This is a genomic window from Microbacterium sp., assembly GCF_047607225.1.
GTDB lineage: Bacteria > Actinomycetota > Actinomycetes > Actinomycetales > Microbacteriaceae > Microbacterium.
In genome coordinates this window covers 109,500-165,725 of sequence record NZ_JASGDO010000044.1, presented here as the reverse complement: position 1 = coordinate 165,725, position 56,226 = coordinate 109,500, and the positions used below count along the sequence as shown (strand labels likewise).

Annotated in this window: 56 protein-coding genes and 4 tRNA genes (2 of these 60 running past the window's edge); 33 read left to right on the top strand and 27 right to left on the bottom strand. The window is 68.2% G+C overall.

Going from position 1 to position 56,226, the window contains the following annotated elements; all coding sequences use genetic code 11:
• Positions 1-8, top strand: partial view of a hypothetical protein gene (locus QM591_RS08840; protein WP_415131660.1) — the 3' portion only. Its footprint begins 280 nt before the window's first position; 8 of the gene's 288 nt are visible here — the last part of the coding sequence; the start codon falls outside the window, past its left edge; the stop codon is at positions 6-8.
• Position 9: 1 nt separating this feature from the next.
• Complete coding sequence (locus QM591_RS08835; protein ID WP_415131658.1) at positions 10-741, top strand: alpha/beta hydrolase; 732 nt, start codon at positions 10-12, stop codon at positions 739-741.
• On the opposite strand, the gene QM591_RS08830 is transcribed toward QM591_RS08835, so the two are convergent.
• Entirely contained in the window at positions 736-1,815 is a 1,080-nt protein-coding gene (locus QM591_RS08830; RefSeq protein ID WP_067160511.1) for an AI-2E family transporter, read from the bottom strand. The two genes, QM591_RS08835 and QM591_RS08830, sit on opposite strands and share 6 nt — an antisense overlap.
• A gap of 180 nt (positions 1,816-1,995) precedes the next feature.
• On the opposite strand from QM591_RS08830, the gene QM591_RS08825 reads away from it, so the two are divergent.
• Both QM591_RS08825 and QM591_RS08820 read left to right on the top strand, forming a co-directional pair.
• Positions 1,996-3,798, top strand: a complete 1,803-nt coding sequence (locus tag QM591_RS08825) for a glycosyl transferase (RefSeq protein WP_415131655.1) — start codon at positions 1,996-1,998, stop codon at positions 3,796-3,798.
• A complete protein-coding gene (locus QM591_RS08820) occupies positions 3,795-4,727 on the top strand; it encodes a tetratricopeptide repeat protein (protein ID WP_415131653.1) in 933 nt (310 codons plus the stop codon). Before QM591_RS08825 ends, QM591_RS08820 begins: the two co-directional genes overlap by 4 nt.
• A 29-nt stretch (positions 4,728-4,756) precedes the next feature.
• Here the strand turns inward: QM591_RS08820 and glgB are convergent, their stop codons facing one another.
• The 3 genes from glgB to glgX form a co-directional block, all read right to left on the bottom strand.
• The gene (glgB, locus tag QM591_RS08815) at positions 4,757-6,904 is read right to left on the bottom strand and encodes a 1,4-alpha-glucan branching protein GlgB (RefSeq protein WP_415131651.1); all 2,148 of its coding nucleotides are present in this window, start codon (positions 6,902-6,904) and stop codon (positions 4,757-4,759) included.
• The gene (locus QM591_RS08810) at positions 6,901-8,883 is read right to left on the bottom strand and encodes an alpha-1,4-glucan--maltose-1-phosphate maltosyltransferase (protein ID WP_415131771.1); all 1,983 of its coding nucleotides are present in this window, start codon (positions 8,881-8,883) and stop codon (positions 6,901-6,903) included. Before QM591_RS08810 ends, glgB begins: the two co-directional genes overlap by 4 nt.
• A gap of 156 nt (positions 8,884-9,039) precedes the next feature.
• Positions 9,040-11,139, bottom strand: a complete 2,100-nt coding sequence (gene glgX / locus QM591_RS08805) for a glycogen debranching protein GlgX (RefSeq protein ID WP_415131649.1) — start codon at positions 11,137-11,139, stop codon at positions 9,040-9,042.
• Positions 11,140-11,200: 61 nt separating this feature from the next.
• On the opposite strand from glgX, the gene QM591_RS08800 reads away from it, so the two are divergent.
• The 3 genes from QM591_RS08800 to ligA are packed head-to-tail and all read left to right on the top strand — an operon-like array spanning position 11,201 to position 15,896.
• Positions 11,201-12,376: a cysteine desulfurase family protein gene (locus QM591_RS08800; RefSeq protein ID WP_415131647.1), complete on the top strand. Its 1,176-nt coding sequence runs from the start codon at positions 11,201-11,203 to the stop codon at positions 12,374-12,376.
• A gap of 40 nt (positions 12,377-12,416) precedes the next feature.
• Positions 12,417-13,514: a tRNA 2-thiouridine(34) synthase MnmA gene (gene mnmA, locus QM591_RS08795; RefSeq protein ID WP_415131645.1), complete on the top strand. Its 1,098-nt coding sequence runs from the start codon at positions 12,417-12,419 to the stop codon at positions 13,512-13,514.
• A 54-nt stretch (positions 13,515-13,568) separates the two neighbouring features.
• Positions 13,569-15,896 carry an NAD-dependent DNA ligase LigA gene (gene ligA / locus QM591_RS08790; protein WP_415131643.1) on the top strand — a complete coding sequence of 776 codons (2,328 nt, stop codon included), beginning with the start codon at positions 13,569-13,571 and terminating at the stop codon, positions 15,894-15,896.
• Here the strand turns inward: ligA and QM591_RS08785 are convergent, their stop codons facing one another.
• Positions 15,897-17,606 carry a long-chain-fatty-acid--CoA ligase gene (locus QM591_RS08785; protein ID WP_415131641.1) on the bottom strand — a complete coding sequence of 570 codons (1,710 nt, stop codon included), beginning with the start codon at positions 17,604-17,606 and terminating at the stop codon, positions 15,897-15,899.
• A gap of 56 nt (positions 17,607-17,662) precedes the next feature.
• On the opposite strand from QM591_RS08785, the gene gatC reads away from it, so the two are divergent.
• The 6 genes from gatC (at position 17,663) to QM591_RS08755 (ending at position 23,212) form a co-directional block, all read left to right on the top strand.
• The gene (gene gatC / locus QM591_RS08780) at positions 17,663-17,962 is read left to right on the top strand and encodes an Asp-tRNA(Asn)/Glu-tRNA(Gln) amidotransferase subunit GatC (protein WP_415131639.1); all 300 of its coding nucleotides are present in this window, start codon (positions 17,663-17,665) and stop codon (positions 17,960-17,962) included.
• Positions 17,959-19,473, top strand: coding sequence for an Asp-tRNA(Asn)/Glu-tRNA(Gln) amidotransferase subunit GatA (gatA, locus tag QM591_RS08775; protein WP_415131637.1), 1,515 nt, complete (start codon positions 17,959-17,961; stop codon positions 19,471-19,473). Before gatC ends, gatA begins: the two co-directional genes overlap by 4 nt.
• Positions 19,473-20,987, top strand: a complete 1,515-nt coding sequence (gene gatB, locus QM591_RS08770) for an Asp-tRNA(Asn)/Glu-tRNA(Gln) amidotransferase subunit GatB (protein ID WP_415131635.1) — start codon at positions 19,473-19,475, stop codon at positions 20,985-20,987. Before gatA ends, gatB begins: the two co-directional genes overlap by 1 nt.
• A gap of 63 nt (positions 20,988-21,050) precedes the next feature.
• On the top strand, positions 21,051-22,310 hold the full coding sequence (locus QM591_RS08765) for a DNA polymerase IV (protein ID WP_415131633.1): 1,260 nt from the start codon (positions 21,051-21,053) through the stop codon (positions 22,308-22,310).
• Positions 22,311-22,350: 40 nt separating this feature from the next.
• Positions 22,351-22,671 carry a hypothetical protein gene (locus QM591_RS08760; protein WP_415131631.1) on the top strand — a complete coding sequence of 107 codons (321 nt, stop codon included), beginning with the start codon at positions 22,351-22,353 and terminating at the stop codon, positions 22,669-22,671.
• Positions 22,655-23,212 carry a hypothetical protein gene (locus QM591_RS08755; protein WP_415131629.1) on the top strand — a complete coding sequence of 186 codons (558 nt, stop codon included), beginning with the start codon at positions 22,655-22,657 and terminating at the stop codon, positions 23,210-23,212. Before QM591_RS08760 ends, QM591_RS08755 begins: the two co-directional genes overlap by 17 nt.
• A gap of 7 nt (positions 23,213-23,219) precedes the next feature.
• Here the strand turns inward: QM591_RS08755 and QM591_RS08750 are convergent, their stop codons facing one another.
• From QM591_RS08750 to orn, 5 genes are all read right to left on the bottom strand, one after another.
• A complete protein-coding gene (locus QM591_RS08750; RefSeq protein ID WP_415131627.1) occupies positions 23,220-23,708 on the bottom strand; it encodes a DUF2017 family protein in 489 nt (162 codons plus the stop codon).
• A complete protein-coding gene (gene clpS, locus QM591_RS08745; RefSeq protein ID WP_415131625.1) occupies positions 23,705-23,989 on the bottom strand; it encodes an ATP-dependent Clp protease adapter ClpS in 285 nt (94 codons plus the stop codon). Before clpS ends, QM591_RS08750 begins: the two co-directional genes overlap by 4 nt.
• The gene (locus QM591_RS08740) at positions 23,986-24,333 is read right to left on the bottom strand and encodes a metallopeptidase family protein (protein WP_415131769.1); all 348 of its coding nucleotides are present in this window, start codon (positions 24,331-24,333) and stop codon (positions 23,986-23,988) included. Before QM591_RS08740 ends, clpS begins: the two co-directional genes overlap by 4 nt.
• Positions 24,334-24,416: 83 nt before the next feature.
• A tRNA-His gene (locus tag QM591_RS08735) sits at positions 24,417-24,492 on the bottom strand.
• A 36-nt stretch (positions 24,493-24,528) separates the two neighbouring features.
• The gene (gene orn, locus QM591_RS08730) at positions 24,529-25,152 is read right to left on the bottom strand and encodes an oligoribonuclease (RefSeq protein ID WP_415131623.1); all 624 of its coding nucleotides are present in this window, start codon (positions 25,150-25,152) and stop codon (positions 24,529-24,531) included.
• 106 nt (positions 25,153-25,258) lie between these two features.
• Between orn and QM591_RS08725 the strand changes: the two genes are divergently transcribed.
• Positions 25,259-25,330 (top strand) — tRNA-Arg (locus QM591_RS08725).
• Positions 25,331-25,403: 73 nt separating this feature from the next.
• Positions 25,404-25,616, top strand: coding sequence for a methyltransferase (locus QM591_RS08720; protein ID WP_415131621.1), 213 nt, complete (start codon positions 25,404-25,406; stop codon positions 25,614-25,616).
• A gap of 27 nt (positions 25,617-25,643) precedes the next feature.
• Here the strand turns inward: QM591_RS08720 and QM591_RS08715 are convergent, their stop codons facing one another.
• The gene (locus QM591_RS08715; protein WP_415131619.1) at positions 25,644-26,270 is read right to left on the bottom strand and encodes a YczE/YyaS/YitT family protein; all 627 of its coding nucleotides are present in this window, start codon (positions 26,268-26,270) and stop codon (positions 25,644-25,646) included.
• Between the two features lie 61 nt (positions 26,271-26,331).
• Here QM591_RS08715 and QM591_RS08710 point away from each other — a divergent pair, with 61 nt between their 5' ends.
• Positions 26,332-27,750 carry a PLP-dependent aminotransferase family protein gene (locus tag QM591_RS08710; RefSeq protein WP_415131617.1) on the top strand — a complete coding sequence of 473 codons (1,419 nt, stop codon included), beginning with the start codon at positions 26,332-26,334 and terminating at the stop codon, positions 27,748-27,750.
• A gap of 38 nt (positions 27,751-27,788) precedes the next feature.
• Here the strand turns inward: QM591_RS08710 and QM591_RS08705 are convergent, their stop codons facing one another.
• Entirely contained in the window at positions 27,789-28,070 is a 282-nt protein-coding gene (locus tag QM591_RS08705; RefSeq protein WP_415131615.1) for a hypothetical protein, read from the bottom strand.
• 160 nt (positions 28,071-28,230) lie between these two features.
• Here QM591_RS08705 and QM591_RS08700 point away from each other — a divergent pair, with 160 nt between their 5' ends.
• The 4 genes from QM591_RS08700 (at position 28,231) to QM591_RS08685 (ending at position 31,577) form a co-directional block, all read left to right on the top strand.
• Complete coding sequence (locus QM591_RS08700; protein WP_415131613.1) at positions 28,231-28,719, top strand: single-stranded DNA-binding protein; 489 nt, start codon at positions 28,231-28,233, stop codon at positions 28,717-28,719.
• A 77-nt stretch (positions 28,720-28,796) separates the two neighbouring features.
• A complete protein-coding gene (locus tag QM591_RS08695; RefSeq protein WP_415131611.1) occupies positions 28,797-29,288 on the top strand; it encodes a DUF6993 domain-containing protein in 492 nt (163 codons plus the stop codon).
• 113 nt (positions 29,289-29,401) lie between these two features.
• Complete coding sequence (gene ettA, locus QM591_RS08690) at positions 29,402-31,081, top strand: energy-dependent translational throttle protein EttA (protein WP_415131609.1); 1,680 nt, start codon at positions 29,402-29,404, stop codon at positions 31,079-31,081.
• Positions 31,074-31,577, top strand: a complete 504-nt coding sequence (locus QM591_RS08685) for an acyl-CoA thioesterase (protein WP_415131607.1) — start codon at positions 31,074-31,076, stop codon at positions 31,575-31,577. Before ettA ends, QM591_RS08685 begins: the two co-directional genes overlap by 8 nt.
• Here the strand turns inward: QM591_RS08685 and QM591_RS08680 are convergent.
• Positions 31,561-32,424, bottom strand: a complete 864-nt coding sequence (locus QM591_RS08680; RefSeq protein ID WP_415131767.1) for an acyl-CoA thioesterase — start codon at positions 32,422-32,424, stop codon at positions 31,561-31,563. The genes QM591_RS08685 and QM591_RS08680 overlap by 17 nt on opposite strands.
• A gap of 75 nt (positions 32,425-32,499) precedes the next feature.
• Here QM591_RS08680 and QM591_RS08675 point away from each other — a divergent pair, with 75 nt between their 5' ends.
• Positions 32,500-33,171 carry a hypothetical protein gene (locus QM591_RS08675; RefSeq protein WP_415131605.1) on the top strand — a complete coding sequence of 224 codons (672 nt, stop codon included), beginning with the start codon at positions 32,500-32,502 and terminating at the stop codon, positions 33,169-33,171.
• Position 33,172: 1 nt separating this feature from the next.
• Here the strand turns inward: QM591_RS08675 and QM591_RS08670 are convergent, their stop codons facing one another.
• The 10 genes from QM591_RS08670 to QM591_RS08625 all read right to left on the bottom strand — a co-directional run bounded on the left by QM591_RS08670 (position 33,173) and on the right by QM591_RS08625 (position 44,962).
• On the bottom strand, positions 33,173-34,840 hold the full coding sequence (locus tag QM591_RS08670; RefSeq protein ID WP_415131603.1) for an FAD-binding dehydrogenase: 1,668 nt from the start codon (positions 34,838-34,840) through the stop codon (positions 33,173-33,175).
• 34 nt (positions 34,841-34,874) lie between these two features.
• Positions 34,875-35,345 (bottom strand): globin, encoded by a 471-nt coding sequence (locus QM591_RS08665; protein WP_415131601.1) that lies wholly within the window; start codon positions 35,343-35,345, stop codon positions 34,875-34,877.
• Positions 35,342-36,439: a mechanosensitive ion channel family protein gene (locus QM591_RS08660; RefSeq protein WP_415131765.1), complete on the bottom strand. Its 1,098-nt coding sequence runs from the start codon at positions 36,437-36,439 to the stop codon at positions 35,342-35,344. The genes QM591_RS08665 and QM591_RS08660 overlap by 4 nt, the downstream gene beginning before the upstream one ends.
• Positions 36,440-36,488: 49 nt before the next feature.
• Positions 36,489-37,154, bottom strand: a complete 666-nt coding sequence (locus QM591_RS08655) for a response regulator (protein ID WP_415131599.1) — start codon at positions 37,152-37,154, stop codon at positions 36,489-36,491.
• Complete coding sequence (locus tag QM591_RS08650; RefSeq protein ID WP_415131597.1) at positions 37,151-38,443, bottom strand: sensor histidine kinase; 1,293 nt, start codon at positions 38,441-38,443, stop codon at positions 37,151-37,153. Before QM591_RS08650 ends, QM591_RS08655 begins: the two co-directional genes overlap by 4 nt.
• 10 nt (positions 38,444-38,453) lie before the next feature.
• Positions 38,454-39,266 (bottom strand): ABC transporter permease, encoded by an 813-nt coding sequence (locus QM591_RS08645; RefSeq protein WP_415131595.1) that lies wholly within the window; start codon positions 39,264-39,266, stop codon positions 38,454-38,456.
• The gene (locus QM591_RS08640; RefSeq protein WP_415131593.1) at positions 39,263-40,174 is read right to left on the bottom strand and encodes an ABC transporter ATP-binding protein; all 912 of its coding nucleotides are present in this window, start codon (positions 40,172-40,174) and stop codon (positions 39,263-39,265) included. Before QM591_RS08640 ends, QM591_RS08645 begins: the two co-directional genes overlap by 4 nt.
• Positions 40,175-40,280: 106 nt before the next feature.
• Positions 40,281-42,827, bottom strand: a complete 2,547-nt coding sequence (gene pepN / locus QM591_RS08635) for an aminopeptidase N (RefSeq protein ID WP_415131591.1) — start codon at positions 42,825-42,827, stop codon at positions 40,281-40,283.
• A gap of 72 nt (positions 42,828-42,899) precedes the next feature.
• Positions 42,900-44,588, bottom strand: a complete 1,689-nt coding sequence (locus QM591_RS08630) for a SulP family inorganic anion transporter (RefSeq protein ID WP_415131589.1) — start codon at positions 44,586-44,588, stop codon at positions 42,900-42,902.
• Complete coding sequence (locus tag QM591_RS08625) at positions 44,585-44,962, bottom strand: ArsR/SmtB family transcription factor (RefSeq protein ID WP_415131587.1); 378 nt, start codon at positions 44,960-44,962, stop codon at positions 44,585-44,587. Before QM591_RS08625 ends, QM591_RS08630 begins: the two co-directional genes overlap by 4 nt.
• A gap of 56 nt (positions 44,963-45,018) precedes the next feature.
• Between QM591_RS08625 and QM591_RS08620 the strand changes: the two genes are divergently transcribed.
• Genes QM591_RS08620 through QM591_RS08605 form a run of 4 tightly spaced genes read left to right on the top strand, consistent with a single transcriptional unit; the run spans position 45,019 to position 48,689 of the window.
• Positions 45,019-45,507: a ribose-5-phosphate isomerase gene (locus tag QM591_RS08620; protein ID WP_415131585.1), complete on the top strand. Its 489-nt coding sequence runs from the start codon at positions 45,019-45,021 to the stop codon at positions 45,505-45,507.
• Complete coding sequence (locus tag QM591_RS08615; RefSeq protein WP_415131583.1) at positions 45,507-46,502, top strand: Fpg/Nei family DNA glycosylase; 996 nt, start codon at positions 45,507-45,509, stop codon at positions 46,500-46,502. The genes QM591_RS08620 and QM591_RS08615 overlap by 1 nt, the downstream gene beginning before the upstream one ends.
• A gap of 34 nt (positions 46,503-46,536) precedes the next feature.
• The gene (locus QM591_RS08610) at positions 46,537-47,187 is read left to right on the top strand and encodes an FMN-binding negative transcriptional regulator (protein WP_415131581.1); all 651 of its coding nucleotides are present in this window, start codon (positions 46,537-46,539) and stop codon (positions 47,185-47,187) included.
• The gene (locus tag QM591_RS08605; protein ID WP_415131579.1) at positions 47,184-48,689 is read left to right on the top strand and encodes an amidohydrolase; all 1,506 of its coding nucleotides are present in this window, start codon (positions 47,184-47,186) and stop codon (positions 48,687-48,689) included. The genes QM591_RS08610 and QM591_RS08605 overlap by 4 nt, the downstream gene beginning before the upstream one ends.
• 60 nt (positions 48,690-48,749) lie before the next feature.
• Here the strand turns inward: QM591_RS08605 and QM591_RS08600 are convergent, their stop codons facing one another.
• Entirely contained in the window at positions 48,750-49,232 is a 483-nt protein-coding gene (locus QM591_RS08600) for a Dps family protein (RefSeq protein ID WP_415131577.1), read from the bottom strand.
• 151 nt (positions 49,233-49,383) lie between these two features.
• Between QM591_RS08600 and QM591_RS08595 the strand changes: the two genes are divergently transcribed.
• The 3 genes from QM591_RS08595 (at position 49,384) to QM591_RS08585 (ending at position 51,540) form a co-directional block, all read left to right on the top strand.
• Positions 49,384-49,920: a gamma carbonic anhydrase family protein gene (locus tag QM591_RS08595; RefSeq protein ID WP_415131575.1), complete on the top strand. Its 537-nt coding sequence runs from the start codon at positions 49,384-49,386 to the stop codon at positions 49,918-49,920.
• A 313-nt stretch (positions 49,921-50,233) separates the two neighbouring features.
• Positions 50,234-50,551: a helix-turn-helix domain-containing protein gene (locus QM591_RS08590; RefSeq protein ID WP_415131573.1), complete on the top strand. Its 318-nt coding sequence runs from the start codon at positions 50,234-50,236 to the stop codon at positions 50,549-50,551.
• Positions 50,552-50,580: 29 nt separating this feature from the next.
• Positions 50,581-51,540: an arsenic resistance protein gene (locus tag QM591_RS08585; RefSeq protein WP_415131763.1), complete on the top strand. Its 960-nt coding sequence runs from the start codon at positions 50,581-50,583 to the stop codon at positions 51,538-51,540.
• Positions 51,541-51,570: 30 nt separating this feature from the next.
• Here QM591_RS08585 and QM591_RS08580 read toward each other — a convergent pair whose 3' ends face one another.
• Positions 51,571-51,966 (bottom strand): hypothetical protein, encoded by a 396-nt coding sequence (locus QM591_RS08580; protein WP_415131571.1) that lies wholly within the window; start codon positions 51,964-51,966, stop codon positions 51,571-51,573.
• A 71-nt stretch (positions 51,967-52,037) separates the two neighbouring features.
• On the opposite strand from QM591_RS08580, the gene QM591_RS08575 reads away from it, so the two are divergent.
• Positions 52,038-52,697: a hypothetical protein gene (locus QM591_RS08575; protein ID WP_415131569.1), complete on the top strand. Its 660-nt coding sequence runs from the start codon at positions 52,038-52,040 to the stop codon at positions 52,695-52,697.
• Positions 52,698-52,776: 79 nt separating this feature from the next.
• On the opposite strand, the gene QM591_RS08570 is transcribed toward QM591_RS08575, so the two are convergent.
• Together QM591_RS08570 and QM591_RS08565 are read right to left on the bottom strand one after the other, a co-directional pair.
• Positions 52,777-53,232, bottom strand: a complete 456-nt coding sequence (locus tag QM591_RS08570) for a tyrosine-type recombinase/integrase (protein WP_415131567.1) — start codon at positions 53,230-53,232, stop codon at positions 52,777-52,779.
• A gap of 136 nt (positions 53,233-53,368) precedes the next feature.
• Positions 53,369-53,442, bottom strand: a tRNA-Gly gene (locus tag QM591_RS08565).
• 91 nt (positions 53,443-53,533) lie between these two features.
• Between QM591_RS08565 and QM591_RS08560 the strand changes: the two genes are divergently transcribed.
• From QM591_RS08560 to QM591_RS08545, 4 genes are all read left to right on the top strand, one after another.
• Positions 53,534-53,610 (top strand) — tRNA-Pro (locus QM591_RS08560).
• Positions 53,611-53,682: 72 nt separating this feature from the next.
• A complete protein-coding gene (gene tig, locus QM591_RS08555; protein ID WP_415131565.1) occupies positions 53,683-55,158 on the top strand; it encodes a trigger factor in 1,476 nt (491 codons plus the stop codon).
• A gap of 189 nt (positions 55,159-55,347) precedes the next feature.
• Positions 55,348-55,932: an ATP-dependent Clp protease proteolytic subunit gene (locus tag QM591_RS08550; RefSeq protein ID WP_415131563.1), complete on the top strand. Its 585-nt coding sequence runs from the start codon at positions 55,348-55,350 to the stop codon at positions 55,930-55,932.
• Positions 55,933-55,950: 18 nt separating this feature from the next.
• A protein-coding gene (locus tag QM591_RS08545) for an ATP-dependent Clp protease proteolytic subunit (protein ID WP_415131561.1) crosses the window boundary here: on the top strand, positions 55,951-56,226 show its 5' portion. The gene runs 390 nt beyond the window's last position; the window shows 276 of its 666 coding nt (coding positions 1-276); the start codon lies at positions 55,951-55,953; its stop codon lies beyond the right edge, outside the window.

The window sequence follows — 56,226 nt, the reverse complement described above, 5'->3', positions numbered from 1 at the left end:
GAGGCTGACATGGAGATCCGCGGACCGATCCTCCTTCCTGCGCGGCGGGAGAACATCGAACTGCACACCCTCGACGGGCTGACACTCGTGGGAGAACTGGCGATGCCGCTCGACCGTCCCCCGGTCGCCACGCTCGTCACGCTTCATCCGCTCCCCACCGCCGGCGGTTTCATGGACTCGCACATCCTGCGCAAGGCCGCGGGGCGTCTGCCGGCGTTGGCCGACATCGCCGTGCTGCGCTTCAACACGCGGGGAACGGCGTCGGCGCGGGGAACGAGCGAGGGGGCCTTCGACGGGGGAGCCTCCGAGGCCTTCGACGTCGCCGCCGCGGTGGCCTTCGCCGAGCAGCGCGGGCTGCCGCGCCCGTGGCTCGTGGGCTGGTCTTTCGGCACGGAACTCGCCCTCAAGTACGGGCGGGATCTGGACGTCGCGGGCGTCATCCTCCTCTCACCGCCGTTGCATCGGACCACCGATGAGGAGGTGGCGGCCTGGCGGGACGATCCGCGCCCTCTCGTCGTCCTCGTCCCGGAGCTCGACGACTACCTGAGGCCGGACGAGGCCCGACGTCGGTTCGGGGTCCTCCCGAACGCGACCCTGGTCGCCGTCGACGGCGGCAAGCACTTGTGGGTCGGGGAGAACCAGACCCGACGGGTGCTGACCGAGATCGTCGCGGCCGTCAACCCTGACGCGCTCCCGCTGCCCGAGGAATGGGACGGAGCAGAGGGACGACCGGCGTCATAGCTCATTCTGCCGGGGGATCACGACCTGGCGGTAGATGATGAGGATGCTCGCGGCGACCGGGATGGCGACGAGGGCGCCGAGCAGCTGGCCGAGGGACGCGCCCGCCAGCGCAGCGATGACCACGACGGCCCCGGGAACAGCGACCGCGCGGTTCATGATCCTCGGCGAGATCAGGTACGCCTCCACCTGCATGTAGACGACGTACCAGACGAGGGCGACGATGGCCGTGAGCGGGGAACCGAGACCCGGGATCAGGCACGTCAGCACGATGATGATCGAACCCGTGAGCGTGCCCACGAGGGGGATCAGCGAGAAGAAGAACGCGACCACCGCCAGGACGGCGGGGAAGGGGGCCTGGATGACCGTGAGGAAGATCGCGCTGAGCACGCCGTTGACGGCGCCGAGCGTGACCTGCCCCATCACGTAGTAGCCGACAGAAGCCGTGATCTGCTCGGACAGGTCGATGAAGCGTGCCCGCTTCGAGGCGGGGACGAGTTGGTAGACCGCAGCCTTCAGCGACGGTGTGGAGGCCGTGAAGTAGATCGTCAGGATGAGGACGATGATCGCCCCGGTGAATCCCGCGATGATGGATGCCCCGATCGTGACCAGGCTCTCCCCGATGCTCGTCCCGATCCCTCCGACGTTGATCGACTGGTACCAGTCGGAGAGGTAATCGAAGACCTGATCGACATCCAGGAGCGGGAAGGTGGTGTGCAGCCACTCCTTGGTGTCGGTGATCGGGTCCCACTGCTGACTGACGAGCTGAGCGATGAGCTTCTGGATCTCGTTGATGAGCTGTGTGATCTGGCCGACGATGATGGGCACCACCATCAGGATGATCCCCGCGAAGGCGGCGAGCACGGCGGCGAAGGTCACCACCAGCGCCCCCCACCGGGGAAGCCCCCGGCGCTCCAGCCACGAGACCAGGGGGTCCAGGCCCAGAGCGAGGAAGAGGGCGGTACCGACGTAGAGGAGGACGGTAGACAGTGTCTGGACACTCGAGATCAGCATCAGGCCGACGCCCACGCCGAGGGTAGCGACGAGAGCGGTGCGGAAAGGATGCTGAAGCTTCACGGGTCTGCCTTCTGCCGAGGTGGTTGACGATCAGGATACGCACGGCCGCGCCGGCTGCGCCGCCGCCACCCCCTCCCGGGCGACATTCAGGAGATTTCGCTAGTCTGGAACGTCGATTGTGCGCCCGAGCACGCCCCGAAAGCACTTCGCTGGGTATGCCCGAGCGCGGGAAGGTGATCCGTGCGATTTGTCTGGGCGGTGGCCGCATTCGTGCTGGCCACGGTGATGATCGGCGCGGGCATCGCGCAGCGCACCGTCCTTCAGGGCCCCAAGACGGAGACGCAGTCGATCGCGCTCGACGATTCCGCGCCGTACGTGCTCATCGACGGAGCGGTGCTCGCCCATCATCCAGGCGCCCAGACGTTGCGTGCTCAGGGCGACGGAGAGATCTTCGCTGCGTACGGCCGTACGGATGATGTGCTGGCGTGGCTCGCGCGTTCGGACTACGTGCACGTGCAGCAGAAGGGCGGCGAGGTGACGACCACCCGGGTGGCTGCCCAGGCTCCTCCCACCGACGCGGACACGAACGAGGAAGCACCTCTCGACCCTGCCGGCTCAGACCTGTGGCTCGACGAGTTCTCCCAGGACGACGTCCTCATCCAGACCCTCCAGCTACCGGCCGACATGAGCGTCCTGGTCGCGGGGGATGGCAGCTCGCCGGCGCCCGCGACGCTCTCGGTGACCTGGCCGACGGGAGTGACGACGCCGTGGGCAGGACCGCTGATCGTCGGCGGCAGCATCATGCTCGCGATCGGGATCGTGCTGTACATCCTCGGGGTGCGTCATGCGCGTCGCTCTCGCGGACCCCGCCGGAAGGGTCTGCCCATGCTGGAGACGCAGCCCATCGACCTCACCGACGAGGCGGCAGAGAAGGGCGTGATCAGCGCGTCCCCGACGCGCCGTCAGCTGTCGGGCGGCAAGCGGGCCTTCCTCGCCATCCCCATCGTCACGGCGACTGCACTGGCGGTGGCGGGGTGCTCCGCGGACTCGTGGCCTCAGCTCCCGGCGGGGCCGACGCCGACGGCGAGCACCACGATCATCGTGCCCGAGGGCCAGGACGATCCTCCGGCCGTCACGCCCCCGCAGGCCGAACGCATCCTCACGAAGGTCGCTGCTCAAGTCGCGGCGGCGGATGAGAAGAGCAGCGCCAAGGAGGCGGAGAAGCGTCTGACCGGGGCGGCGCTTGCCGTGCGCAAGACGAACTACAAGCTCCGCGAAGACCTCGACGACCAGAAACCCCTCGCAGCGATCCCCACCAAGGACCTCGAGATCCTCCTCCCGGAGGCGTTCACCGGCTGGCCCCGTGCCTTCTTCGCGGTCGTGGAGGATCCGTCCACGAGTCTCGCGACCATCATGACGCTGACTCAGCAGGATCCCTGGGCGGACTACAAGCTCTCCTACATCGCCAACCTCGTCGCCGATGCGGAGCTGAACGTGGCACCCGAGTATCTCGGCGCGCGGCGCGTCCAGCCTGATTCTCCGTTCCTGCTCCTGCCTCCCCAAGAGCTCGCTGCCGCATACGCGGACGTCCTCGACAAGGGTGACGACAGCACCTACGCCAAGCTCTTCGATGAGGAGACCGACTCGTTCCGCGCTTCGGTCGACGAGAACCGGGCGAGCATCCTGGAGCAGTTCAACAAGACGGGGGCCAAGACCGGCAAGATGGCCTTCACGGCCTCTGCCGGTGACGACGAGCCGCTGGCCATGTCGACCGTCGACAGCGGTGCGATCGTGGCGGTGACGGTCGACGAGAACGTCACGGTCACCCCGACCAACGACGACGCCGTCATCAAAGTCGACGGCAAGCCCGGGAACCCCGTCGTGAAGACGCTGACGGGGGTCACCCAGTCCTCGACGGGGTTCACGACGACCTACAGCGACCAGTTGTTCTTCTTCATCCCCGCCGAAAGCTCCACGGAACGCATCCGGTTCCTGGGGTACTCCTCCGACATCCTCTCAGCCAAGGTGGTGAAGAAGAAGTGACCGACCCGACTTCCGGCGCGGTGCTCCGCGGCGCCGTCGACCTCTCCTCGCTCCGTAACCGTCCCACTCCGGCGGCCGAGGGCGAACAGGCGCAGGCTCCGGCGAGCAGTCTCGTCTTCGACGCGACCGACGCGAACTTCGGGCAGGTCCTGGAGCTCTCGCGGACGGTTCCCGTCGTGGTCGACCTCTGGGCCGAGTGGTGTGGGCCCTGCAAGCAGCTGAGTCCCGTGCTCGAGCACGTCGTGCGGGAGCTGGCCGGCCGGGTCGTGCTGGCGAAGGTGGACGTCGACGCGAACCCCCAGCTCGCTCAGGGGTTTCGCGCACAGTCCATCCCTATGGTCGTGGCACTCATCGCCGGACAGCCGGTTCCGCTCTTTACCGGAGCGGTGCCCGAGCAGCAGGTGCGTGAAGTGTTCGCCCAGCTACTGCAGCTGGCGGCGCAGCACGGGGTGACCGGTACGGTGCCGACCGACGGGGAGGACGCCCCGGCCGACGAAGCCGCCGGCGAGCCGGCTCTCCCGCCGCTTCATCAGGAGGCCTTCGACGCGATCGAAGCGGGAGACTACGCCCGCGCGATCACCGCGTACGAAGCGGCCCTGGCGGAGAACGCTCGCGATGAGGACGCTCGGGCGGGTCTCGGGCAGGTGCGGCTGTTGCATCGGGTTCAGGGGATCGACGGCGCGGAAGTGCGGGCGGCTGCAGCCGCTGATCCGCTCGATGTATCAGCGCAGCTGGCCGTCGCCGATCTCGACGTCGCGGGCGGTCACGTGGACGACGCCTTCGGCCGACTGCTCGATCTCTTCGCGCAGCTTCCCGCTGACGAGCGCATCCCTGTTCGTGAGCGCCTGCTGGAGCTGTTCGGTCTGATCGGCGACGCCGATGGGCGCGTGCTGCAGGCGCGGTCACGCCTGGCGAGCCTGTTGTTCTGACCCCGGCCGACAGACCCGCGGCAATCCGCTCAGCCGCGGGAGTCGTGCCCGTGGGACAGCCAGAGCGCGCCGAGGGGCGGCAGAACGAGGGTGGCCTCGGACTGATCGTCGGTCTCCACCCCACCGAGATTCCCGACGCCGGACCCGCCATACTCCTGCGCATCGGAGTTGAGGATCTCGCGCCACTGCCCTCGCTCGGGAAGCGCCAGCCGGTAACCGTGGATCGGCACGCCGGAGAAGTTCGCCACCACGGCGACGACATTGCCATGGTGGTCACGGCGGGCGAAGGCGACGACGTTCGGATTCCAGCTCGGGCCCCCCAAGCGCACGAAGGCGTCGGCGTCGCTGTCTCGTGACCACAGCGGCGCGTTGTCCCGATACGCGCGGTTGAGAGCCCCGACGAACCCCTGGAGCTGCTGGTGCGGTGGCTGGTCGAGCATCCACCAGTCGAGGCTGCGGGACTCCGACCATTCCGACATCTGACCGAACTCCTGCCCCATGAACAGGAGCTGCTTGCCCGGGTGACCCCACATGTAGGCCAGGAACACGCGCATGTTGGCGAGCTTCTGCCAGTGGTCGCCCGGCATGCGGGTGAAGAGCGTCCCCTTGCCGTGCACGACCTCGTCGTGGCTGATGGGAAGCACGAAGTTCTCGCTGAAGGCGTAGACGAACGAGAAGGACAGCTCGCCTTCGTGGTGCGCGCGGTACATGGGGTCGCGCGAGATGTAGACGAGCGAGTCGTTCATCCAGCCCATGTTCCACTTGAAGCCGAAGCCGAGACCACCGTGGTCGGTCGGTGCCGTGACGCCGGGGTAGCTCGTGGACTCCTCGGCGATCATGGCGATCCCGGGGTAGCGCTTGTAGGAGGTCGCGTTGACCTCCTGCAGGAAGCGGATGGCCTCCAGGTTCTCCCGCCCGCCGTGGATGTTGGGCTCCCACTCGCCGGCCTCTCGCGAGTAGTCGAGGTACAGCATCGAGGCGACGGCGTCCACCCGAAGTCCGTCCACGTGGAACTCTTCGTACCAGTAGAGCGCGTTGGCGACGAGGAAGTTCCGTACTTCGTTTCGGCCGTAGTCGAAGATGAGCGTCCCCCAGTCCTTGTGCTCTCCACGACGCGGGTCGGGGTGCTCGTAGAGGGGACGCCCGTCGAACCGGGCGAGCGCGAACGCATCTTTCGGGAAGTGGCCCGGGACCCAATCCATGATCACGCCGATGCCCGCCTGGTGCAGGCGATCGATGAGGTAACGGAGGTCGTCGGGGGAGCCGAAGCGACTGGTCGGGGCGTAATAGCCGCTCACCTGGTACCCCCAGGAGCCTCCGAAGGGGTGCTCGGCGAGCGGAAGGAACTCCACGTGGGTGAACCCGAGCGAGGTCACGTAGTCGATGAGCGGATCGGCGACCTCGCGGTAGCCGAGCCCCGGACGCCACGAGCCCAGATGCAGTTCGTACGTGGACATCGGCTGATCCAGCGGCGTGCGAGCGGCGCGGGCCGTCATCCAGGCGCCGTCGTTCCAGTCGTAGGCGCTCTCGGTCACCACGGAGGCCGTGGCCGGGGGAACCTCGGCGCGCATCGCCATCGGGTCGGCCTTCAGAGTCCATTGGCCGTCCGGGGTGAGGATTTCGTACTTGTAGGTGGCGCCGGGACCCAGGCCCGGCACGAAGAGCTCCCAGACGCCGCTGGAACCCAGCGAGCGCATCGCATGCCCGCGACCATCCCACCCGTTGAAGTCGCCGACCACGCGGACCGCGCGAGCGTTGGGGGCCCACACGGCGTAGGACACGCCGTCGGCTCCCGGGAAATGACGCACGCGCGCCCCCAGCACCGTCCAGAGCTGTTCGTGCCTGCCCTCGCGGATGAGGTGCAGGTCGATGTCGCCGAGCGTCGGAAGATGGCGGTACGGGTCGTCCTCGGTGAATCCCTCGCCGTCGTCGTAGGTGGTCTCGACACGGTAGCTGTCGGGGGCAGCGTCGACGCGTCCCTCCCAGATCCCGCTTCGTCGGTGCGTCAGGTCGACGCGATCGCCGGACGCCGTGATCACCGTGACGCGGTGCGCCAGGGGACGGCGCACCCGGACGCGCCAGGCATCGCCGTCACGGTGGAGGCCGAGCACGTCGTGCGGGGCGTGGTAGGTGCCTGCAGCGACGGCGTCGAGAACGGAATCGGAGACGGCGGTCATGACTGGCCCCTGACGTGGAGGATGTGCACGGGTTCGTGGAAGGCGTCGAGACGCACGAAGTTGTCGCGGTTCCATGTCCACCGATCACCGGTGATGAGGTCTTCGACGTCATAGTCGGTACCCGATTCGACACCGAAGACGGCACTGTCGATGTGGACCATCGTCTGGCGCGCGGAGTGCGGGTCGACGTTGGCGACGACGATGATCGTGTCCGGAGTTCCGTCGGGACTGAGCGCTGCAGGGAGATGTTTGAGGTACACGAGGATTGCGTCGTCGTCACTCCAGTGGATCGTCAGCCCACGCAACTGTCGCAGCGCCGGATGAGCGCGTCGGATCTCGTTGAGGCGGGTCAGATAGGGGCGCAAGGAGTCTCCACGCGCCTCCGCTCCTTCCCAGTCCCGGAGCTTGTACTCGTACTTCTCGTTGTCGATGTTTTCTTCGGAACCCGGTCGGGCGACGTTCTCGTAGAGCTCGTAGCCGGCGTAGACGCCGTAGCTCGCCCCCGCCGTCGCCGCCAGCGCAGCACGCACCTTGTAGGCGGGTCGGCCGCCGTACTGGAGATACTCGGTGAGGATGTCGGGCGTGTTCACGAAGAGGTTCGGACGCATGAAGTCGGCCGTCTCGTCGGTGATCCAGGCGAAGAACTCCTCGAGCTCGGCCTTCGTGTTGCGCCAGGTGAAGTACGAGTAGCTCTGCTGGAACCCGCTGTAGGCGAGGGCTTGCAGCGGAGCGGGGCGGGTGAAGGCCTCGGCGAGGAACACCGCATCAGGGGTCTCCGCCGTGACCGTGGCGATCAACCACTCCCAGAACTGCAGAGGCTTGGTGTGCGGGTTATCGACGCGGAAGATCCGGACGCCTTGCGCGATCCAGTGGCGGACGATCCGCAGCACCTCGGCGCGGATGCCCTCGGGATCGTTGTCGAAGTTGATGGGGTAGATGTCCTGGTACTTCTTCGGAGGGTTCTCGGCATAGGCGATGGAGCCGTCGGGGAGCGTCGTGAACCACTCCGGGTGCTCCCGGACCCACGGATGATCGGGCGCTGCTTGGAGCGCGAGGTCGAGGGCGACCTCCAATCCCTGCGCCGACGCGGCACGTACGAAGGCCCGGAAGTCCGCGAGAGTGCCGAGGTCGGGGTGGACGGCGTCGTGGCCGCCGAACCGCGAACCGATCGCCCAGGGGGAGCCGGGATCGCCCGGACCGGCGGACAGGGTGTTGTTGGGACCCTTCCTGTTGACCTCACCGATCGGGTGGATCGGCGGGAGGTAAACGACATCGAAACCCATGTCGGACACCACTGGCAGTCGCTTGATCGCGGTCCGGAACGTGCCGCTCTTGATGCTCCCGTCCTTGAGCCGCCGGGCGCCCTCTGAGCGCGGGAAGAACTCGTACCAGGCGCCGACTCCGGCGCGTTCGCGCTCGACGATCAGGGTGTGTTCGTCCGAGTGTGTGACGAGCTCCCGAAGCGGACGTGATGCGAACAGCGCGGCGATCGCCTCGTCATGGACGATCTCCAACGCGTCGGCGTCATCGTGTGCAGGCGAGCGGAGTCGCTCAGCCGCCGCGGCGAGACGCTTCCGGTCGGCGGCCGGGCGGGTCTTCTCCGCGGCGGCGCGCTCGAACAGTTGGGCGCCGATCTCCCGCATCAGCGCGCTGTCGACTCCCGCCGCGATCTTGAGGGCCGCAGCGTGTTCCCACGTCGCGAACTCATCGGCGAACGCTTCGAACCGGAAGGTCCACTCGCCGCTCTCCAACGGCGCGACGAGGACCCGCCACTGATCGAAGCCGTTGTTGAGGGGGGCGAGGCGGTGGAGGGTCTCCGCTCCTGACGGCGAGACGAGACGCAGGTGGACGCCGATGAGGTCGTGTCCCTCACGGAAGGCGGTGATCTGGAAGGGAACGGCCTCACCGAGGAACGCGCGCGGTGCGAACAGCCCTCCCGGCACGGAGGGACGCGGTAGCACCAGAGGAATGCGGCCCATGCGCGTATCCCGCGACTCCTGCGCGGGCCGGCTCGGGCGGACGGGAATCGGTGCGGTGCTGCGCACGGAGGGGGTGAACTGCGTCGTCGTGGCCACGTCTCGAACCTACCTCTCCGCGGGTCGCGCGCCTATCGGCGCGCTCGCGCGGCGGGCGGTTCACCCACGGTCCGCTGTGCCACCGTCCTCGACGCGGAAGAGCTGCATCGCCGTGTCGGGAAGGGACACGACGTCACCGGGCAGGAAGGTGTCGCCGGGCGCTGATGGACGCTCATCGACGCTCGACCAGAGCGCGACATACCGGGCGACACCCTCGATGTGGGGAAGGGTCACATCGACGGGCCGTTCGGTGCCGTGGACGATCAGCAGGACCCGGTTGGGCGCTTCATGCTCCGGAGTCGACTGCGCGACGTACTGCAGGGTGCGGTGTGCCGGGTCGGTCCACCGTTCATGAGACATCGTCCGCCCGTGCTCGTCGTACCAGTCGATCACCGACGCGCCGGGCACGGTCTGCTCCTCGTGTGCGAAGCGCACGGGCCGTAGGGCCGGGTTCTCGCGCCGGAGCCGAGTCAGCCGACGGACGTGCTCAGCCAGATCCTGCTGCCACGGAGCGTGCTCCCACGTGAGCCAGGTGAGCGGGGAGTCGTGACAGTACGCGTTGTTGTTACCGCGCTGGGTGCGTCCGAACTCGTCGCCCGCCGTGAGCATCGGCACGCCCGCCGACAACAGCAGGGTCCCGAGGAGATTGCGCATCGCCTTGCGTCGGCGGGCGAGGATGCCCTCGTCCTGGGTGGGGCCTTCGACACCGTGGTTGAAGGACCGGTTCATGTCCGCGCCGTCGCGGTTGTGCTCGCCGTTGCCGAGATTGTGCTTGACGTCGTAGGAGACGAGGTCGCGCAGTGTGAACCCGTCGTGGGCCGTCACGAAGTTGACACCGGACAGCGGACCTCGATCGGAGGTGAACGTGTTGGACGAGCCGGCGAGTCGGGTCGCGAAGCCTCCGATTCCCACGGGAGCGGTGCCCGCGCGGCGCGCGTAGTCGATGTCGCTCAGCCAGAAGTTGCGGACACGGTCTCGGTAGCGATCGTTCCACTCCGCCCACCCGGCGCCGAAGTTCCCGGTCTGCCACCCGCCCATCCCGACGTCCCACGGCTCGGCGATCATCTTCACCCCGTGGAGGTCAGGGTCCTCGACGATCGCGCGAAGGAGCGGGTGATCGGGACGGAACTCGTGACGTGAGTCGCGTCCGAGCGTCGCGGCGAGGTCGAACCGGAAGCCGTCGATCTGCACTTCCTGTGCCCAGTACCGCAACGAGTCGAGGATGAGACGGGAGACCGCCGGCGTGGAGGTGTCGACGGCGTTTCCACATCCCGTGACGTCGATGTACGCGCCGTCGTCGTGCTGCCGGTAGTACGAGCGGTCGTCGATGCCACGGAAGCCGGAGCGGGGACCACCGAGCTCGCCCTCCGACGTGTGGTTGTAGACGACGTCGAGGATCACCTCGATCCCGGCGGCGTGGAGCGCTCTGACCATCTCCTTGAACTCGCGCAGAACGGCGTCCGGCCCGTCGGCGATGCTCCGAGCCGTCGCGTAGTCGGCATGCGGCGCGAAGAAGCTCACCGAGTTGTAGCCCCAGTAGTTGTTCAGCCCGAGCTGGCGCAGACGCGGCTCCGGCTCGAACGCGTGGACGGGCAGGAGCTCGACGGCCGTGATCCCGAGCGACACGAGGTGGTCGATCATCGCGGGGTGACCCAGCCCCGCATACGTCCCGTGGAGCGCCGGCGGGATGTCGGGGTGGCGCTTGGTCAGCCCCTTCAGATGCGCTTCGTAGATGACCGTCCGGTCCCACGGGACGGCCGGCTTCACCGTTCCCCGCCAGTCGAAAGAGGTGTCGACCACCACCGACCGCCAGTCGCCGACGCCCCCCGAGACGAGCCCGCGAGAGTAGGGCTCGATGAGGAGCGTCTCCGGATTGAAGGTGTCACCGGGGCGGTGGGGCCCGTCCACACGGACCGCGTAGCGCGTGCCGGGAACGAGGGCGGCGCTGGTCGCGCGCCAGCACCCTGCACCGTCGCGCGTCATCGGCACTGACTCGGTGATCCAGTCGAGATCATCGGCGTCGAAGAGCACCAGCTCGACGCTCGTCGCGTGCTGCGACCATACGGTGAGTGTTCCGCCATCCGGCCCGGGCCGCACACCGAGATCGTCGAAGTCCGACGACAGGATCGAGGTCGTCGCGGGCGCCGCAGTCGATGACATGCGATCTACAGTAGTAACGCTCCGCGCCGCCTCCTGACGGCGTGGTGGCTCGAGGAGAGGTATGCCGGTCTATCTGGATCACGCCGCCACGACCCCGCTCCGACCGGAAGCGCGGGAGGCGTGGCTGGAAGCCGTGGACGCGGTGGGCAACGCGGCCTCGGTCCATGGCCACGGCCAAGCCGCACGGCGCCTGTGGGAGACGGCGCGGGAATCGGTCGCGGCGTCGCTGGACTGCGATCCCATCGAGGTTCTGTTCACCTCCGGCGGCACCGAGTCGATCAACCTCGCTGTGAAGGGCCTGTGGTGGTCGCGGGAGCCCGGCCGCTCCGCGATCGTGATGCCCGAGGGGGAGCACCACGCGACGACGGAGGCCGTCGACTGGCTCCGGCAGACCGAGCGCGCCGAGGTGCGTGCAGTGCCGCTGACACCGCACGGAGCGCCCGACACCTCCGCGTTCGCCGCGGCGGTTCCCGGCGCCGCGGTGGCCACCGCCCTCGTCGCCAACAACGAGGTGGGCACCGTGACCGATGTGCCCGCGCTCGTGGGTGCCGCCGGGGCGGCGGGGGTGCCGCTCCACCTCGATGCCGTCGGCGCCGTCGGCGCGCTGGAGGTGTCCTTCCGTCGGTGGCGGGGGCCGTCCCGAGCGCGCACGGGGCTCGTCGCCCTGAGCATGTCCGGGCACAAAGTCGGTGGGCCCACCGGTATCGGTGCGCTCGTCGTGTCGCGTTATGCGTCGCTCACTCCCTTGATCCACGGAGGCGGGCAGCAGCGCAGTCTCCGTCCCGGCACCGCCGACGTGGCCGGCGCCGTGGCGATGGCGGCTGCGCTGGCAGCCACGGCGGGCGAGCGAGAGGCGGAGTCAGGTCGGCTCGCCGGGCTCCGGGACCACCTGATGGCTCGGATCGACGCGGAGCTGCCGGAGGCGGAGATCCTCGGCGACCGTGTCGAGCGACTCCCCGGAAACGTGCACGTGCGGTTCCCGGGCGCGGATGGCGAGACGCTCCTCTTCCTGCTGGACCAGCAGCAGATCTCCGTCTCGACGGGCGCGGCGTGCCAGGCGGGGATCACGGAGCCCTCTCATGTCGTCCTCGCTCTCGGCCGTGATGAACGCGCGGCCCGCTCCGTCCTGCGGATCACGCTCGGACGCACCACCACGCGTGCCGATGTCGACGCCCTCGCCGACGTGCTGCCCACCGCCTATGGACGCGCACGAGCGGCCGCGGGTGGGAGTGGGTGACGCGGCCCTCTTCCCGGGCGTGCGTTCGTAGACTGGACGGATGAAGATTCTCGCCGCGATGAGCGGAGGCGTCGATTCCGCCGTGGCCGCGGCGCGTGCCGTCGACGCGGGGCACGACGTCGTTGGCGTCCACCTCGCGCTCTCTCGGGCCGGCGGAACGCTCCGGACCGGCAGTCGCGGGTGCTGCACGATCGAGGACGCGATGGATGCGCGCCGCGCCGCCGATCTGCTGGGAATCCCCTTCTACGTCTGGGACTTCTCGGAGCGATTCCGCGACGACGTCATCGAGGACTTCATCACGGAGTACCGCGCCGGCCGCACGCCGAACCCCTGTATGCGCTGCAACGAGAAGATCAAGTTCGCGGCGCTGCTCGAACGCGCCGTCGAGCTGGGCTTCGACGCTGTCTGCACGGGGCATTACGCGATCCTGGTCGACACCCCCGACGGGCGCGAGCTTCACCGGGCATCGGACGCAGCGAAGGACCAGTCGTACGTGCTCGGGGTGCTCACGGCCGACCAACTCGCGCACTCCTACTTCCCCCTCGGCGACACACCCTCCAAGGCCGAGGTCCGAGCCGAAGCCGAGCGGCGAGGGCTCACCGTCGCGCACAAGCCCGACAGCCACGACATCTGCTTCATCCCCGATGGGGACACGCGGGGGTGGCTGGCGGACAAGGTCGGTGCCGCGACCGGCGACGTCGTCGACCGCACGGGCCGAGTCGTCGGACGGCACGAGGGGGCGCATGCCTTCACGGTGGGACAGCGGCGCGGGCTGTCACTCGGTGTCCCGGCTCCCGACGGCAAGCCGCGGTTCGTGCTGGAAGTGCGCCCGGTAACCAATACGGTCATCGTCGGGCCGAAGGAGGCGCTCGCCACCGCGGAAATCGCGGGGGAGCGGCACAGCTGGGCTGGCCGTGCGCCCCAGGACGCTGCCTTCGCCTGTCACGTGCAGATCCGAGCACACGCCGACCCCGTTCCCGCCCGTGCGACCGTGGAGGACGGCACGATCAGCGTGATCGCCGAGACCCCGTTCGATGGAGTGGCCCCCGGACAGACCGCCGTGCTCTATGACGGCACCCGGGTGCTCGGCCAGTTCACGATCTCGCGCACGGTCTCCGCCGTGCCGGTGGAGGCCTGACGAGGCGCCGCTGCGATCGGCCAGAATGTCGGACCCGGAACCTAGACTGACCGGGTGACGGATGCAGAGGGCGCAGGTGTGTCGCAAGACGAGTCGCGGGAGCACGCGCGGGAGGAAGCGGCGCAGCTGACCGGGTGGATTCTCGACGCGCGCGACGCCTACTACGGGCGAGACGCCGAGATCGTCGACGACGCCACCTACGACGGCTGGATGCGTCGGCTCGAGGAGATCGAGCGGCAACACCCCGAGTTGCAGGGGCAAGACTCTCCGACCCAGAGCGTCGGCGCTGCAGAGAGCACCATGTTCGCGCCCGTCGAGCACGCCGAGCGCATGCTCAGCCTCGACAACGTCTTCACGACCGACGAACTGCGCGAATGGTGCGCCAAGGCTCGCGCCGCCGCGGGTCGTGACATCCGCTGGCTCGCCGAGCTGAAGATCGACGGCCTGGCGATCAGCCTCCGATATGAGGACGGCGTGCTCGTCTCCGCGGCCACCCGGGGCGACGGCCGTATCGGTGAAGACGTCACCGTCAACGCATTACGCGTCTCGGGCATCCCGCGACGCCTCGCCGGCTCGGGACACCCCCCGATCGTCGAGGTGCGGGGCGAGGTGTTCATCCCCGTCGCGGAGTTCGATGCCCTCAACCGGCTCCAGGCAGATCTGCGCGCACGCGTCCTCGACAATGCGCTGGCCAAAGGCGGCGACCGCGAGAAGGCCGAGCGCAGTGCCATCCGCCGGTTCCCCGCGTTCGCGAACCCTCGCAACGCCGCCAGCGGCGGCCTGCGTCAGCAACTGGAGAAGAAGTCGGGGCTCGAACGCGAAGCCGGTGACGCGCGGCTCGCATCGCTGCGGCTGTTCGTCCACGGCATCGGCGCATGGCCCGACCCTCCGGTCGCGTCGCAGAGTGAGGTCTATGGGCTGCTGGAAAGCTGGGGCCTTCCCACGAGCCCCTACTTCCGGACTTTTGATGACATCGACGGTGTCCTCGGATACGTCGACCATTACGGCGAGCACCGCCACGACGTCGAGCACGAGATCGACGGGGTCGTCGTCAAGGTCGATGAGCTCGCACTCCACGACGAGCTCGGCGCGACCAGTCGTGCTCCGCGGTGGGCGATCGCCTACAAGTACCCGCCTGAGCAGGTCAATACGAAGCTGCTCGACATCGTCGTGTCCGTCGGTCGCACGGGGCGAGCCACGCCCTTCGCCGTCATGGCCCCCGCACGCGTTGCAGGAAGTGTCGTGAGGCAGGCAACGCTCCACAATCAGGAGGTCGTCGTCGCGAAGGGCGTCCTCATCGGCGACACGGTCGTGCTGCGCAAGGCGGGCGATGTGATCCCCGAGGTGTTGGGGCCCGTGGCCGAGCTCCGCGACGGGAGCGAGCGCGCGTTCGTCATGCCCTCTCACTGCCCCGAATGCGGGTCACCGCTGGCACCGGCGAAGGAAGGCGACATCGACCTGCGCTGCCCCAACACACGCGCCTGTCCAGCGCAGGTGCGGGGCCGCGTCGAGCACATCGGCTCGCGCGGTGCGCTCGATATCGAGGTGCTGGGGGAGGTCACCGCGGCCGCGCTCACGCAGCCCGAGTCGCCGGCTACACCGCCGCTGGAGACAGAGGCGGGGCTGTTCGACCTCACACTGGAACAGCTCGTGCCGATCCGCGTGATCGTGCGAGATGCGGAGACGGGACTGCCGAGAGAGGACGCTGACGGCGTCGTCAAGACGCGGGCGCCGTTCCAGCGTCAACCGAGCGCCGCCGAGAAGCGCGAAGGTCATGACGGTCCGCAACCCTCCGCGGCGGCCCTGAAGCTCCTCGCCGAGCTGGAGAAGGCGAAGACCAAGGATCTCTGGCGGTTCCTCGTTGCCCTCAGCATCCGACACGTGGGACCGGTGGCCGCGCGGGCACTCGCGCAGTGGTTCGGCTCGATGGCGGCGATTCGGGCCGCCAGCCGCGAGGAGTTGGCGGCCGTGGAAGGAGTCGGCGAAACCATCGCCGACTCCTTGATCGACTGGTTCGAGGTCGACTGGCACCGCGACATCGTCGATCGATGGCAGGCAGCGGGCGCCCGCCTGGAGATTCCGGGGCATCCCGGACCGGGCGCCGCGGCAGCCGGCGGTGGCGTGCTCGAGGGGATCACGGTCGTCGCCACCGGCACTCTGGAGGGCTTCACGCGCGAAGGCGCGCAAGAAGCGATCATCGCGGCCGGCGGCAAGGCCGCCTCGAGCGTCTCGAAGAAGACCGACTACGTGGCCGCCGGTCCCGGAGCCGGTTCGAAGCTCGCTCGCGCCGAGGAGCTCGGGGTCCGCATCATCGACGCGACGCAGTTCGCCCTGCTGGTCACCGAGGGTCCAGGGGCCCTGAGTCCCGCCGACGGCGACTGATCACGAGCCGCCGGGCCGGGTCAGCTGCAGCAGACTCTCCCGCACGTGGCGACGCAGCACCTTGCCGATGAGCGACTTCGGCAGCTCGTCGACGACGAACACCCGGCGTGGGACCTTATACGGGGTCAGCAGCCCGCGAACGAACGCGCGGATGTCCTCGACGTCAGGCGCGGGAGCGTCCTTGGACAGCACCACGGCCGCCACGACCTCTTCGCCGGAGTGTTCGCTCGGCAGGCCGACGACCGCGGCGTCGTCCACGTAGGGGTGCTGACGGAGGGCGTTCTCCACCTCGGTGGGAGCGACGTTGAAGCCCCCGGTGATGATCAGTTCCTTGATGCGATCCACGATACGGACGAAGCCGCTCTCGTCGATCGTGACGATGTCGCCGGTGCGGAACCAGCCCTCGACGAACACCTGTTCCGTCTCCTCCGGACGTCCGTAGTATCCCGAGAACACCTGCGGCCCGCGCACGAGGAGCTCGCCTCGCTCGCCCGCGGGAACGTCTTGGTCTGGCTGGTCGGGATCGACGACGCGGCATTCGGTGCCCGGGAGTGGGAGGCCGACGGTGCCCGGCACGCGATTGTCTGCCACGGGGTTCGCCATGAGGACGGGAGAGCATTCCGAAAGCCCGTAGCCCTCGACGAGGTATCCGCCGGTTGCGCGCTCGAACGGCACGACGAGCTCGTGGGGAAGTGCCATGGCTCCCGAGATGGCGATATCGGTTCCCTGCAGGGAGACCCCGGCCGCCTGCGCAGCATTCAGGAGGCGTTCCGCGATCGGCGGCACCAACGGGAGGAAGGTCGCCGGGTGCTTCTTCGTGACTTCGAGCACGAGATCGGGCTCGAACCGGGGGAAGAGAACCAGACGGGCGCCCATGGACATCGCGAACGTCAGGCACAGGGTGAGCCCGTACGCGTGGAACATCGGCAGCACCGCGTACACGACGCAGCCCTTCCCTCGCTGGATCGACGGCACCCACGCCTGCGCCTGCCGCGCATTCGCGAGCAGATTGCGATGGCTGAGCATCGCTCCTTTGGGGCTGCCCGTGGTTCCGCTCGTGTACTGGATGATCGCCAGGTCGTCCGTGTCCGGCCTCGGGTGCGTCGCCGGCAGGCGCTCGCTGCGCACCAGCTGACTCCAGGGCGTCACGCCGGTGACGCGGACGGTGAGGGCATCGCGGGACTCCCGCGCCTTCGCGATCGGGAGCCGCAGCGCGAGACGCAGCCGGAACGGCATCGCCTCGGTGATGTCGACCGAGACGATGCGCGAGACGGCGACGTCGGCTGGGAAGGCCTGGATGGTGGAGACGACCTTGCTCCAGGCGATGACGATCTTCGCTCCGTGGTCCTCGAACTGCTTGCGCATCTCTCTCGGCGTGTAGAGCGGATTGTGTTCGACGACCACCGCGCCCAGGCGGAGCACGGCGTAGAAGGCGACGATGTGCTGCGGGCAGTTGGGGAGGACGATCGCCACGGGATCGCCCGCGGCGACCCCCAGGGCGCGCAGGCCCGCCGCGGTCCGTTCGATCGCGTCCTCCAGATCGCGATAGCTGGTCTCGCTTCCGAAGAACTGGAGCGCGGTCGCGTCGGGGTAGTCGCGCGCAGAGGCTTCGACGATGTCTAGCAGCGAGCCCGAAACGGCGGGGAGGTCCTCCGGAACGCCCTCCGCATAGCTGGCGGTCCACGGGCGGGGCGGGTGGTAGGTCGTCACGCGCCCAGCCTATGACGCGGACGAACGGGCGCACACGTCACAACTAGAATGACCTGGTGTCGGAAATCAGCCCAGAACTCGTGCGCCATCTCGGTGCGCTCGCCCGGATCCAGCTGAGCGACGGGGAGGTGGATCGCCTCACCCAGCAGTTGTCCGTGATCGTCGACAACATCGCCAAGGTGTCCGAAGTGGCCACTCCCGATGTCGCTGCGACGAGCCACCCGATCCCGCTGGAGAACGTCTTCCGCCCCGACGTCGCGGGCGACATGCTCACGACCGAGCAGGTTCTCCAGAACGCGCCCGACGCCGTCGACGGCCGCTTCCGGGTCACCGCCATCCTGGGAGAAGAGCAGTGAGCGACGACCTGACCCGGCTCTCCGCCGCTGACCTCTCGGCGCGATTGAGCGCTGGCGAAGTGTCCAGCGCCGAGGTCACGCGCGCGCACCTCGACCGCATTCGCGATGTCGACGGTGACATCCACGCCTTCCTGCACGTGAACGAGCACGCTCTCGACGCCGCCGCCGAGGTGGACCGCCGTCGCGCGGGAGGCGAGTCGCTCAGCCCCTTGGCGGGCGTTCCGCTGGCCATCAAGGATGTGCTCGTGACGACCGACATGCCGTCGACAAGCGGGTCGCGCATCCTCGAGGGGTACATGTCTCCGTACGACGCCACCGTCGTTGCGCGAGCCCGGGCCGCAGGAATGGTCCCTCTCGGCAAGACCAACATGGACGAGTTCGCCATGGGGTCGTCCACGGAGCACTCGGCCTACGGTCCGACGCACAATCCGTGGGATCTCGACCGCATCCCCGGTGGATCCGGTGGCGGTTCGGCCGCCGCCGTCGCCGCGTTCGAGGCTCCCCTCGCGCTCGGGTCCGACACCGGGGGGTCCATCCGCCAACCGGCCCACGTGACCGGTACGGTGGGCGTCAAACCCACCTATGGCGGCGTCAGCCGCTACGGCGCGATTGCCCTCGCGTCGAGCCTCGATCAGGTCGGTCCGGTCTCGCGTACGGTGCTCGACTCCGCGCTCCTGCACGATGTGATCGGCGGACACGACCCCCACGACTCGACGTCTCTGCGGGAGCAGTGGCCGTCGTTCGCGGCGGCCGCGCGGGAGGGGGCCACCGGTGAGGTCCTGCGCGGTCTGCGCGTCGGCGTCATCGCCGAGCTTCCCGACTCGGGCTTCCAGGCCGGGGTGTCGGCGTCCTTCCGCGCGTCGTTGGCCTTGCTGGAGGCCCACGGCGCCGAGATCGTCGAGGTGAGCGCACCGCACTTCGAGTACGGCGTCGCTGCGTACTACCTGATCCTGCCTGCCGAGGCGTCGAGCAACCTCGCGAAGTTCGACTCCGTGCGGTTCGGGCTTCGGGTCGACGTGCCCGGCGGCACGGTCGAAGACGTCATGGCCGCGACTCGGGATGCCGGCTTCGGCGACGAGGTGAAGCGACGCATCATCCTGGGCACCTATGCGCTCTCGGCGGGTTACTACGACGCGTACTACGGATCCGCCCAGAAGGTCCGCACGCTGATCCAGCGCGATTTCGACGCCGCGTTCCGCACCGTCGACGTCATCGCCACGCCGTCGGCGCCCACGACGGCGTTCCGGCTCGGCGAGAAGATCGACGATCCGCTCCAGATGTACCTCAACGACGTGACGACGATTCCCGCGAACCTCGCGGGGGTCCCGGGGATCTCGGTCCCCTCGGGGCTGGCCGAGGAAGACCGGCTGCCGGTCGGCATCCAACTCCTCGCCCCTGCACGGCAAGACGCACGCCTCTACCGCGTGGGCGCGGCGTTGGAGGCGCTCCTCCTGGACCAATGGGGTGGACCACTGTTGGACCGGGCGCCGCGACGGGAAGGGGCCCTCTGATGGCCAAGGCTGCACTGATGGACTTCGACGAAGCACTGGAGCTGTTCGAGCCCGTGCTCGGCTTCGAGGTGCATGTCGAACTCAACACGCAGACGAAGATGTTCTCCTCCGCCGGTAATCCGGCGCACGAGTCGTATCACGGAGCTGCACCGAACACTCTCGTCGCCCCCGTCGACATGGGTCTGCCGGGCGCGCTCCCGGTCGTCAACGAGGTCGCTGTGCGGCACTCGATCAGTCTCGGCTTGGCGCTGGGCTGTTCGATCGCCCCGTCGAGCCGCTTCGCCCGCAAGAACTACTTCTACCCCGACCTCGGGAAGAACTATCAGATCTCGCAGTACGACGAGCCGATCGCCTTCGATGGCCAGGTGGAGATCGAGCTGGGTGACGGCACGCGGATGACCGTCCCCATCGAACGTGCCCATATGGAGGAAGACGCCGGCAAGCTCACGCACATGGGCGGTGCCGCCGGGCGCATCCAGGGCGCGGAGTACTCACTGGTCGACTACAACCGCGCCGGTGTTCCGCTCGTGGAGATCGTGACGCGACCGATCTTCGGGGCCGAGCACCGGGCACCCGAGGTGGCAAAGGCCTACGTTGCGACCATCCGCGACATCGTGCTCTCTCTCGGGATCTCCGAAGCACGCCTGGAGAGGGGAAACCTGCGGTGCGATGCGAACGTGTCGCTGCGTCCACGCGGGCAGGAGAAGCTCGGCACCCGCACCGAGACGAAGAACGTCAACTCCATGCGTTCCGTGGAGCGTGCCGTCCGCTACGAGATCCAGCGACAGGCCGCGATCCTCGCCTCCGGCGGCACGATCGTGCAGGAGACCCGTCACTGGCACGAGGACACCGGGCGCACCTCGCCCGGTCGGCCCAAGTCCGATGCCGACGACTATCGGTACTTCCCCGAGCCCGACCTCCTGCCCGTCGTGCCTGATCCGTCCCTGATCGAAGAACTGCGAGCGGAGCTTCCCGAGGCGCCGGCCGCCCGTCGCCGGCGGCTGAAGGCGGATTGGGGGTTCACCGATCTCGAGTTCCAGGATGTCGCGAACGGCGGTCTCGTCGCGGAGGTCGAAGCGACCGTGACGGCGGGCGCGTCACCCGCGGCGGCGCGCAAGTGGTGGACGGGCGAGATCTCCCGCATCGCGAATGCGCGCGGCGTGGAGCCGTCGTCGTTGATTGAGCCTGGTTCGGTCGCAGCGCTCCAGCAGCTCATCGACGCCGGCACGCTCACCGACAAGCTCGCTCGTCAGGTGCTCGAGGGTGTGATCGACGGGGAAGGCACGCCGCAGCAGGTCGTGGACGCGAGGGGACTCGCCGTGGTCTCCGACGACGGCGCCCTCATCGCGGCCATCGACGAGGCCCTGGCGGCGCAGCCCGACGTGCTCGCGAAGATCCGTGACGGCAAGGTGCAAGCCGCCGGCGCCGTGATCGGCGCGGTCATGAAGGCGATGCGCGGGCAGGCGGATGCCGCGCGCGTGCGTGAACTCGTCCTGGAGCGGGCAAGCGCCTAGCGCCACTCCGGCGACGCTCAGCGGCGTGGGGCCGGTGTCGGTGGTGCGTCGGAGAATGGTCACATGGGGCGCGGAGACGGCACGGGGCGAATCGTGTCGCCGGAGGGTGCCGACGACACGGGCACGCGAATCCTCCATGTCGACATGGACGCCTTCTATGCGTCTGTCGAGGTGCTGCACGATCCCTCCCTCCGGGGGAGGCCGCTGATCATCGGCGGTGGCGAAGGGCGCGGAGTGGTCTCCAGTGCCTCATACGAGGCACGACGGTACGGCGTGCGGGCAGCGATGCCGGTGGGGCAGGCGCTGCGCCTCTGCCCGAACGCCGTGGTGGTCACGCCGCACTTCGATCGTTATGCGTCCGCCTCGCGTCGCGTCATGGAGCTGTTCCACGAGGTCACGCCCCTCGTCGAGCCGCTGTCGATCGATGAGGCGTTCCTGGATGTGAGTGGCGCGCGGCGCCTGTGGGGGAGTCCCGGCACGATCGCACGCGATCTGCGGGTGCGTGTTCTCGAGAAGACCGGCCTGACCTGCAGCATCGGCGTGGCCGCCACGAAGCACGTCGCGAAGATCGCCTCCACCCTGTCCAAGCCGGATGGCCTCTTGATCGTCTCCCTTCCCGACACGGGTGCGTTCCTGGCGGCACGGCCGGTGCGCGCGCTCTGGGGCGTCGGCCCTCGCGCCGCGGAGTCGCTCGAGGCTCGAGGCATCCGTACCGTCGCCGATGTTCTCGCTTCGCCCCGCCCAGTTCTCGAACGCGCCCTCGGAAAGGCGATGGGGGAGCGCATCTGGCACCTGGCTCGCGGCGTCGATCCGCGTGAGGTGGAAGTGACCCACGTCGAGAAGAGCGTGGGTCACGAGGAGACCTTTCTCGAGGACGTCAGCAATCCCGTGGTGCTGCGCACCGAGGTCCATCGCCTCTCCGATCGCGTCTCCTCACGGCTTCGTGCCGCAGGATGGGAGGCGCGGACGATCACCCTCAAGCTCCGCTACGCCGACTTCACCACGGTCTCGCGTTCGATGACGCTTCCGGAGCCCACTAACGTCGGCCAGCGGATCGGCGAGGTCGGCTTGTCGCTCCTTGACGAACTGCCGCTCACGCAGCCCGTTCGACTCATCGGTGTGCGGGGAGAGCGCCTCGTGGGCGTCGGCGGTGGCCCCACCCCGCTCTGGGACGACGACGCTGATTGGCGGGCTGTCGACGAGGCGCTCGACGGCGCGCGGGCCCGTTTCGGGCGCGCCGCCGTCACTCGCGCGAGCACCCTGGGCCCCCGGCGCGACGTCAATGCGCTCCCGACGAATCCACGACTCCCGATCGATGAGTGACGCCCCTGTACATCGCGGCGACGGCGACTACGGTGGAGCCATGCCCAATCTCGCACTCGAACTCGGTAAGCAGTCTGCGTCACTCGGCGTCCGCAGCGTCTACGGCGAACAACAGGATGTCGATGGCGTACGGGTGATCCCCGTGGCGATCTCCTGGTCCGGCTTCGGCGCCGGCGAAGACCCCGAACGAGGATGCGGGGGAGGCGGCGGCGGCGTGGCGATTCCGGTCGGCGCCTACATCCGCAAGGGAGACGACCTCCGCTTCGAGCCGAATCTCGTCTCGCTCGTGGCCGTCGGCATCCCGTTCGTCTGGGTAGCCGGCAGGGCGCTCAGCCGCGTCATCCGTGCACTCAAGCGCTGAGATCGGCAACAGGCTCCGCGATGCCGCCGAGCGCGTCGCACGGCAGGTGGGAGAGCTCCCGCACCCGGTGGTGCTGATCGATGGGCGGTCCGGCGCAGGGAAGAGCACGCTGGCGGCGCTGCTCGGGCAACTCCTCGACGCGCAGGTCCTCGGCCTGGACAGCGTCTATCCGGGGTGGGACGGCCTCCGCACGGGTGCGGACGCGGTGATCGAAGGGGTGCTCCGCCCGAGATCGCGCGGTCTCGTCGGCCGCTGGGTAAGGTGGGACTGGCTGCGGGACGAGCCGGCGGAAGCGCACGACGTGGATCCGCATTCGGCCCTCATCGTGGAGGGATCGGGCATCCTCACCCCGACTTCGGTGGCTTTCGCCGATGCTTCGGTGTGGGTCGATTCGCCGTCGCGGAGCCGGAGGCAACGCGCACTCGATCGAGACGGCGACACGTATCGTCCCCACTGGGATCGGTGGGCGGCGCAGGAGGAGTCGCATCTCGCCTCCCACTGGCCAGACCGCCTCGCCACGGTGACGGTCCGCGTCCCGTGATGCCGGGTCAGGTCTCGAGAGCGCCGAGCAGGCTGTCGAGGCGGAAGCCCAACCACTCGTACACCCCGAAAAGAGGATTGTCCACGTCCTCGTCCGCCTCGTCGGTGATTCCGAGGCGCGAGGCCAGGACGAGTCGAAGGGCGGCGAGAGTCCGCAACCACGCCGCGGCCGCATCGGCGTCGAGAGTGACGAGCACGGTGCTGTCCGGCGGGGCGGCTGACGCGTCTCCGCCTGCGGCGGTGCCGAGAGAGTCTGACATGAGCCGGGCGTCGTCGATGCGCCGCTGCAGCAGGTCGGCCTGCGTGAGCGAGCGGAACTCCCGCGCGGCGGCGGGGTCGTCCGCGTAGGCGTCCGGGACCAGCCGGGCGATGGCCGGGTCGTCCGGGGAAACCGGGTCGCCCTGAGCTTCGAGCATCGCTGCGAACTGATCCAGGAGGTCGCGCAGATGAGTGACTTCCAGCGCGGCGAACTCGATGATGAGGCTCTGACCGGTCATGAGGGCGCCTTTCGTACGGTCGCCCAGAGACCGTAATCGTACATGGCCTGGGTGTGCAGTTCCATCTGCTCCCGTGCCCCTTCGGACACGACGGCGTGCCCGTCGTGGTGCACCGCGAGCATCAGTCGCTCGGCGTGGTCGCGCGGATAGCCGAAGTACTCCCGGAAGACGTGGGTCACATAGCTCATGAGGTTGACCGGGTCGTTCCAGACGACCGTCTGCCAGGGCGGCGAGGCTGTCGTGTCGGCGTCCAGACGCGTGTCTTCGAGCGGGATCGTCATGCCCAACCCAGCTCGTGCAACCGCGCGTCGTCGATGCCGTAGAAGTGGGCGATCTCGTGGACGAGGGTCGTGTGGACCTCGTCGCGGAGGTGATCCACGTCGTCGCAGGCATCGAGGTGCGCATCCCGATACACGATGATGCGATCTGGCAGTTCGCCGAGGCCGTAGCGATCACGTTCCGTGAGGGCGAGCCCGTCGTAGAGGCCGAAGAGATCGAGCGAGCCGTCCTCCGGTCGATCCTCGATCACGAAGATGACGTTGTCGAGACCGGCTGTCATCTCCTGAGGCAGCAGATCGAGTTCCTCCGCGACGAGGGCGTCGAACTCCGTCGCGTCCATCTCCATCATGGTCTGCACCCCACCTGGGAAAGCCTACCCGTGACAGCGTCGACGGTCGGACGCACACCGCCGATCGAGCGACGATGACATGGGGTGAGTAACGGGACTTGAACCCGCGACCCCCTGGACCACAACCAGGTGCTCTACCAACTGAGCTATACCCACCATGCGCCCACGTGAGCGGGCAACCACACGATTGTATTACAGGGTTGACCCGAACGACGACACGAGTGCGGTCGCGGCGTCGCGCGCCTCATCGCTCGTGGGTCCCGGAGGCGCGACAAAGACCACTTGCCGGTAGTAGGCGAGTTCGCGGACCGACTCGCGGATGTCTGCGAGAGCGCGGTGACCGCCGTCTTTTCCGGGGGCGTGGAAGTACGCGCGCGGGTACCACCGCCGCGAGAGTTCCTTGATGCTCGACACATCGACGTTCCGATAGTGCAGCCAGCGATCCACCCGCGGCATGTATCGGGCGAGGAACATCCGGTCCGTCCCGATCGTGTTACCCGCCAGGGGAGCCTTGCCCTCGGGCACGAAGCGTTGGATGTATTCGAGCGTCTGGAATTCCGCCTCGGCCACGCTCACCCCGTGGGGGATCTCGTCCAGGAGACCGGACGTCCGATGCATCTCGGTCACGAAGTCGTTCATGTTCTCGAGCGCCGAGGCATCGGGCTTGATGACGACCTGGAATCCCGGATCCAGGAGGGTGAGCTCATAGTCGGTGACGACGACGGCGATCTCGACGAGCTGATCGACCGAGAGATCGAGTCCCGTCATCTCGCAATCGATCCAGACGAGACGGTCGTTCTCTGCAGCACCCACCATGGGGACATCCTAACGACGGGGTCGGACGGACAGGCGCGGGGTCTCCACCGGGTCGTCCGCGTCGGCGCTCTCTCTGGGCGCGCCGATTCAGTAATCTGGAGGTTCAGCCTCCGTAGCTCAGAGGAAGAGCATCGGCTTTCTAATCCGTTGGTCGCAGGTTCGAATCCTGCCGGGGGCGCGGTGACCTCCCGACGACCCCGTGGTGCGAAGCGCGCGGGCGGCGTACGGTCGGGATCGGGAAGGAGTCGACGATGACGACAACCACACCGACTCGGGTCTGGGTCGCGTACGGTGCTGACGGCCGGGTCGTGGGCACGATACGTGCGACCGACGAGAGCTACACCGTGACGATGGCGGGGGCCTCCGCCGAACTGGGCAGTTATCCGACGATGGAGATCGCGAAGAGCGCGCTCCACGCCCATCTTGCTCCGGGATCGGACTGGCCTCGGTTCGGAGAGCACTGACGCTCGGCGTCAGGCTGACGCTCGGCGTCAGGCTCCGGTCACGGGGACGGCCCGTCGGTTGACACGCGCCCGCTCCGACCGCGCGCGCGTGTCGAACCAGGGGAGCGTGAGGTGGACGAGCGGTCCGATGAGGACCGCGAACAGAACGGTGCCGAGGCCGACGGTCCCGCCCAGAAGCCATCCGAAGAGCAGCACGGACGCCTCGACAGTCAGCCGCGCCGTCCAAATCGGCCACCCGAAGCGTTCGTGCATTCCCGTCATGAGCCCGTCGCGAGGTCCGGGCCCGAAGCGCGCTCCGATGTACAGGCCGGACGCGACCGCGACGACGGCCGTTCCCGCCAGGAACACCGCGATCTGGAGCAGGAATCCCTGCACGCTCGGCATGATCCAGAGGGTGAGCTGCATACTCGTTCCCACGAGCAGGATGTTGGCGATCGTGCCGATCCCGGGGCGTTGCCGAAGGGGGATCCAGAGAAGGAGGACGAGGAATCCCACGATGTTGGTCACCCAACCGATCCCGACCCCCGTCTGGCGCGAGAGGCCCTGCGCGAACACGGTCCACGGGTCCAGGCCGATGCCGGCCTGGACCATGACCGCGCAGCCGGCGCCGAAGAGGATGAGCCCGATGAGAAGTTGGAGGAGACGCAGCGTCACGTGATCATTCAACCTCAGGATTGGACGGGGCCGTGCAGTCCAATTCCACTATCGTGGCTGCATGTACTCGCGTGTCACCGCTCGGAGTCTCCATCGCGCGCTCGGAGGCTGGCGGACGCGCGACCCGGCCTATGAGGCGCTCGCGGACGCCATCCGCTTGTTGTGTCTCGACAATCGGCTCGCCCCGAGGACGGCGCTGCCCGCGGAACGCGAGCTCGCCGCCACCCTGGGGCTCAGCCGCACGACGGTAGCGGCCGCCTATCGGAGCCTCCGTGAAACGGGGCACATCGAGAGCCTGCGGGGGTCGGGGAGCGTCACCCTTCCTGCGCGACACCGTGAGTCGGCGCCCCCGGCGCACGCCGCCGACGAGATCGACTTGACGCAGGCGAGCCCTGCGGCGTGGCCGGGGCTCGCCGGTGCGCTGGCCGAGACCGCATCCGAGGCGGCGTCGATTCTCTCCCGCCCGGGATACGACATCGTCGGCTCGCGGGAGCTCCGTCGAGCGATCGCCGCTCGATACGAGCAACGCGGCCTCCCCACCCGGCCGGAGGAGATCCTGGTCACGACGGGTGCGCAGAGCGCGATCCATCTCATCGCGAGTGCTCTCGCGCGCCGCGGGGATCGCGTCGTCATAGAGACTCCGACGTATCCACACGCCGCCGAGGCGTTTCGCAATGTCGACGCGCGTTTGGTCACCATTCCGGTGTCGACGTCGGGCGGCTGGGACCTCGAGCGCGCCGAGCAGGTCTTTTCTCGGACGGAACCGACGCTGGCGTACCTGATGCCGACGTTCCAGAACCCCACGGGCCGATCGATGAAACGCCGAGAGCAGGAGGTCATCGCCCGGGCGGCCGCCGACTCGGGGTGCATGCTCGTCCTCGATGAAACGACAGCGGAGCTGTCGCTCGATGACGCGGCGATCCCGGATCCGGCACTGATCGGTACCTCCGCACTCCGGATCGGCTCTCTGGGAAAGACGGTCTGGGGAGGTCTGCGCGTCGGGTGGATCCGCGCTCAGCCGCAGACGATCCGCCGCCTCGTCGCGTCCCGCCCGTCCCACGAACTCGGAACGCCGGAGTTCGAACAAGCCGTTGCCGTGCGTCTCCTACAGCGCATGCCGGAGATCCTCTCGCAACGCGCCGCGCTTCTCGCCGAAGGCCACACAGCGTTGAGGGAGACGCTCGCGACGCGACTGCCGGAGTGGGGCATCCCCGATGTGCAGGGGGGAGTGTCCCTGTGGGTACGCCTGGACGCCCCGCTGAGCGCAGGCCTCGTGATGGCGCTCCGCCCCCGCGGCGTCCACCTGTCCTCGGGCTCGCGGTTCGCGCCCGATGGCACGCACGAGAGCAACCTGCGCATCCCCTTCACTGCGTCGCCCCAGTTGCTGCGGCGTGGCGTCGGAGTGATCGCCGACGTCTGGCCGGCCGTGAAGGCCGCAGCGCCGCGAGGTGTACCGGAGGACCTGGCGACCATCGTCTAGGCGGCTGGAGGGGGCCGAGGCACGCTCCGGCCCGGCAGTCACCGCGAGAACCGGACGCAGTCGACGGCCTCGCCCAGGTTCCAGAACTCGCCGAGATCGCGGTAAGCGTTTCGCGAGGCCAGGAAGCGCCGCGCCACGTATCGCCGCCCGTCGCTCTGGCCGCGCATCTGGATGTGACCCAAGACGCGTCCCGCCGCGTCCATCGCCCGCCAGGAGCGCTCGGACACCCGAAGCAGATCGACGCCGCCGACACGGAGCCTTCCTCGGGGCGGCAACTCGAAGGGGTCTGTGGTGACTCGCGCATCGCTTCTGGTGGACATGTCGGCTCCTCTCCCATCATCGTTGAATCGAACATAGCTTCGACCTCCGACACTCCATGGCGTCCTCCCCAGGAACCGCAGAGCAGGCGTTGCACACGGACCTCGCCTGACGGCGGCTCTACAACGGGTCACGGGGCAAGGCTGATGCCACCCATTCCTGATGACCGAGGAGGTCACCGACATGAGCGAGCACATCACCGTCATCGGCACCGTGGTCGGAGATCCCGAGCGTCGCCAGACCGCGGGGGGCCACACGGTCGCGCGCTTTCGCCTTGCCAGCACGGAGCGCAGGCGTGACGAGGCCTCCGGTGGGTGGGTCGACGGGCACACGAACTGGTTCACCGTCTCGGCCTACAGGGGCCTCGCCGAGAATGTGCTCCAGTCGCTCGGCAAAGGCCATCGAGTGATCGTGGTCGGTGCGTTCCGCCTGCGGCAGTGGGAGTCCGCAGGCAAGCAAGGCACGTCCGCCGAGGTCGAGGCCTCCGCCGTGGGGCATGACCTTCTGTGGGCAACGACGGAGTACCGGAGAGGCGAGTCCGTGCCGCCGGCGTCCTCGGCCGGGACTGGTTCGCGCGATGGCGCTGACTCTCCCGCGTCGACGGTCCGGGACGACCGCGTCTATGCGGACGCGGCGGACTCCCCGTTCTGACGTGCCAACCGCCGGCCTCTTCCGTCTGTCGTATGGCCGACGTACGAACGAGCGCGCCCCGCGCCTACAATCGACGGGTGTCCCGAACGCCCGGTCGCTTCTTCTTCGCCGCATTTCTCATCGCCGCGCTGACGGGCGGTGCGTCGGCGTGCACGCCCGCCGACACTCCACCACCGGCCCCCTCCAGTTCGCCCGCCGTGTCACCCAGTCCGACGGCCAGCGGGGTGTCGCTGAAGTCCGACGGCGATGCGGAAGACAACCTGCCGCTGTTCACGTCCGTCATGCGCGCGGTGTGGAAGACCGACGACAAGGTGAAGGGGCGTGCCTACATCGATGCGCTCGCCAAGGTCGGGTTCGATGTGCAGACGATGCAGGTGACACGCGATGAGACGAGCGTCGGCAACCCGGCGGAGAGCATCCAGTTCTCGGTGCTCTGGAAGGGCGAGTGCCTCGTGGGTCAAGTCGGCCCGTCCACCAAGAAGCCCACGGCGGTCGTGCTTCCCGCTCTGCCCGACGAGCGGTGTCTCGTGGGCGATACCCGAGAGATCGATTGGACGCCGGCGGGTTGACCACAGGTCCGTCGGCGCAAGACGGCGGAGGCGCTCCATCGGCGTCGTGGCTCGCGTTGCGGCGTTAGGCTGGGAGGCTGACGACGTCACCCCTTTGGAGATTGTGAAACGACATGGCTGAGTACATCTATCAGATGGTCCGCGCCCGAAAGGCCGTGGGGGACAAGCTGATCCTCGACGACGTCACGATGTCGTTCCTGCCCGGCGCGAAGATCGGCATGGTCGGTCCGAACGGCGCGGGAAAGTCGACAATCCTCAAGATCATGGCGGGGTTGGACACCCCGTCCAACGGTGACGCGAAGCTGACGCCGGGGTTCTCCGTCGGCATCCTCATGCAGGAACCGGAGCTCGATGAGACCAAGACCGTCCTGGAGAACATCCAGGAGGGGATCGCCATCAAGGCGAAGGTCGATCGCTTCAACGAGATCTCCGGGCTCATGAGCGATCCCGACGCCGATTTCGACGCGCTGCTGGCTGAGATGGGCACGCTTCAGGAGGAGATCGACGCCGCCGACGCCTGGGACCTCGATTCCCAGCTCGAGCAGGCGATGGATGCGCTGCGCACGCCGCCCGGAGATGCATCCGTGAGCAACCTCTCGGGAGGGGAGAAGCGTCGCGTCGCGCTCACGAAGCTCTTGCTGCAGAAGCCAGACCTGCTGCTTCTGGACGAGCCCACCAACCACCTCGATGCCGAGAGCGTGCTGTGGCTCGAGCAGCACCTCCAGAAGTACGCCGGGGCCGTCATCGCGATCACTCACGATCGGTACTTCCTCGACAATGTCGCGGAGTGGATCGCAGAGGTCGACCGCGGCCGACTCATCGGTTACGAGGGCAACTACTCCACGTACCTGGAGAAGAAGGCAGAGCGTCTGTCCGTCCAGGGAAAGAAGGACGCGAAGCTCGCCAAGCGGCTCGCCGAGGAGCTCGACTGGGTGCGCTCGAACGCCAAGGGACGGCAGGCGAAGTCGAAGGCCCGTCTCGCGCGCTACGAAGAGATGGCGGCCGAGGCCGAGCGCACCCGCAAGCTCGACTTCGAGGAGATCCAGATCCCGCCGGGGCCGCGCCTGGGAAGCGTCGTGATCGAGGCGAAGAAGCTCCAGAAGGCATTCGGGGACCGGTCCCTGATCGACGGACTCAGCTTCAGCCTGCCGCCCAACGGCATCGTGGGAGTGATCGGCCCGAACGGCGTGGGCAAGACCACGCTCTTCAAGACGATCGTCGGCCTCGAACCGCTCGACGGGGGCGACCTCAAGATCGGCGACACCGTCAAGATCAGCTATGTCGACCAGAGCCGGTCCAACATCGATCCGCAGAAGACGCTGTGGGAAGTCGTCTCGGACGGACTCGACATCATCACGGTGGGCAAGACCGAGATCCCTTCCCGCGCGTACGTGTCCAAGTTCGGATTCAAGGGGCCAGACCAGCAGAAGAAGGCCGGCGTCCTGTCGGGCGGTGAGCGCAACCGTCTCAACCTCGCGCTCACGCTGAAAGAGGGGGGAAACCTCCTGCTCCTGGACGAGCCCACGAACGACCTCGACGTCGAGACGTTGCAGTCGTTGGAGAACGCGCTGCTCGAGTTCCCGGGGTGCGCGGTCGTCATCACGCACGACCGTTGGTTCCTCGACCGCATCGCCACCCACATCCTGGCCTACGAGGGCACCGACGAGCATCCCGATCGGTGGTACTGGTTCGAGGGGAACTTCGAGGCCTACGAGGCGAACAAGATCGAGCGGCTGGGGCCCGATGCCGCCACGCCGCACCGCTCCACCTACCGCAAGCTCACCCGTGACTGAGGGGCAGGGAGGCGTCGCGGCGGGCGGCCGCCTCCACGTTCCGATCCATCTGCGGTGGGGTGATCTGGACGCGTTCAACCACGTCAACAACACCTCGATGCTGAAGCTTCTCGAAGAGGCTCGTGTGCGCGCGTTCTGGGTCGCCGAGGCGGGCGATACTGCGCCCAGCACCGCCGTGATCGAGAGCGGCCTGGATGCCGGCGCGCTCACGCTCATCGCCCGTCAAGAGATCGAGTACCTCGCGCCCGTGCCGTATCGTCGCGAGCCGCTCGACGTGCAGCTGTGGTTCAGCAAGCTCGGGGGCTCCAGCATCGAGGTCTGTTACGAGGTGTTCTCCCCGGCGAGCGACCCGGAACGGACGCTGTACGCCCGGGCGAGCTCGGTCGTCGTGATGGTCGATGCCGCCACGGGGCGTCCACAGCGCCTGACCGCGGAGATGCGGGACGCATGGTCACCGTACCTCGGCGAACCGCCGGCCTTCACTCACCGCCGTTGATCGCGTGCGGGTGGGGCACCCGCACCATGATCTCCTGCGCCACCGAGGCGATCAGCGCGCCATCGCGTGCGTAGATGCGACCGGTGCTGAACCCGCGGCCGCCGCGGGCGCTCGGCGACTCCTGGACATACAACAACCACTCGTCGACGCGCGCCGGTCGATGCCACCACATGGCGTGATCGAGACTGGCGACCTTCAGGCCCGGAGTCGACCACGCCACGCCGTGGGCCCGCAGCACCGGTTCCTGAATCGTCATGTCACTCATGTAGGCCAGGACCGCGCGGTGCAGCGCGGGATCGTCGCCGATCGCACGCCGCGTCCGCATCCACACGGCCTGGCCCGGGCTGGTGTCGGGCGCCGGCTGCGTGTACAGATCGCCGGCGGTGTGCAGGATCTCGATCGGGATCTGATCGAGGAGGCGGCCGGAGGCCGGATGATGCCGGGCCGCGTCTCGGCGGCTCCGCACTGTCTCGGGATCGTCGACGCCCGCAGGCATGGATGCATCGTGCTCGAGTCCCGGATCCTCTCGCTCGAACGACGCGATCATCGAGAAGATCGGGAGACCGTCTTGGAAGGCTTGAGTGCGGCGCGTCGAGAACGATCGCCCGTCGTGGATGCGATCCACCGAGAAGGTCAGTCCTGCCGACGCGTCGCCTGCTCGGAGGAAGTAGCCGTGCATCGAGTGCGGTGTCCGGTCGTCCGATGTCGTGCGGTCGGCGGCGAGGATCGCCTGAGCGAGCACTTGGCCCCCGAAGATCCGACCGCTCGGCATCGGATGAGAGCGACCCGTGAAGATGTCTTCCGTCGTCCGCGCGTCGCTGGAGGACAGATCGAGCACGTCCAGCATGAGTGCGACCGGGTCGGGAACCTCTGGCACGCCTACTCCCTCCGCGGTCGGACTGACCTTGCTAGCTTAGAGCGGGTGTCCGCCTCGCTCCTCTTCCACGATCCTCGCGCAGCATCCGACGCGGTGACATTCGCACAACGAGCGGCACGTGTGGGCGACGGCACCATCCGCCTGCAGGCAGCGCGAGGGACGCTGACGCTGACGTGCGCCCCCCTCGCACCCCGCGCGCTGGGCGAGCCGACACCGACGATCCTCGGGCTGCGCGCGGTGCGCACGGACCCGGAACTCGTGTGCGACCTCGTCGTCGAAGCCGGCTCACTCGCGCACGGCGAGGACCCCTCCCGCGTCTCCCTGCCCGAGACGGCGGTGACCGCGGCATGGGCGGGGGTCTCGCCTCCCCGGATGGGATGGACCCCCGTCGGGCGAGTTGCCGCAGCACGTCTGGCCGCACGGGCCCAGGGAGGTATCGCCGCGGTTGCCGAGCGGCTTCCGACGGACGCGGGAGAGGAGGTCGTTCACGCCATCCGCGCCGAGGTGTGGGGTGAGCCCGACGAGAGTGTGAGCGGGCTGCCGAGCGGAGTCGCGTTCGCTGCGTTCGCGCTCGGCTTCATCCGCGGGGAGGAGGATGCGACGATCCACCAGCACGGGCCGTGGACGCGTCTCAGCCTCGTTCGAGGGCACGTCTTGACGCGCACGATCGTGCGTAGCGGCCTCACGCCGGTACGGCCGACGGGCGCGTTCGCCTGAGTCAGGCCGCGGCTGCCGCCGCGCGCCCCGCGACACGACCGGAGAACAAGCACCCGCCGAGGAAGGTGCCCTCCAGTGCGCGGTATCCGTGGACGCCACCGCCACCGAAGCCTGCCGCTTCGCCCGCGGCATAGAGGCCGGGGACCGGAAGACCCTCGGAGTCCAGGGCGCGGGCCGACAGATCCGTCTCGATGCCGCCCAGGGACTTGCGGGTGATCACGTGGAGCTTGACCGCGATGAGCGGACCGGATGCGGGGTCGAGGATCCGATGCGGTCGGGCAGTGCGAACGAGCCGGTCTCCGCGGTAGGCCCGGGCCGACCGCAGCAGAGCGATCTGGGCGTCCTTCGTGAACGCGTTGCCGACTTCGCGGTCGCGCGCAACGACCTCCTGCCGCACCCGCTCGGCATCGAGGAGCTCCCCACCGGGCACTGCACGCATCCCCTCGATGAGGGCGTCGAGATCGTCTCGCACGACGAAGTCGGCGCCGTGGTCGAGGAAGGCCTGCACGGGGCCGGCAGCGCCCTTGCCGAGACGAGACTTCAGGAGGAGCCGCACGTCCTTGCCGGTCAGATCGGGGTTCTGCTCGCTCCCGGACAGAGTGAACTCCTTCTCGACGATCGCGCGGGACAGCACGAACCAGGAGTGGTCGTGACCCGTCCGCCGGAGGTGCTCGAGCGTTCCGAGCGTGTCGAAGCCGGGGAAGAGCGGCGCTGGCAGCCTCTGTCCGGTCGCGTCGAGCCAGAGCGACGACGGCCCCGGGAGGATGCGGATGCCGTGGTGGGGCCAGATGGAATCCCAGTTCCGGATGCCCTCGACGTAGTGCCACATGCGGTCGCCGTTGATGAGTCGCGCCCCGGTCGCCGCCGTCACCGACTGCATCGAGCCGTCGACATACTGCGGGACTCCGGAGAGCATCTCCCGCGGCGGCGCGCCGAGCCGCGACGGCCACTGGGCCCGCACGAGTTCGTGGTTGGCACCGATGCCTCCGGCTGCGACGACCGTCGCGCTCGCCTCGATCTGGAAGGCGTCGACGACCTCACGAGAGCTCGCCTCACCGCGTGGCGCCCCCGAGGGGGCCAGGATGTCGCCGACGGCGCCGGTGACGACACCGTCGTGCATCGAGAGCGCCGAGACGCGGTGGCGGGGGAGGATCGTGAGGGTCCCCGCGGCTTCTGCACGCGAGACCTCAGCGATGAAGGGCGCGATGACACCCGGACCGGTTCCCCACGTGATGTGGAAACGCGGAACGGAGTTGCCCGGCCCGAGAGCGGTGTAACCTCCGCGTTCGGCCCAGCCGACGACGGGGAAGAACCTCACACCCTTCTCGCGCAGCCACGCACGCTTCTCGTGGTGAGCGAAGTCGAGGTACGCCTCGGCCCACGCCCGCGGCCACCGGTCCTCCTCCCTGTCGAAGCCGGCCGTGGCGAACCAGTCCTGGCGGGCGAGGTCGAGGGAGTCGGATATCCCGAAGCGACGCTGCTCGGGGGAGTCCACCAGGAACAGGCCTCCGAAGGACCAGAACGCCTGACCGCCGAGGTTCGTCCGCGGTTCCTGATCCACGATCACCACGCGCTTGCCGGCCGCCACCGCCTCGCTGGCCGCGACGAGTCCGGCCAGTCCCCAGCCCACGATGAGAACATCGGTGCGATGCGTCGTGCGTGCGTTCATCCGTCGACTCCTTCGTCGCGAGGGGGGACTGTGCTCAGCGGTCGCTGCCGGCGCGCCGCGGGGGATCGGGATGGAGGGGGAGGCCGGGGCGGGACGACGGGCGCTCAGGCGCGATACCGGAGGGCTCGAACGTGTTCACCATCGCGTGCGCGGCCCGCTCCAGATAATCCCACATCGTCGCGTCCTGGAGGGGCGAGAGCTCCGCCTCGTCCAGCGCGACCCGCATCGCCCGTAGCCACCGGTCGCGTGCGTCGGGGTTCACGTGGAACGCCGCGTGCCTCATGCGCAGACGAGGGTGTCCGCGGCGCTCGCTGTACGTCGACGGGCCGCCCCAGTACTGCTCGAGGAACATCCGCAAGCGTTCGTTCGCCGGCCCCAGATCCTCTTCCGGATACATCGGCTTGAGGACCTCATCGGCGGCGACCTCGCGGTAGAACGCATCGACCAGGCGGCGGAAGGCGTCCGGACCGATCTCTTCATAGAAACTGCGCGGCGCGTCGCTCACGACGGCGCTCCGTCTGCCGTGGAGTCGCCCGAACCGCCGCTCCCGGAGCCCGACGAACGAGGCTTGCGCTTGGGTTTCCACACCGGCCGGGCGACCGAATCGTCGGCCGGCGTGACCGGGGTGGGCTTGGTGCGCGGAGGGTTGGCCCCGCGCACACGCTGCGCCCCCTCCAGCCCGCTCAGCATGATCGAGTTCATCTGCGGCAGCGTGATACCCATCTCGTCCATGCGCCGCTTGAGCCGCATCCGGAGTTCACGGGCCACGTCGTCCTTCGCGTTGGCTCGCGTCTTCATGACGAGTCGGATGACGAGCGCGTCGCCCGTGACGGACTCCAGACCCCACACCTCCGGCTGCTCGATGACCCGGGAGCGCCACTTCGGGTCCTTCGCCAGGCTCTTCGCCGTCTCCAGCATCGCGGTCTCGACGTCTTCGATGACGACGTCGACGGGGACGGCGAGATCGATGATCACGCGCGACCATCCTTGTGACATGTTGCCGATGCGGGTGATCTCGCCGTTGCGTACGTACCAGAGCGTTCCGTTGACATCACGGACGTGTGTGATGCGCACGCTCACATACTCGACGATGCCCGTGGCGAGCCCGAGATCGACGACGTCGCCGATGCCGATCTGATCCTCGGCGACGATGAAGATCCCGTTCAGCACGTCCTTCACGATGTTCTGTGCGCCGAACCCGAGGCCGGCGCCGATCGCGGCCGACAGGAGAGCGAACGAGCCGAGCACGTTCTGATCGATCGCGTTCACGATCAGGAGCACCGCGATGATCACGAGCGCGACGTTCACGATGTTCTGGAGGATCGACCCCAGGGTTCGCGTGCGTTGCACGAGGCGGACCGCGGCAAGCGGTGAGCGGTCGAGTGCCTGCGTGTCGGTCACGTTGGCCTTGGACTTCGCTCCCGTCACGATGCGATTGACGACGCGTCTGATGACGACGCGCAAGAGCCACGACACGATCAGCGCCCCGACGACGATGGCGGCGATCACGAGGAGCTTCACGCCGATCTCGCCGAACGTCCGCAGCCACCACGGCCACGACCACTGCGCGGGGTCGACCGCCTGCCCGGGAACCAACATCACCCTTCGATCCTAACGAGCGCGACCTGAACGACGGCGGAGACCGGCCTCAAGGAGAACCCTGTTCGACATGGCCCCAGCGGTGCGCGAGGATCACGGCGTGGATGCGGTCCCGTGCGCCGAGCTTGGCGAGCACCCGCCCCACATGGGTCTTGACGGTGGACTCGCCGAGGAAGAGCTCTGCGGCGATCTCCACGTTGGTCCGCCCACGCGCCATCGCCAGATATACCTCGCGTTCTCGTTCGGTGAGGGAGGCCGACGGATCGGGCCCCGGAGGGGGCGACACGCGGGGCGCCAACTGCTCGATCACGCGCCGCGTCACCCGCGGCGCCAGGACGGCGTCGCCGCGATGGACGGCGCGCACGGCGGCCAGCAGCTCCGCGCGTTGTGCGTCTTTGAGCAGGAACCCACTTGCGCCGGCTTCCAGCGCCCCGAATGCGTACTCGTCCAGGTCGAAGGTCGTGAGCACCAGCACGCGGGTGTCTGGACGGAGATCTCGAAGCCGCGCCGTCGCCTCGATCCCGTCCAGGTGGGGCATCCGCACGTCCATCAGCACGACATCGGGGGCGAGCCGGACGGCTGCCTCGATGCCCTCCCGTCCGTCGCCGGCCTCTCCGACCACCTCGATGTCGGCCTCTGCCTCCAGGACGAGTCGGAACCCGACGCGGATCAACTCCTGATCGTCGACCAACAGGATGCGGATGGGGCTGCTCACGTTCTCTCCTCCGGGGACATCGGGTCGGTGGTCTCGGGGCGCACACGGTCACCCTCAACCGGGAGGCGCGCGCGGATGCGCCAACTCTCGGGGGCCAACGGTCCCACATCGAGTTCACCGCCGACATGGTCGACGCGCTCCCGTAGTCCCCGTAGGCCGAACCCGCCCGTGGAGGGCACGCCCACCACGCCGTCGTTGCGCACTTCCACCACGACGTCCCGCGCACCGATCTGAAGGAGGACGTCGATGCGCCGCGCCGCCGGAGCGTGCCGCATCGCGTTCGTGACCCCCTCCTGGACGATGCGCGCGACAGCGAGCCGCAGCGAACGCGGCAGGTCGGCGATCGTGCCGGCGGTCGACTCCTGCCGGAACACCACGGGGTAGCCCGCCGCGCGCGCTGAGTCGACGACCGTCGAGACCGCGTCCTCGCCCACGGGAGTGAGGGGAGCGGACGCGCTGTCGTCGCGCAGGACGCCGAGCATCGCTCGCATCTCGAGCAGCGCGGCCCGGGCGGTGTCGGCCACTTGGGCGGTCGCCGCCCGCGCCCGGTCTTGGTCTCGCGTCGCCGTCGCGCCCTCCGACAGGGCAACGATGACCGTGAGGGAGTGGGAGACGATGTCGTGCATCTCTCGCGCGATGCGAGAGCGCTCCGCGCTGGCGGCCAACTGTGCCTGCTGATCGCGTTCGACGAGGAGTTGGCGAGAGCGCGCGATGATCGCCTCGACGTAGCGTTTGCGGTTTCCGACGTTGACTCCGATCAGCGTGCCGATCAGGAGCATTGCCCCCGTGCCGATGACCGAGTTCGCTGCGTCTGACGGCGCGATGACACCGGCGAAACCGAGCCAGAACGCGACGACGCCCAGCGCGCCGACCCCGATTCCGAACCCCATCCATGCGGCCCGTGTCGACCGGTACACCGCGAGCGAGTAGCTCGTCACAAGACCGAGCATGGTGCCGGTGCCGGTTCCGGCGAGGAGGAAGGCGACATCCAGGACGATGGCCCCGATGAACACGACTGTCGGCCACTGGCGGCGGCGCAACAGCATCACGCAGGCGCAGACCGTCAGGGGGACGAGCACGAGTGCCGCGGGGGACGGTCCCCTGCCGGCCTCCGTCGGTAGACGGAACGTCGCGGCGGGAACAACATTGAGCGCCAGGCAGATCAGGGCGACGAGGATGTCGGCCAGAAGAGGATGACGGGCCCAGAAGCGACGGATGACGCCGGGAACACGCGGCAGCCGCAGCTCGTCGTCCATGACGGAGGACGAGCTGCGGCTGCGTGGCGACACGGCCCCGACTCTACGCGTCGCGGACGCGGAGGACGGCCCACGCGCCCGCAAGGCACACGGCGACCCATGCGGCGAGCGTGAGGACGGCGGTGCCGGGGTCGTCCGCCCCCGGGACCGACAGTACCTGTGCGGCGCTCATCGGGAGGTGCTTGCCGAGATCGGCGACCCAGGCCCACGCCGGGCCGAAGAGGCGGAACAGGTCGACGACGATCGGAAGGACGAACAAGAGCCCCACGGTCGCAGCGATCGCTCCCGCCCCGCTTCGGAGGATGAAACCGAAGCCCACGCCGATCAGGGCGAACACCGTCATCGACATGACGCTGTAGGCGATCGGCACGATCGACTGCGCGGGCTCGGACCAGTCGATCGGCGAGGCGAGGATCGGAGCCGTGGCGAGCACGGCGGCACCGAAGATGATCGCCGAAGCGATGGCGAGGAAGCCCCCGATCACGACGGCCTTGGCAGCCAAGACCTCACCCCGGCGTGGCACGGCGGTGAGCGTGGAACGGATCATGCCGGTCGAGTACTCACCGGTCACCGAGATCGCGCCAAGGATCCCCGCCAGCAGCATCGTGAACTGCATGGGTGCGGTGATCGCCATCACGGACGGGAACTCCGACGGGAAGTCCCTCGAGGCCGTGGCCATCAGGGTGGAGATCCCGACCGAGAGGACGGCGGTGATCCCGATCGACCACCAGGTGGAACGAAGCGAGACCAGCTTGATGGTCTCCGCGCGCAGGACTTGCGCGAAGGTGAGGTGCGCCGCCGGCGTTGCCGTGCGCGGAGCCGGGGCCGCTGCGGCCTCCAGGACAGGGGCGGTCATGAGATCTCCTTGGAGCGGTACTCAACGGACTCGCCCGTGAGCGCCAGATAGGCGTCTTCCAGCGAGCCCGTCGTCGGGGTGAGTTCGTGAAGGGGGATGCCGGCAGCGGCGGCCGCATCGCCGATCGCGGCGGCCGAGGTGCCTTCGATGTCGAGGACACCGGTCTCCGCGGCCGTGACGCTGACGCCCGTGCCCGCCAGCAGATCGACGAGCTCGCTCGGACGCGGTGTGCGCACCCGCACGGTGGTCGCCGTCCATGCCGAGACCAGCTCGGCCAGCGGCGCGTCGGCGAGCACCCGACCGCGGCCGAGCACGATGACGTGGTCGGCGGTGAGGGACATCTCGCTCATGAGGTGGCTGGACAGAAGTACAGTGCGCCCCTGCGAGGCCTGGTAGCGGACGAACTGGCGTACCCAGCGAACGCCCTCGGGGTCCAGTCCGTTGACCGGCTCATCGAGAATGAGGGTGTGCGGGTCGCCGAGCAGGGCTGCGGCGATCCCCAGGCGCTGCCCCATGCCCAGCGAGAACTTGCCGGCCCGCTTGCGGGACACCGAGCCGATGCCAGCGAGCTCGATCACCTCGTCGACACGTGCTTTGCCGATGCCGTGTGTCGCGGCGATCGCTCGGAGGTGCGCCTGCGCGCTCCGCCCCGTGTGCACCGCCTTGGCGTCCAGCAGCACGCCCACTTCGGTGAGCGGAGCTCGCGAGGAGCGGTAGGGGTGTCCGTTGACGGTCACCTGCCCCGCGGTCGGTCGGTCGAGACCGACGATCATGCGCATAGTGGTCGACTTCCCGGCACCGTTCGGGCCGAGGAAGCCCGTGACTTTCCCCGGCTGGACGGTGAAGGAGACGTCGGACACCGCGTTCTTGTCTCCGAACCTCTTCGTGAGGCCTTCTGCAACGATCATGCTTCGACGCTACTGACCGGGCCTCAGGCGCACATCCGCCCCGAGTACCGAAGGCCGCGGGCCGGCGTCCCCCCGAAGGAGGAGGCCGGCCCGCGGGAGACTCCGCCTACTGGGCGTCGCGCTCCTGCACTGCCAACGCCCGATCCACACCGGCCAGGTTCTCGGCGACCAGGCGTCGGAGTGCGGGAGGTGCGTCGCGGTGGCTGTCGAGCCAGCCGCGCGTCGCGTCCCGGAGCTCGCTGTTGGCGAGCGGCGCCGGGTAAAGCCCCGTGATCAGGTAGTTCGCGATCTGGTACGTACGGGTCGACCAGATCGGGAGCAGCATCTCGAAGTAGTCGTCGATGAACGCGGCGAGTGCGTCGGTTCCCGCGGGGTGCACGAAGCCCAGCGCCGCGGAGCGGACGACGGTGTTCGGGAGGTCGTTCGCGTCGATGAGCGACGCCCACGCGATCCGCTTGGCATCCACGGTCGGGAGGGCAGCATGAGCCTGCGCGGCGAACTCGCCTCCCTTGGCGGTGTTGTCCGCCTCCCGCGCCGCGTCGATCTCTGCGGCGCTCGCAACCCCGCCCGCCGCGAGAGAGACCAGGAGCGCCCACGAGAGATCGTCATCGACGACGAGCCCGTCGAGGGCGAGGTCACCCGAGCGCAGTGCCCGGACACGCTCCCAGTGCTCCGAGGCCGACGCGGCCGAGGCGAACGCGGTGACGAACTGGAGCTGACTGTCGCTGCCCGGGGCCGCAGCCTGCGCGAGCGACCAGAGGCCGTCGGCGACCTTCCGACGCGACTGCGCCCTCACGGCCGGGGCCACGTAGGAGTTCGCCGCGAGCTGGAGCTGAGCCAGCGTCGTGCGGACGGTCGTCGACTCGGTCTCGGCACCGATGTTGCTCAGGACGAGGTCGATGTAGTCGGATGCGGATGCTTCGGCGTCGCGGGTCTGATCCCATGCCGCCCCCCACACCAGCGAGCGGGCGAGCGGGTCGCTGATCTTGCTCAGGTGCTCGATGGCAGTCGCGAGGGAGCGGTCGTCGAGGCGGATCTTCGCGTACGCGAGGTCTTCGTCGTTGAGCAGCACGAGGTCCGGTCGCTCGAGACCCACCAATTCGGACACCTCGGTGAGGTCGCCATCGACGTCGATCTCCACGTGGTGCGTCCGCACGAGCGCGCCGCCGTCGAGGGTGTAGAAACCCACGCCGAGACGGTGCGGCCGGATGGTCGAGTAGTCCGCCGGCGCCGTCTGCACGATCGCGAAGCGCGTGATCACGCCCGCGCCGTCGGTCTTGATCTCGGGCGCGAGGGTGTTCACGCCGGCCGTCTCCAGCCACTTCTTCGACCATGTCGTCAGCTCGCGACCGCTCGTGGCCTCCAGCTCCACGAGCAGGTCGCGCAGCTCGGTGTTTCCCCACGCATGCTTCTGGAAGTAGGCGGACACTCCGCCGAAGAACGCCTCGATGCCGACCCAGGCGGCGAGCTGCTTGAGGACGGATCCGCCCTTCGCGTACGTGATCCCGTCGAAGTTCACCTGCACGTCTTCGAGGTCGTTGATCTCCGCGACGACCGGGTGGGTCGAGGGCAACTGGTCCTGGCGGTACGCCCAGGACTTCTCCATGGCGTTGAAGGTCGTCCACGCCTCGGTCCATTCGGTGGCTTCGGCAGTGGCGATCGTCGACGCCCACTCGGCGAAGGATTCATTGAGCCAGAGGTCGTTCCACCACTTCATCGTCACCAGGTCGCCGAACCACATGTGGGCGAGCTCGTGGAGGATCGTCACGACGCGACGTTCCTTGACCGCGTCGGTGACCTTGCTGCGGAAGACGTAGGTCTCGGTGAAGGTGACCGCTCCTGCGTTCTCCATCGCACCCGCATTGAACTCGGGCACGAAGAGCTGGTCGTACTTCTCGAAGGGATAGGGGACCTGGAACTTCTCCTCGTAGTACGCGAAGCCCTGGCGCGTCTTCTCGAAGATGTAGTCGGCGTCGAGGTGCTGCCAGAGGCTCTTGCGGCCGTACACGCCCAGCGGGATAACCCGCCCCGAGGCGCTGGTCAGCTCGGAGAATGTCGCCTCGTAGGGGCCGGCCACGAGCGCGGTGATGTACGACGAGATGCGGGGAGTGGGCGCGAAGGTCCAGGTGGAGCCGCCGGCGCCTGCGGGCGTCGGTTCCGGTGTCGGAGAGTTCGACACGACCTTCCACGCGCTCGGCGCGGTGACGGTGAACTGGAAAGTGGCCTTCAGGTCGGGCTGCTCGAACACCGCGAAGACTCGGCGCGAGTCGGGCACCTCGAACTGGGAGTACAGGTACACCTCACCGTCCGCGGGGTCGACGAACCGGTGGAGCCCCTCGCCGGTGTTCGTGTAGAGGCAGTCGGCCTCGACCACGAGCTCGTTCTCAGCGGCGAGGCCGTCTAGCGCAATGCGCGAATCGGCGAAGGCGGCAGCGGGGTCGATGGACCGACCGTTGAGCGTGATGTTGTGAACCTCACGGGCGATGAGGTCGATGAAGGTCGACGCCCCCGCGACGGCGCTGAAGCGCACGACAGAGCGCGAGCGGAACACCTCCGGTCCGGTCGTCACGTCGAGTGTGACCTCGTACGAGGACGTGTCGACGATCGAGCGGCGCTCCTGCGCTTCGCTGCGGGTGAGGTTCTCTCCAGGCACGTTGGTGTCTCCCAAGGGTCAGGGTGGATGCCGCGGGCAGGCGCTGCTGGCGTCTGCGACAACCCGACAAGCCTACGCCGACGCCGATTCCCGACGCACATGATCGCGGGCGTGCGCGATCGCGTCGGGAAGGGAGAGGAAGAGGTGCCGGTGATGGCGGAGCGCGTCGAGCACACCGATGCGCCGGAACAGACGGTCATGACGGGGTTGCACGCCCTTGATCAGGACGGTGACACCGCGCCGCTCCAGCGTCTGCACGATCTCCCCGAGAATGCGGGCGCCGGTGGCGTCGACGAGCTCCACCTGGCTCATGCGCAGGATCACGACCGAGACGCCCCGGACCTCGTTGACCTTCTCGAACACGCGGTCCGACGCGGCGAAGAACAGGGGACCGTCGAAACGGATGATCGCGATCCTCTCGTCGCCCTCGACCGGGTCGCCCTGAATGATCTCGCGCTGCACCCCCGCGCGCCGGGCCAGAGTCCGAAGGGCGAACACGCCCGCCACGAGCACTCCGATGGCGACGGCCACGATGAGGTCGAAGCTGACCGTGATGAGCGCGGTCAGGAGGAAGGCTGCGGCGTCGCTCCGGGTCGAACGGAGGATCATCCGGACGGTGGCGACGTGCACCATACGCACCGCCGTGACCATCAGCACGGCCGCCAGGGCCGGGAGGGGGATTCGGCCCACGAGCCCCGCCAGGGCGAACACCACCATGAGGAGCACCGCGGCGTGGGTGAGGGAGGCCAGGCGCGAGCGGCCCCCCGACTTGACGTTCACTGCCGTGCGAGCGATCGCCCCGGTGGCGGGCATCCCGCCGAACAGGCCGGAGCCGATCGAGGCGATACCTTGGCCGACGAGCTCGCGATCGGGGTCGTAGGGGCCCGTGTCCGCCATGGTCGCGGCCACCCGCGCCGACAGGAGGGACTCGATCGCGGCGAGCACGGCGACCGTCGCGGCAGGGCCGAGGAGGAGCGCAATGGTCTCGGGATCGATTGCAGGAAGAGTCGGAAGCGGCAGCGCGGAGGGAAGCGGCCCGATCGTGGCGAGCGGTGTGGGCACGATCGCCACGGCAGCGGTCGTCACGACGATTCCCACGAGCGAGCCCGGGATGGCGCGGTGCACGCGAGGGGCCAGGAGCATGCATCCGGCCACTACCACCACGACACCGGCGGCCCACAAGAGGTAACCGGCGTCGGGGGCCGCCAGCGCCTCTACGGCGGCGACCGCCGCGTTCGTGCTGTGCTGTCCGGCCGTCGCGACATGTGGTGAGAGAAGCATGGGCACCTGTTGCAGGAAGATGATCGCTGCGATCCCGAGGGTGAACCCCTCGATCACGGGCCACGGGATGAACGACACCGCGCGTCCCAACCCCATCAGCCCTCCCGCGACGAGCAGCACTCCGGCGATGAGGGTCACCACCACGACGGCGGGCGCGCCGTGCGCCGCGACGATCGGCAGGAGGACGACGACCATCGCACCGGTCGGACCGGAGACCTGCACATGAGAGCCACCGAAGAAGGCGGCGAGTGCGCCGGCAATCACGGCGGTGACGAGGCCGGCCTCCGCCGTGAGTCCGGAACTGACCCCGAAGCCGAGGGCGAGCGGCAGCGCGACGATTCCCACGGTGACACCGGCGGCGAGGTCCGATCGCCACGAACGGCGGGCGACCGCATAATCGGCGCGCGAAGGGAGGAGAGACCGCAGACGCGCGCGGTGGGAGGAGCCACCGACGGTGGCGACGGGGGTCGAGACCGTCATCGGGCGCTCCCGGGGATCTCGGGGATGCGGGGGAGGGAGCGGGCATCGATCAGGAGCGCTCCGTCGTCGGCCACGACCTCGAGAAGCAGTTCCCGCGCCGTGGCGAGAAGTCGCGCGACGGCGGGATCGGTGAGGCGATAGAACACGTGGCTCGCGCGCCTCTCGCTGACGACCAAACGGTGCCGGCGGAGCACTGAGAGGTGCTGAGACAGGTGAGACGCCTCGAGGCCGGTGGCGGCCTGCAGTGCGGCGACGGAGACTTCCGGCTCGGTGGAGAGCAGCTCGAGGATGCGAATCCGGAAGGGATGCGCGAGGCCTTTGAACAGGTTCGCCTTGACTTCGTAGAGCGGCCGTTGGCGCTGACTTATTGACATGATGAAGTCATCATGTCACGGAGTGGTGCGGTCTGTGGATCCCTAGGATGGAGTCCATGCGCATCCATATCGCGACCGACCACGCGGGGCTGGAGTTCTCCACCCGTCTGCAGCACCACCTCGCGGAACAGGGACACGACATCGTGGACCATGGCCCCATCGAGTACGACCCACTCGATGACTACCCGGCGTTCTGCATCCGCGCGGCACAGGCCGTCGTCGCCGACCAGGCCGAGGGGCGCGAAGCGCTCGGCGTCGTGTTCGGGGGCTCCGGCAACGGCGAGCAGATCGCGGCGAACAAGGTCCGCGGCGCCCGTGCCGCGCTGGCCTGGAATCTCGCGACGGCCGAGCTCGCGCGCGAGCACAACGACGCGAACGTCATCGCGATCGGAGCGCGCCAGCACACGTTCGAAGAGGCCGTGTCGTTCATCGACCGGTTCATCCAGACGCCGTTCTCCGGCGAGGAGCGCCACGCGAGGCGGATCGGTCAGATGGCTGCGTACGAGACCGACGGTACGCTCGCGCCGGACCCCCGCGCTTCCTGATGCCCGAGGGCCACTCCGTCCATCGGATCGCGCGGCAGTTCGATCGCAACTTCGTGGGGCGCCGTGTGCGGGCATCTAGTCCGCAGGGCCGATTCGCCGAGGGGGCGGCGATCCTCGACGGTCGCACGCCGACCGAGGTCCGAGCAGTCGGCAAGCAGATGTTCCTCGAGTTCGACGACGATCTCTGGCTCCGGGTTCACCTGGGCATGTACGGCGCGTGGGACTTCGCCGGGGAGATCCTCATCGACCCCACCATCGCCTCGGCGAACGGCCGGATGGGCCAGACGAACCAGCGGGGCACCGACTCGGAGATCGTCTTCGACGCCGCGGGCGAGAACTCACTGAGCTCGATCGGCGCGCCGCGGCAGGCCCGCGGACGCGTACGGATGAGCGAGCAGACCCGCGGCCTGGACGACGAGGACGGCACCTGGCCGCCTCCGATCGTGGGGCAAGTACGCCTGCGCCTGCTGACCGATGTGACCAGCGCGGACCTTCGCGGTCCGACGGGGTGCGAACTGCAGACTCCCGACGAGATGCTCGCCACCGTCGCCAAGCTCGGACCGGATCCCCTCGTCGGTGACGTCACCGAGGGCGAGGAGCGGTTCACCCGCGTCGTCAGGCGCAAGCCCACGCCGATCGGGCTGCTCCTCATGGATCAGACGGTCGTGAGCGGAATCGGCAACGTGTACCGCGCCGAGATGCTCTTCCGCGCCCGTCTCAACCCCCATACCCCTGGTCGAGACGTTCCCGAGGAGACGGTCCGCGCGCTGTGGCGCGACTGGGTGAGGCTGCTTGCCATCGGAGTCGAGACCGGGCAGATGATGACGATGGACGACCTCGATCCGACGGCATATCGTCGCGCGATGAGCAGTCGGGACGACCGCCACTGGGTCTACCATCGCGCGGGACTCCCGTGCCGGGTCTGCGGAACCGAGATCGTGGTGGAAGAGATGGCGGCCCGAAAGCTCTACTGGTGCCCCTCCTGCCAGCGCTGAGACCGGCAGGCACGAACGACGACGAGAGGGCGCGATGAGACAGAACCCCAGTTTCGCGATGACCGATGTCCAGGAGATCCGCCGGATCATCGACGAGCATCCCTGGGCCACCCTCGTGAGCCACACCGACGAGGGGCTCGTGGCTTCGCACTATGCCGTGCTCCTCGACCAGGATCACGACGATCTCACCGTTGTCGGGCACGTGGGACGGCCGGACGATGCCATCCACGGCTTGGGCGGTCGAGAGGTGCTGCTCGTCTTCCAGGGACCCCACGGCTACATCTCTCCCGGCTGGTACGGCGACGCGCCGTCGGTTCCGACGTGGAACTTCGTGTCGGTCCACCTGAGCGGCACGCCTGAGATCCTCAGCCCCGAAGAAAATCTGCAGGTTCTCGATCGCCTCGTCGACCGGTTCGAATCGCGGATGCCTCAGCCTCGGCGCCTGTGGGAACGCCCGAACGATGAGAAGTTCGTCCGCGGACTGGAGAAGGGCACCGTCGGGTTTCGGCTGACCCCCCACCGTGTCGTCGCCAAGCGCAAGCTCAGTCAGAACAAGCCCGACCACGTGGTGGACACGATCATCCGCGAGCTCGCCTCGGGCAGCGGCCCTTACACCGACCCCCGCCTCCCTGCCGAGATGCAGCGGGCGCACGACCGGCTTCGCGCCGCGCGGGACGAACGATGACCGTGGGGGTGACCATCGGCGACACGGTCGACATCATCGCCGATGCCCGATTGACGGGCAGCGAACGCCTCGACCCGTTCGGTGCGGAGCCGGTGGACGTCCATCTCCACGATGGCGTGATCGTGGACATCGCGCCGGCGCGAGCGCTGCCACGGCGCGGGCGGGTCGTCGACGCGGGCGGAGGATGGGTCACGCGCGGGTTGTGGGATCACCACGTCCACACCGTCCAGTGGGCGCTCGTGGCTCAACGGGTGGCCCTCGGCGCGGCGACCTCTGCCGCCCATGCAGCGGCTTTGATGGCCGACGCGCCCATCCTCGCCGGTGGCCGCCGGGTGGGTACGGGTTTCCGCGATGCCCTGTGGCCCGACGCCATGACCCTCGATCTCCTCGACGCTCACAGCGGAGATGTGCCGACCTACCTCATCAACGCCGACGTGCACAGCGTATGGCTGAACTCGGCGGCACTTCGTCGTGAAGGGCTCCCGCACGACGAGACCGGAGTGCTGCGAGAAGAAGTCGCCTTCGAGGTGTCTCGTCGGCTCAACGCCGCGGATCCGGGTGTCGGAGACCGCTTGGTCGCCCAGGCGCTGGCGGAGGCGGCGCGACGAGGGGTGGTCGGAGTCGTCGACCTCGATATGGCATGGAACGCCGAGGCGTGGGCGCGGCGGCTGGCCGCCGGGTTCGACACGACGCGTGTCTCGTTCGGGGTGTATCCCGCACTCCTTGAACGTGCGATCGCCGAGGGGCTGGCCACCGGTGACAGCCTCGATTCGGCCGGCCTCGTGCGGATGGGACCGCTCAAGGTGATCACCGACGGCTCCCTCGGCACGCGCACGGCCGCCTGCTCCCACGCCTACCCCGGGGATCCCCACAACCACGGGGTCCTCACGGTTCCCCCGGCGCAGCTGCAGGATCTCTTGGTGCGCGCGACCGGGGCCGGCCTCGACGTCGCCGTCCATGCGATCGGCGACCTCGCGAACACCCACGCGCTCGACGCCTTCGCCGCGACCGGCGCGCGGGGCACCATCGAGCACGCGCAACTCGTGGCGCACGCCGACATCGCCCGTTTCGCCCGCCTGGGGGTGGCCGCCAGCGTGCAACCAGAGCATGCGATCGACGACCGCGACATGACGGACTCCATCTGGGGCGGCCAGACCGCTATCGCGTACCCGTTGCGCTCTCTCGCCGATGCGGGGGCGACGCTGCTCTTCGGCTCGGATGCGCCGGTGGCGCCTCTGGACCCGTGGGCGGCGATGGCCGCCGCCGTCTACCGCACCCGCGACGGTCGTCCCGCCTGGCGACCCGAAGAAGGTGTCGATCCCGCGACGGCTCTGGCGGCCTCCAGCGCGGGCGGAACGGCCACGGGGAACGCTCTGGAACCGGGACTTGCCGCCGATCTCATCATCGTCGACACCGACCCCCTGACGGCGGGGGAGCACCAACTGCGCGGCACCGAGGTGGCAGCCACACTTCTGGAAGGGCGCCTCACCCACCTCGACTGAGACGGCGGCGGGCAGCACGAAGGCCCCGGGAAGCGATGCTCCCGGGGCCTTCGTCGTGTCTTACTCCGCGACGTGCGCGAAGAGGAACCAGCGGTCCTTGTCGAGACCGGCCTTGATCGCGATGGCGACGTCCTGGCTCGTGAGATCCGTCTCGTCGAGGCCCTCGATGGCGGCCTGCACGTCTGCGATGACCGCGTCCATGTCGGCGATGACAGCCTTGATCTCGTCCTGCCACTGGGCGAAGCCGGCCGGAACCGCCGTGGCCGTCTTCTCGGCGACAGCCGACACGCGCGCGTCGATCGGAAGCCCGAGCGCGACGATCCGCTCGGCGGCGAGATCCGCGAAGCCCTGGGCGTTGGCGACGAGCGTGTCGAGGAGCTCGTGGATGGCGATGAAGTTCGCGCCACGCACGTTCCAGTGCGCCTGCTTGCCGTTGACGGCGAGGGCCTGGAGCCCCAGCACGACGGGGGTCAACAGCTGAGCGGTGCTCGCGGCGGCCTCCGAGTCGGTGATGGTCGCGGGAATGGTCTGCGTCTTGGTCATCTCTCACCCTCCGTATCGGCAGGGATACGCCCTGCACTAGAGGAAACGCTACTCGGCGCCAGGCATTCCGCAACCAAGAGAAGGCTCGTCTTACCCCGTGTTTCCGCGCCCGTCGTGACGTGGCGGAGTACGCGCTGTGTAGCCTCGGGGCATGACGATCGCCGACGACGCCTCGATCCTCGCCCTTGCCGACAGCGCTCCCGTCCTCCATCCGTCTGCCTTCGTGGCCGCCGGCTCGAGACTGATCGGTGCTGTCACCCTCCACGAGGGCAGCAGCGTCTGGTACAACGCCGTGCTGCGTGGCGACAGCGCATCGATCACGGTGGGCGCGGGCAGCAATCTGCAGGACAACGTCGCGGTGCATGTCGATGCGGGCTCGCCGGTCGTCATCGGCGAGAACGTCTCGGTCGGGCACAACGCCGTCGTGCACGGGTGCTCGATCGGCGACGGCTCGCTCATCGGCATGGGGAGCGTGATCCTCTCGGGCGCCCGCATCGGTCGCGGGTGCCTCGTGGCCGGGGGAGCGGTCGTCCTCGAAGGTTCAGAGATTCCGGACGGCTCACTCGTGGCCGGAGTGCCTGCGAAGGTGCGCCGTTCGTTGACCGATGAGGAGCGCGACGCGCTGCTGCGCAACGCCGACGTCTACCGCGCCCACTCCGCGACGCATGCCGCAGCGCGCCCGGTGTAGCCCCGCGGACGCGCGACCGCGTGCAGAGGGAGAGTGTGTGGAGGGGATGACGGGAATCGAACCCGCACCATCAGTTTGGAAGACTGAGGAATCACCCTGCTTCCGTGGCCCCGACCCGAGCTATTTCATGAATTAGCGGGCGTCTGCCGACTTGACGCCTACCGTTACGTGGCCAATAGAAGGCGCGCTATTGGCCACGAATTGGCCACGGCGGCGTTCAATCCGCCTCAGACGACCTCGACCGGCAGCATCGGGTTGTCGGCGCGCGCTGGATCACGGCCACACTGTCACTGCGCCGACTACGCTGGCCGTCGTGACCCCTGAGACGCTCGCCGCAATCGACCGGGTGGAGGCGTCGGGCGTGATCGCTGAGGCGGTCGCTGCGATTCGTCTCGATCCGACCTACTGTGTCGAGATCGCCGACGATGCGGCCCGATTGAAGCGGCCCACGGTCATGAGTGCCGATGATGTGCAGCGCTTCCACGAGCTACGGAGCGAGGGCATGACGATGCGACGCATCGCCGCAAGGTTCGGCATCGCCGAATCAACGCTGCATGCCCGGCTGCGGGCGCTCGCCGCGAATCAGACGAGCGCCGTCCTAGGAGGCGATGAAATCTCGGCGACACAGTGACTCCATAGGCTGATCGGGTGATCGCATGGATGGAACGTTGGCAGATTCTGCTCTACCTCGGTGCGCTTGCAGTCGGGGCGGCGGTCGGTCTGGCGTTTCCGAGTGCGGCGCACGGATTCGAGCTAGCGATCAATCCCGTCCTCATCGTTCTTCTCTACGCGACGTTCCTCGCGGTGCCGTTCCCGGAGATCGGCAAGGCGCTGAAAGACGCTCGGTTCCTCGGGGCCGTGCTTGTGCTCAACTTCGTTCTCGTGCCCGTGGTCGTGTGGGTACTGAGTCGCTTTGTCGCGGGGGAACAAGCGTTGCTGGTCGGCGTCTTCCTCGTTCTCCTGACGCCATGCATTGACTACGTGATCGTGTTCTCACGGCTCGCTGGCGGCGCGTCGAGTCGCCTCCTCGCCGCGGCCCCGTTGCTCATGCTCCTACAGCTCGCGCTCCTGCCGGTCTACTTGCTCGTGTTCGTCGGTCCCGAGCTGGTCGAGATCATCGACGTTGCCCCATTCATTGACGCATTCCTCGTGCTCATCGTGCTTCCCCTCACGCTCGCGATCCTGACTCAGCTCTTGGCCCGACGGTTTGCACTCGCGCGCGCCGTCGAGCGGGCGATGGAAACGGCCATGGTGCCCGTCATGATGCTGACGCTCGCCGTCGTCGTCGCCTCACAGATCGAGGCCGTGAGGTCAGAGTTCGGCCTCCTCGTGGCCGTGATCCCGCTCTACGTCGCATTCCTCATCGTCATGCCGTTCATCGGCTGGGGCACAGCCCGGCTGTTCCGGCAGGACGTGCCGAGCGCGCGGGCACTCATCTTCTCGGGGGCGACGCGCAACTCGCTTGTCGTGCTCCCACTCGCGCTGGCGCTCCCTGAGAGCCTCGCGCTCGCCGCCGTCGTCGTCGTAACTCAGACGCTGGTCGAGTTGGTGGGAATGGTCGTCTACGTGCGCGCGATCCCGCTCCTTGTGCGCGGACGCGGCGCGACCGTCACGGCGTGATCTCGGAGACGAGCGTCTTACTGGAGGCGCTCAGTCGTCTCCGCGATCCAAGAATGACGGTCTCTGCACGGGCCTGCGAGTGTACTCAAACCTTGACGCCCCAGTCTCAGGGTCGGTGACTACCTGGAGGTCGTCCACCTGGAACGCCTCAATATAGGGGTTCACGCCGCCCATGACTTGCTGTCCCCAGCTGTGTCGCTCAGCCCGACCATAGGCCGTTTCTGGCTTTCGAGGATTCACGGGCGTGAGAAATCGCGTCCGGTCGTCGGCGTCACGCCAGATGAACGCTTGCACGAATGCATCCACGACGGCGAGCACCTTATCCACGGACGTGCGCGGGGGTAGAACGGCCAGAGGTTGTTCTGCATCGACGCCCGCGTAGACATCAGAGTGCGCGAGCGGGTTCGCACTGTCGAGCACGATCACCCACGCCTTACGCTTGCGTCCCCGCTTCGGTGTCATGGCCAGATGATCGCACAACTGCGATGCTCAATGACGTGCACCTACTTGCCGTCGTCACCCAGCCGCCGCCCGCGCCCCTGATCTCCGACACGGTGGGCGTCGCTCTAGTGACCGGTCTCGTCAGCATTCTGACGGCGGTTCTCACGGTCTGGCTGACGAATCGGCACGCTAGGAGAGAGTCCAAGGCCGTTCGCGACAGCAACGCAACGGAGGCTGCGGCGATTCGCGCCCACACCGAGCGGGAGTCAGAGATCGAGCGGCGAGAGCATCGACGGTCTGAGGTCCGGCGACTCGTCGCCGAGTTCGTCAACGCGGCGGACGACTGGACGGGGGCGCACGACACGATGGTGCCGGTCTACTACACGAGCGCCGGGGATCAGAGCTTCTGGCTGGAGTGGCCCGACACCGATTCGGGCAGGAAGATGCGTGAGGACGCCCTGCGGTTCACGCGAGCATCGGGAGAGCTTCGGCTAATCGTTCAGGATCAACCCTTGCGTGACCGACTCAAAGAGGCGCTGGACTCCATCAATGACGGCGGGCCGATGGCGGCATTGTTGAAGGAAGGCAAGGAGACGCGAGGGAAGATCCCCGAACAAAGCGTCATGCGGGATGCGTTCGCTCACTATCGGGACGTGCGAGCGCGTATCCAGGCCGTCGAGGATCGCGGGGCGGAACTCTTGCGGGGCGATCTGTGAGCGCAGTCGAGCACTAAATCAGATGAGCGCTGCGGCCACTGTGTAGGCGCTGCTGCGCTCCAGCCGCCCGCGCGCCCGGTCATAGCGGGCGCGTCGTGCGGGGGTCAGCGTGCCCCATGCTGTCCTGCAAGTCGTGGAGGGTCGCGCCCGCGTCGAGGGCGAGCGTTGCGTGCGTGTGGCGGAGCGAGTGCGGCGACACCCTGCCGTCGATGCCAGCCGCGAGGGCGAGGCGCTGCACGGTTCGGAACGCCTCGGATGCGGCCCAGCGCTTGCCGGTCGCCGTCGTGAACAGGGGCGCGTCAGCGGCGGACGCTCCCGAGATCATGATCTCGGTTCCCTCAGCGGTGGACGTTCCCAGGTAGTCGCCGCGGGCCACGTCGATGATGATCTCGTTGAGCTGCCTGAGTGCAGCCGTCTCGGACATCTTTCCGATCACCTTGGACTTGCGACTGCCGTCCGGCATCTTCCACTTCAACCGCCAGCCGTCCTTGTACGGACTGATGCTGACTGAACCGTTCCCTCGTTGCTTCGCCATGTTGGCCTCCCGATTGTTATACGGGGAGGCGTGGCCTGCGACCAGGGTGACCCTATTGGCCACGGCCGGGTCACGCCTCCTTGGGAGGCAGATGACCGCTGAGCCAAGAGACCAGTCGGGAGTATGGAACTTGGTGTGGAGGGGATGACGGGAATCGAACCCGCACCATCAGTTTGGAAGACTGAGGCTCTACCATTGAGCTACATCCCCGGAGCCGTGCGAACGGCAACTCGAACAGTGTACAGGGCTTCGTCGGCTAGACTCGACACGGCCGTGTGAACGCACGAGATCGTCGGCGCCCCGGGGCGTAGCTCAGCTTGGTAGAGCGCCCGCTTTGGGAGCGGGAGGCCGCAGGTTCAAATCCTGTCGCCCCGACCACGGCCCACAGACCCAGAGACCACCAGCGGCTGCGCCCGTGTGCGCGGCCGGACACGAGGAGAACGAACAGGCATGGTCACCAGCACCGTAGAGAAGCTCAGCCCGACGCGGGTGAAGCTGCACATCACGGTCACCCCCGACGAGCTCAAGCCGAGCATCGCTCACGCCTACGAGCACATTGCTCAGGACGTGCAGATCCCCGGCTTCCGCAAGGGCAAGGTTCCCGCCCCGATCATCGACCAGCGCGTCGGTCGCGGTGCCGTCATCGAGCACGCGGTGAGTGAAGGACTCGACGGCTTCTACCGCGAGGCCGTCAACGCCAACGAGGTGCGCATCGTGGGCCGCCCGTCCGCCGAGATCATCGAGTGGCCGAGCGACAAGGACTTCTCGGGTGACCTCAAGGTCGAGGTCGAGGTGGACGTCCGCCCCGAGTTCGAGCTTCCCTCGTTCGACGACATCACCGTCGAGGTCGACGCCGTCGAGACCGATGACGCCGCCGTCGAAGCCGAGCTCGACCGTCTGCGCGGCCGCTTCGGCACGCTCGTGACGGTGGACCGTCCGGCCTCGAAGGGCGACTTCGTCGAGCTCGACCTCGTTGCCACGATCGACGGCACGGAGATCGACCGCGCTCAGGGTGTGTCCTACGAGGTCGGCTCCGGTGAGCTCCTCGAGGGCATCGACGAGGCCGTCGAGTCGCTCACCGCAGGTGAGGAGACGACGTTCCGCTCCACGCTCGTGGGCGGCGACCACGCCGGCGAAGAGGCCGAGGTGGCCGTGACCGTCACGTCGGTCAAGGAGCGCGAGCTCGCCGACGCCGACGACGACTTCGCTCAGATCGCGAGCGAGTTCGACACGATCGCGGAGCTGCGCGAGAGCATCGCCACGCGCCTTTCCGAGCAGTCGGTGTACGTCCAGGGTGCCGCCGCGCGCGACAAGCTCGTCGACGCTCTCATCGAGAAGGTCGACATCCCGGTTCCGGCTCAGCTCGTCGAGGACGAGGTGCACCAGCACCTCGAGGGCGAGGGTCGCTTGGAAGACGACGAGCACCGTGCCGAGGTCACTGAGGCCAGCCAGAAGCAGTTCCGTACCCAGATGATCCTCGACAAGCTCGCCGAGTCCAGCAACGTTCAGGTGTCGCAGGACGAGCTGACGCAGTACCTCATCCAGTCCGCGGCGCAGTACGGCATGGCTCCCCAGGAGTTCGTCGACGCCTTGCAGCAGAACGGCCAGCTGCCGCTCATGGTCGGCGAGGTCGCCCGCAACAAGGCGCTCGCGATCGCGCTCGGCAAGGTCAAGGTCGTGGACACGAACGGGAAGGCCGTCGACCTCACCGGCTTCATCGCGGTCGAGGACGAGGAGTCGTCCGAGGGCGAGGAGGCTCAGGTCGCCGACGCTGCCGAGGTCGCCGAGGAGAAGCCTGCGAAGAAGCCTGCAGCCAAGAAGGCTCCCGCCAAGAAGGCGCCCGCCAAGTCAGACGACGCCGACGCTGCTCCTGCGAAGAAGGCGCCCGCGAAGAAGTCGGCCGCGAAGAAGGCCGACAGCGAGTAAGTCCGCGTGATCGATCGGTGGGGTCGGGTGCTTCGGCGCCCGACCCCACCGTCATCTCCGGCCGCGGCGCCCACCCGCGCCGCGGAGCCGTCGCGAGGCGGCACTATGCCGACGGCGAACACGGGCGGGTCACCCCGGACGCGCCGATAGATTCGATGACGAACGGACCACCCGGAATCAGGAGCATTCATGGCTGAACCACTTCTCGCGACCAGCGTCTTCGACAGGCTGCTGAAGGATCGCATCATCTGGCTCGGGTCGGAGGTGCGTGACGAGAACGCGAACGAGATCTGCGCCAAGATCCTCCTCCTCGCCGCCGAAGACAGCGAGAAGGACATCTACCTGTACATCAACTCTCCCGGTGGCTCGATCACCGCCGGAATGGCGATCTACGACACGATGCAGTTCGTGCCGAACGACATCGTCACCGTGGGCATCGGTATGGCCGCCTCGATGGGGCAGTTGCTCCTGACGGCGGGCACGAAGGGCAAGCGATACATCACGCCCAACGCGCGCGTGCTGCTGCACCAGCCGCACGGCGGTTTCGGCGGAACCGCGAGCGACATCCAGACGCAGGCCCAGCTCATCCTCGACATGAAGAAGCGTCTCGCAGAGATCACGGCCGCCCAGACGGGCAAGAGCGTCGAGCAGATCAACGCCGACGGCGACCGCGACCGCTGGTTCAGCGCCGAGGAGGCACTGGAATACGGCTTCGTCGACCACATCCGCGAATCGGCGACCGACGTGGTCGGCGGCGGCGGCACCGAGAACTGAGACCGGAGGAACCACAGAATGAACACCCCCACCTTCGGCCTGCCGCAGGGCATGCAGATGCCGTCCAGCCGCTACATCCTTCCTCAGTTCGAGGAGCGCACCGCGTACGGCTACAAGCGTCAGGACCCCTACAACAAGCTGTTCGAGGATCGCGTCATCTTCCTCGGCGTGCAGGTCGATGACGCGTCGGCCGACGACGTCATGGCCCAGCTGCTGGTGCTGGAGTCGCAGGATCCCGACCGCGACATCATCATGTACATCAACTCGCCCGGCGGCTCGTTCACGGCGATGACG

Excerpts from the sequence above, each read along its gene's own strand:
- QM591_RS08670 (WP_415131603.1), bottom strand. The coding sequence starts at position 34,840 with ATGAACGCACGCACGACGCATCGCACCGATGTTCTCATCGTGGGCTGG.
- QM591_RS08680 (WP_415131767.1), bottom strand. The coding sequence starts at position 32,424 with ATGCTGGACGTGCTCGATCTGTCCTCCAGCGACGCGCGGACGACGGAA.
- QM591_RS08615 (WP_415131583.1), top strand. The coding sequence starts at position 45,507 with ATGCCCGAGGGCCACTCCGTCCATCGGATCGCGCGGCAGTTCGATCGC.
- mnmA (WP_415131645.1), top strand. The coding sequence starts at position 12,417 with ATGAAGATTCTCGCCGCGATGAGCGGAGGCGTCGATTCCGCCGTGGCC.
- QM591_RS08570 (WP_415131567.1), bottom strand. The coding sequence starts at position 53,232 with ATGGCGAAGCAACGAGGGAACGGTTCAGTCAGCATCAGTCCGTACAAG.
- QM591_RS08620 (WP_415131585.1), top strand. The coding sequence starts at position 45,019 with ATGCGCATCCATATCGCGACCGACCACGCGGGGCTGGAGTTCTCCACC.
- glgB (WP_415131651.1), bottom strand. The coding sequence starts at position 6,904 with ATGACCGCCGTCTCCGATTCCGTTCTCGACGCCGTCGCTGCAGGCACC.
- ettA (WP_415131609.1), top strand. The coding sequence starts at position 29,402 with ATGGCTGAGTACATCTATCAGATGGTCCGCGCCCGAAAGGCCGTGGGG.
- QM591_RS08765 (WP_415131633.1), top strand. The coding sequence starts at position 21,051 with ATGGGGCGCGGAGACGGCACGGGGCGAATCGTGTCGCCGGAGGGTGCC.
- QM591_RS08660 (WP_415131765.1), bottom strand. The coding sequence starts at position 36,439 with ATGTTGGTTCCCGGGCAGGCGGTCGACCCCGCGCAGTGGTCGTGGCCG.
- orn (WP_415131623.1), bottom strand. The coding sequence starts at position 25,152 with ATGGTGGGTGCTGCAGAGAACGACCGTCTCGTCTGGATCGATTGCGAG.
- QM591_RS08760 (WP_415131631.1), top strand. The coding sequence starts at position 22,351 with ATGCCCAATCTCGCACTCGAACTCGGTAAGCAGTCTGCGTCACTCGGC.
- QM591_RS08630 (WP_415131589.1), bottom strand. The coding sequence starts at position 44,588 with ATGACGGTCTCGACCCCCGTCGCCACCGTCGGTGGCTCCTCCCACCGC.
- QM591_RS08595 (WP_415131575.1), top strand. The coding sequence starts at position 49,384 with ATGACGATCGCCGACGACGCCTCGATCCTCGCCCTTGCCGACAGCGCT.
- QM591_RS08705 (WP_415131615.1), bottom strand. The coding sequence starts at position 28,070 with ATGTCCACCAGAAGCGATGCGCGAGTCACCACAGACCCCTTCGAGTTG.
- QM591_RS08585 (WP_415131763.1), top strand. The coding sequence starts at position 50,581 with ATGGAACGTTGGCAGATTCTGCTCTACCTCGGTGCGCTTGCAGTCGGG.
- QM591_RS08835 (WP_415131658.1), top strand. The coding sequence starts at position 10 with ATGGAGATCCGCGGACCGATCCTCCTTCCTGCGCGGCGGGAGAACATC.
- QM591_RS08640 (WP_415131593.1), bottom strand. The coding sequence starts at position 40,174 with ATGATCGTTGCAGAAGGCCTCACGAAGAGGTTCGGAGACAAGAACGCG.
- clpS (WP_415131625.1), bottom strand. The coding sequence starts at position 23,989 with ATGACGATCCCGCTCGAAGACACGCGTCTGGACGCCGACACGACAGCC.
- QM591_RS08645 (WP_415131595.1), bottom strand. The coding sequence starts at position 39,266 with ATGACCGCCCCTGTCCTGGAGGCCGCAGCGGCCCCGGCTCCGCGCACG.
- QM591_RS08600 (WP_415131577.1), bottom strand. The coding sequence starts at position 49,232 with ATGACCAAGACGCAGACCATTCCCGCGACCATCACCGACTCGGAGGCC.
- QM591_RS08710 (WP_415131617.1), top strand. The coding sequence starts at position 26,332 with ATGTACTCGCGTGTCACCGCTCGGAGTCTCCATCGCGCGCTCGGAGGC.
- tig (WP_415131565.1), top strand. The coding sequence starts at position 53,683 with ATGGTCACCAGCACCGTAGAGAAGCTCAGCCCGACGCGGGTGAAGCTG.
- QM591_RS08810 (WP_415131771.1), bottom strand. The coding sequence starts at position 8,883 with ATGGGCCGCATTCCTCTGGTGCTACCGCGTCCCTCCGTGCCGGGAGGG.
- QM591_RS08610 (WP_415131581.1), top strand. The coding sequence starts at position 46,537 with ATGAGACAGAACCCCAGTTTCGCGATGACCGATGTCCAGGAGATCCGC.
- QM591_RS08750 (WP_415131627.1), bottom strand. The coding sequence starts at position 23,708 with ATGACCGGTCAGAGCCTCATCATCGAGTTCGCCGCGCTGGAAGTCACT.
- gatB (WP_415131635.1), top strand. The coding sequence starts at position 19,473 with ATGGCCAAGGCTGCACTGATGGACTTCGACGAAGCACTGGAGCTGTTC.
- QM591_RS08550 (WP_415131563.1), top strand. The coding sequence starts at position 55,348 with ATGGCTGAACCACTTCTCGCGACCAGCGTCTTCGACAGGCTGCTGAAG.
- QM591_RS08605 (WP_415131579.1), top strand. The coding sequence starts at position 47,184 with ATGACCGTGGGGGTGACCATCGGCGACACGGTCGACATCATCGCCGAT.
- QM591_RS08740 (WP_415131769.1), bottom strand. The coding sequence starts at position 24,333 with ATGGAGATGGACGCGACGGAGTTCGACGCCCTCGTCGCGGAGGAACTC.
- QM591_RS08800 (WP_415131647.1), top strand. The coding sequence starts at position 11,201 with ATGCCGGTCTATCTGGATCACGCCGCCACGACCCCGCTCCGACCGGAA.
- QM591_RS08700 (WP_415131613.1), top strand. The coding sequence starts at position 28,231 with ATGACCGAGGAGGTCACCGACATGAGCGAGCACATCACCGTCATCGGC.
- QM591_RS08625 (WP_415131587.1), bottom strand. The coding sequence starts at position 44,962 with ATGTCAATAAGTCAGCGCCAACGGCCGCTCTACGAAGTCAAGGCGAAC.
- QM591_RS08720 (WP_415131621.1), top strand. The coding sequence starts at position 25,404 with ATGACGACAACCACACCGACTCGGGTCTGGGTCGCGTACGGTGCTGAC.
- glgX (WP_415131649.1), bottom strand. The coding sequence starts at position 11,139 with ATGTCATCGACTGCGGCGCCCGCGACGACCTCGATCCTGTCGTCGGAC.